Raw genomic sequence first — 57523 nt, forward strand, 5'->3', positions numbered from 1 at the left:
TGCGGCACGCCGACCCCGACGGAGGCCCCCGGCTCCTCCTCCTTGATCAGGTCCTGCGGGATGAGGACGACGACGGTCGTGCCGCCGTACGGGGAGGACTTGAAGGTCACCCGGATGTCGTGTCGTTCGGCCAGGCGGCTGACGACGTACAGGCCCAGGCGGGCGTTGCCGGAGAGCTTGAGCTCCGGGGGGTTGGCGATCCGCTCGTTGGCGTCGGCGATGTCCGCGGCGCTCATGCCCAGGCCCCGATCCTCGATCTCCAGCGCGTAGCCGTGGGCCACGAGGTATCCGCCGACCTGCACCGTCGTGTAGGGCGGGGAGAAGGAGGCCGCGTTCTCGACGAGCTCGGCGACCAGGTGGATGACGTCGCTCACGGCGCGGCCGTCCAGCGCGACCTCTCCCAGGGGCATCACGTCGACCCTGGTGTAGTCCTCGATCTCGGCGAGCGAGCCGCGGACCACGTCGATCATCGGGACCGCGTCGCGCCAGGCCCGGCCGGGCGCCGCGCCGGAGAGCACGAGGAGGTTCTCCGCGTAGCGGCGCATGCGGGTCGCCAGGTGGTCGAGCCTGAACAGGTCCCGCAGCTCCTGCGGATCGTTCTCGCGCCGTTCCATGACGTCGAGCACGCTCAACTGGCGGTGCACGAGCGACTGGGTGCGGCGGGCGAGGTTGCGCAGGATGTCGGCGATGTCGCGGCGCAGCTGGGCCTGCTCCACCGCGACCTTGATGGCGGTCTGCTGCACGGCGTTGAACGCCTGGCCGACCTGCCCGATCTGGTCGTCTCCGAACTTGAGGGGAGGCGCCTCCGCCGCGACGTCCACCACCTGGCCGTGGCCGATCCGCTCGACCACGGCGGGCAGCCGCTCGTTGGCGAGCTCCCAGGCGGCGGCCCGCAGCTTCTCCAGCTGCTGGACCAGGGCGCGGGCGGTGGTGATGGCCAGGACGACCGAGGCGATGACGGCCACGAGGCCCAGGCCTCCGGCGAGGGAGAGCCGCACGATCACGCCGACCGCGACCGGGCCCGACCGCTCGACCACTCCACTACCGGCCGTGAGCACGGCCTCCGTGAACTTGGTCTGCGCGATCTGGGAGTCGGCGCTCCACCGCGCGACGTCGACCACCCCGGCCGACACCACATTCGAGTCCTCGATCAGCTGGTTCTCCATGACACGCAGCCGGGTGAACTGCTCGCCGGCGACCATCCGCCGGTGGGCCTCCTGGTCGGCGGGGGGCAGCTCGGCCACCGCCTGGTCGGTGAGGAAGCGCCGCGTGCCGACCATCTGGGTGAACCTGACCTGCTCGTCGTCGGCGAACCGGCCCGCCGTCAGGGCGCCCATCACCAGGGCGTCCTCCTGGGACAGGATGTCCCGGGCCCGGTTCATCGCGATGAGCGTGCGGGTGTCCTTGGCGAGTTCCTCGTCGTCCAGCGTCGCCAGCGAGTCGTAGACGCGGAAGATCGAGTCGACAATGTTGGTGAACTCCGTGGCCGCCCAGATCCGGTTGACCCGGCCGGCGTCGATCGCCTTGCGCGCGGCGGGCAGACTGTCCATCAAACGGCGGGTCTCGCCGATGCGGCGCTCCAGGGCGGGACTTCCCAGCAGTTCCACGCTGCTGCCGCCGGTGAGTTTCCTGAAGTTCGCGTCGGCGGCGTCGGTGCGCTTCCGCTGGGAGGTCATCGCCTCGCGCCGCTGGCGTTCCCCGCCGACCGAGCCCAGGGTGATCGCGATCAGCCGCCGTTCGGCCTGCAACTCGACGATGAGCCGCTCGCTCGGTTCGGCCACCTCGGTGTTGAGGGTCGCCACGCCCAGCATGTTCAGACCGTCACGGACCGTTACCCATGCCGTGAACGCCCAGAGCGCGGCGAGCGACACCAGAAGCGCCGTGACCTTGGTCCGCAAGCTCGCGTTACGCAAGCGCATGGTATACACCCCGGGAAGCAGAAAGAAAATAGACGGCATTTTTCGCGGCGGTTGACACATGCTGGTCAAACAGGTCAAACGGTCGCCACATCGCTAGGATCAGCGGGACATCCCACATCACACCCGCCGAACCTTAGCAATGTCACTAAAAACCCTCAAGACGGACAGAGTAGATGCGCCCTTGTGTCCTGTTTTGAATTCACGGTCAATTCTCAATACGAGTCGTCCTCGGGAATGGCGAGCGCGTGTCGCGCCAGGTGAAGCGCGCCAAGAACGGCAGCCCTGACGATCGCCACCGGCAGGTACAAGTCCTTGTCGACCCAGAGCGCGGGCGCCTGATCGTCACGGTTGGCCAGCAGGTGGCGGTATCCGCGCTCCACGGCGTCCCGCCACCGCCCGTCCCGCGCCGCGCCGGCCAGCAGCAGGGTCTGCAGCGCGTAGGCGGTCTCCTCCGCGGTGCCCTCCCTGCGGCCCCACGACCCGTCCCCGCGCTGGGTGCCGAGCACCCAGTCCACGGCACCGCCCACCGCGCCCGCCGACTCCCCGCCGCCGAACTCGCGCAGCGCGATCGCGCAGCAGGCCGTGGCGTAGTACGGCGAGACGTGCCAGCGGTCCGTCCAGTTGCCGTCCACCTCCTGGCGGTCGCGCAGCCATGCCACCAGCTTCGCGACGACGGCCGCGTGGCGGGGCTCTCCCCCGCGACGGCGCAGGTACTCCCCGAAGGCGTCGAGCACGTGCGCGTTGGTCGTCGGGGACATCCCCTCCTCTCCGCGCCAGGTGCAGAAGTGGGTCTCCAACTCGAACGGCCACAGCCCCTCCGGCTCACGCGGCTCGCCGAGCAGCGCCAGCGCGTACAGGGCGACGGAGGTGGTGTCGGCGTCGGCGGGCAGGCCGGGACCCGTGGCGATCCCGTTGGGACCGAGGCCGTCCCGCAGGCTCGCGACCAGTTCCGGCGGCACGTCCACCGAGATTCCCGCACGCCGCAGCCAGCTCAGCGTCCAACCTCGTTCGAACACGGCGATGGGGAGGGTGCACGGCACCGGACCGCCCGAGGAGGCCACGACGGCCTCCAGATACCGCCATACGGCCGCCTCGTGCCCGGCCCTGCGCGCGGCGCGATCCTCGGCTCCAGGCTCAGGCTCTGACTCGGGCTCGGGCGGCGCGGCCAGCCAGGCGGCGCTCGCCCCGGGCGAGGCCCCGACCGCCGCCATCCCGCCGGGCATCGGCGTGGGGAGGATCCCGGAAGCGGCCGTCGCCTCCGGGCCCGCGACCTCAAGGGCGTGGACCAGTTTCTGCGGGATCGGCGCGCCCGACGCCAGCCATGCCCTGACGGCCGCCAGCTTGGCGCCGCCCATGCCCGGGGGCGGTTCCGGCCCCTCCCCGTCGAGGTGACCGTCGATCAGGGCGAGCAAGGACGCCACGATGAGCTCGATCGCGGGCGTGTCCGGCGGCCAGGTGGCCCGGAAGGACCAGTGCCTGAGGGCCTCCAGTCCGCGGTCGGCGGCCTTGGCGAGGAGGGCGCGGCTGGAGGAGGTGTCGCGCCCGAGTTCGGCCAGGAGCGCCTCGACCGCGCTCAGAGTGGGAACGAGGGCGTGGTCCCCGGACGGCGACCAGCCGCCGTCCGGCCGCTGGGTGGCGAGCAGGAACTCGACCCGCTCGGCGTGTCCGGTCAGCCACGGCGCCAGGCTCACCACCCGGCCGGTCTCATACGGGGAGGCGGACACCTGGCCCCAGGGGTCGGCCAGCAGCCCGGCGACCAGTTCGCGCGCCTCGGCGACCGCGTCGATCCCGGTGTCGATCCCGGTGTCGAGCCCCGCGCGGTTCGCCGTACGGATGCCGACGCCGGTCTCCATACCGAGTTCCGTGAACGCGAGCAGGCGGTCAACGCTCACAACGTCCCCCAGTAGTCACCGACCTGGTAGAAACCGGCGCAAAAGTCCATCTGCCGTTCCATGTAGCCCACCAGCTCCGGGTGGGCGGTCCGCAGCGGGGCGATCAGCTCCCGGCTCCGGGCCGCGAGCCCGGCGATCCGCCGCTCCACTTCGGTGCGCCCGACACCGAGCAGCAGGACGTTGAGGTCGCCCCAGGCGACGTCCCGCTCGTAGGTGCCCAGGTCGTTGAGGAGGCGGATGACCCGTTGCACGGCCCAGCCCGCCTCGCGCAGCGCTTCGACGTCCGCGACCGCGCCGGGACCCGTGACGTGGATCCAGTGGGCGGCGAACGCGTAGGAGAAGCCGAGGTTGTCGGCGTTGCCGAGATACTCCTCGTAGGTGGGCGTGACCTTGTCGGTCTTCCAGCGCCACTCCGTGACCATCCCGCCCAGCATGCGCTCCAGCTCGTCATGCCAGACCGGCCCGAGCTCGGGGAACGCGGGCGAGGCCGCGAGCTCGTCACGGATGTCGCCGAGCATGCGGGTCAGGTCGTCACCGAGGACCGGCGGGGCCCCGCCGGCCACGTCCAGGCACCGCCGGGCGATGTCCCGCACCTCGGGCAGCGAGGTGGCGACGTAGTCGACGAGCCAGTCCAGGCCGAACGCCCAGAGGGAGACTTTGTTCGCCATCCGCAACTGCTCGGCGCCGAACCAGGGGCCTCCGAACGCCATGGCCAGCGAGAGCGTGCTGTACAGGGCCGCGTCGAACGGCTTGGCGGAGAACAGAGCGGGATAGCTCTGCGCCCACTCGCGCATGTCCCGCTGGGACCGTCCGGCGCGGGCGCAGATCGCCCCGGCCTCCCTGGCGTCCGGCCGGACATCGAAATCGGGGCGAGCATCGGAATCGGACTCAACACCAGAATCGAGATGGGCATCGGGTTCAAGCCGAACACCAGAATCGGGCCGGGCCTCCGGATCGAGCCGGGAACCGGGATCGGGCTGGAGCGTCATCGCGGGGCCCCGCTCCGGGCGCGCCCGCTGAAGGACACGCCCAGCGCGACCTTCTGCCGGGGACGCAGCGAGGCGGCCCAGCCTGTGTTGAACGGCCCCGGGGTGCGCACCGACATCCGGAACCGGCTGAGGATGCTCGCGACCAGAAGCGGCGCCTCGACGTAGAACAGGGGTTCGCCCAGGCACCTGTGCGGACCTCCACCGAAGGGGAAGTAGGAGTATCTGTGCCTGCGCTCCTCATCCTCGACCTTCCCGGGCGCGAACCGTTCGGGGTCGAACTCGTCCGGGCGCTCCCAGAACTCCTCCAGCCGCTGCGTGGCGTACGGGGTGACCAGTACCGACGATCCGGCCCTGATCCGGACGCCGCCGATCTCCGTGTCCTCCATGACCTTGCGGGGGAGGAACCAGCCCGCCGGGTACAGGCGGAGGGTCTCCTGCAGGACCATGCGCGTGTAGACGAGACGGGGGATGTCCTCGGGGACGGCCGGCCCCTCGCCGACCACCTCGTCGATCTCCGCCTGGAGCCTGGCCTCCACGTCCGGGTGCTGCTCGAGCAGCAGCCACAGCCAGGTGAGGACCATCGCGGTGGTCTCCGACGAGGCGGCGTACACGCTGACCAGCGCGTCGCGGATCTGCTTCTCGGTCAGCCTGTCACCGTTCTCGTCGACGGACCGGCAGAGCACGGAGATGACGTCGACGTTGTCGTCGGGTTCGGCCATCGCCTTTCGCACCACGGGGAACACCACGTCGTCGATCGACTGGACGGCCTTCAGAAAGGTCCGGTCGCCGGGAATCCGCATGAAATACGGCATGAACGGCATGAGAATTCGGTAGACGAGCGAATAGGACGCCTGTTCGAAAGCGGGGATAATGCGTTCCCCGTCCTCCCGGTTCAACTTGTCCCCGAACAACACCCGATTGACGATGTAGCTGAGGATCCTGGACATCTCGGTAACCGCGTCGAAGTCCCGTCCCGACCGGACGTACTCGTCCCATTCCTCGACGCGACCGGCGACGCGCCTGGACACCTCGTCGGCGATCGTGGCGATGTATCGCGTGGTGAACAGGGGTTGCAGGACCTTCCTGCTGTTCTGCCAGTGTTCGCCGTCGCTCATGATGCTGTGCCCGAAGAGGCGCTCCAAGGGGCGCCAGAACATTCCCAGGCGCCGGTGCTTCGTCCATTCGAGACGCATTACCTGCTGGACGTGGTCGGGATGGGTGATCAGGTAGGGACGGAAGGGTCCCAGTTCCAACCGGACGACCTCCCCCCGCGCCTCCCGCGCGAAGCCGGCGAGCGCGTCCGCCGGTTCACGGAGGAGCTTCGGCAGAGCCCGACGCATCGGCACGGATCTCGCCCGGCGGCCGGGAAGGGCATGCACGTCCGTAGACATAGGCAAACATCTCCCACCTCGTGTGACGTGAATTAGCGCAGCACGAGACGACCGCCCGCGCGGGTGAGCGCGGCGGTGTTCGAAAACGGGACATCCCACATGTCCCGCTCCCACCCGGGGCGTGGATCAGGACTGGTCAACCAACAGATCAGGACCGATCGGCCGACAATCCCCCTGGGACGCTCCGGGCCTCCTCGCCTGTCTCATTCTGGATTTTTACACGCTAAAGCGCATCACGTCACAATATTAGTTAATCTTCGCACGAAGTATCACATGACCTGATAGAAGTGATCAAGCTCCCATAGAACAGGAATACCGCTATTTTCGGACATGATCCTCGTTAACATGCGCTTAACACGAGCGCTTAAATGGCGGATCAGGTACCGATCGCGCGATGACCTGGAGTGACCCAGAGTGATGGGGCTCGCGCCCGGGGCCGTCAGCCGCCCTTGGCGAAGGCCGCGAGGATGCGGTCTGCGGCCAGTGACGGGGTGAGGGCACCCTCCCGGACCTCGCGCTCCACATCGGCGACGATCGCCGCGACCTCGGGGTGCTCGCGGAGCCCGGTGAGCAGCCTGTCGGTGATCAGGGCCCAGGTCCAGCGGACCTGCTGGCGGCGGCGGAGCTCGGCGAGCTCCCCCGAGGCCTCCAGGGTGTCGCGGTGCTGGACGACCCGCCGCCAGAGCTCGTCCAGCCCGGCGCCGGTCAGCCCGCTGCAGGTGAGCACCGGCGGCGTCCGCTCCGCGCCCAGCAGGCGGAGCGCTCCCGCGAGCTCCCTGGCGGCCTTGCGCGCGTCCAGCTCGTGGGTGCTGCCCTCGGAGCCGTCGGCCTTGTTGATCGCGATCACGTCGGCCAGCTCCAGCACCCCCTTCTTGATGCCCTGGAGCTGGTCGCCCGTCCTGGCCAGGGTGAGCAGCAGGAAGGTGTCGACCATGTCGGCCACGGCGGTCTCGGACTGGCCGACGCCGACGGTCTCCACGAGGACGATGTCGTATCCGGCCGCCTCCACCACGACCATCGCCTCGCGGGTCGCCCTGGTGACCCCGCCCAGGGTGCCCGAGGTGGGCGAGGGGCGGATGAAGGCGTCGGGATCGACCGCCAGGCGCGACATCCTCGTCTTGTCGCCCAGGATGCTCCCGCCCGTGCGCGTCGAGGACGGGTCGACGGCGAGCACCGCCACCCGGTGGCCCTCCCCGGTCAGCCGGGTGCCGAGCGCGTCGATGAACGTGGACTTGCCGACGCCGGGCACGCCCGTGACGCCGACCCTGCGCGCCGCGCCGCCGAGGGGGGTCAGCTCGGCCAGCAGCCGCTGCGCCAGCTCCCTGTGGTCGGCCCTGGACGACTCCACCAGCGTGATCGCCCGCGCGATCCACGCCCTGGACCCCTCCTTCACCCCCTGGACGTAGTCGTCAAGCGTCCGCGTCATGGCCCAGCCGGGTGAGCAGGTCCGCCAGCAGCCCCCGGGCGGCGTCGGCGATCACGGTGCCGGGCGGGAAGATCGCGCTCGCGCCCGCCGCGCGCAGCGCGTCGAAGTCGCCCGGCGGGATGACCCCGCCGACCACGATCATGATGTCCTCGGCGCCCAGCTCGGCCAGCGCCTCGCGGAGGGCGGGCACGAGCGTGAGGTGCCCGGCGGCCAGCGAGTTCACGCCGACCACGTGCACGTCGGCCTCGACCGCCTGGCGGGCGACCTCGCCGGGCGTCTGGAACAGCGGGCCGACGTCCACGTCGAAGCCGAGGTCGGCGAAGGCCGTGGCGATCACCTTCTGGCCCCGGTCGTGGCCGTCCTGGCCCATCTTCGCCACCAGGATGCGGGGGCGGCGGCCCTCCAGGCGCTCGAACTCGGCGCAGGCCGCGCGGACTCCGTCCACGCCGGACCCCACCTCCTCGCGATAGACCCCGGTGATCGTACGGATCTGCGCCGCGTGCCGCCCGAACACCCGCTCCAGCGCGTCGGAGATCTCCCCGACCGTGGCCATGGCGCGGGCCGCCTCGATCGACAGCGCGAGGAGGTTCCCGTCGCCCGCGGCGCCCTTGGTGAGAGCCGTGAGCGCCTCCTCCACCCGGTCGGGGTCGCGCTCCTCGCGCAGGCGGCGCAGCTTCTCCAGCTGCTGGGCGCGCACGGAGGTGTTGTCGACCCTGAGCACGTCGATGGGCTCGTCGGCGTCCGGCCGGTACTTGTTGACGCCGATGACCGGCTGGCGCCCGGAGTCGATGCGCGCCTGGGTGCGGGCGGCGGCCTCCTCGATGCGCAGCTTCGGCAATCCCTGGTCGATCGCCCTGGCCATGCCCCCGGCGGCCTCGACCTCCTCGATGTGGCCCCACGCCCTGGTGGCCAGCTCGTGGGTGAGCCGCTCGACGTAGTAGGAGCCGCCCCAGGGGTCGATCACCCGGCAGGTGCCCGACTCCTGCTGGAGCAGCAGCTGGGTGTTGCGGGCGATCCGCGCGGAGAAGTCGGTGGGCAGGGCCAGGGCCTCGTCGAGGGCGTTGGTGTGCAGTGACTGGGTGTGGCCCTGGGTCGCGGCCATCGCCTCGACGCAGGTGCGGACGACGTTGTTGTAGACGTCCTGGGCGGTGAGCGACCAGCCGGAGGTCTGCGAGTGGGTCCGCAGCGAGAGCGACTTGGGGTTCTTCGCCTCGAAGCCGGACACCAGCCGCGCCCAGAGCAGCCGCGCCGCCCGCAGCTTGGCGACCTCCATGAAGAAGTTCATGCCGATGCACCAGAAGAACGACAGGCGTGGCGCGAAGGCGTCGATGTCCAGGCCCGTCTCGACGCCCGCCCGCAGGTACTCCACCCCGTCGGCGAGGGTGTAGGCGAGCTCCAGGTCGCACGTGGCCCCGGCCTCCTGGATGTGGTACCCGGAGATCGAGATCGAGTTGAACTTCGGCATCCTCTCGCTGGTGTACGCGAAGATGTCGGAGATGATCCGCATCGAGGGGCCCGGCGGGTAGATGTAGGTGTTGCGGACCATGAACTCCTTGAGGATGTCGTTCTGGATGGTCCCGGCGAGCTGCTCGGGGGCCACCCCCTGCTCCTCGGCGGCCACGACGTAGAGCGCGAGCACCGGGAGCACCGCGCCGTTCATGGTCATCGACACGCTCATCCTGTCGAGGGGGATCCCGTCGAACAGCTGCCGCATGTCGTAGATGGAGTCGATGGCCACGCCCGCCATGCCGACGTCCCCGGCCACGCGCGGGTGGTCGGAGTCGTAGCCCCGGTGGGTGGCCAGGTCGAAGGCGACCGACAGGCCCTTCTGCCCGGCGGCCAGGTTGCGCCGGTAGAAGGCGTTGGACTCGCTCGCGGTGGAGAATCCGGCGTACTGGCGGATGGTCCACGGCTGGTTGACGTACATGGTCGGGTACGGGCCGCGCAGGTAGGGGGCCGCGCCGGGGTAGGTCTCCAGGAAGTCGAGCCCGGCCAGGTCGGCGGCGGTGTAGAGGGGCTTGACGCCGATCCCCTCGGGCGTCTCCCACACCAGGTCCCCGGGATCGCTCCCGGTGGCCTCCCGCACGGACCGCGCCCAGCCCTCCAGGCCGGGGCCGGGAGCCGCCGGTCGCGCGCCGAGCCCGATGCCGGAGAAGTCGGGAATCATCGAGCCACCCCCAGGTCGTCGAAGGTCGTCCGGAGCACGCCGAGCGCGTCGCACCCCGCGTAGAGATTGGCGTCCACGCCCTCGAAATCTCCCTTCCCCGCCAGCCATACCTTTATCGCTCCCGCGCCCCTCAGCGCGGCGGCCGCCGCCTCGGCGTGCCCGGCGTACAGCCGGTCGCTGGAGCACAGGCAGGCGATCCTCGCGCCGCTGGCGGCGAACGCGGCGGCGATCTCGCCGGGATCCGTGACGGCGCCGCCGGTCACCGTGGCGATGCCGCCCGCCTGGAACAGGTTGGCCGCGAACGACGCCCTGGCGGTGTGCGAGGCCACCGGGCCGATGGTCGCCAGGAAGACCCTGGGCCGGGTCTCCTGGGCGTCGGCCAGGTCGCGCAACGCCTCGAACTCCTGCGCGTAGTGCACCCCGGCGCCGCCGGCGCTCCCGGCGGGTCTGGCCCGCCTGCTGAGAGGCCTCTCCGCCAGGTCGGGGAACTCGCTGACGCCGGTGATCGGGTCACGGCGACCGGCGATCGCGGCCGAACGCCGCTCCCAGGTGGCGGCGAGCCGTCCCGAGACGAGCCCGGAGGCGAGGGCGTCGGCCATGCCCCCGGCGCGCTCGATCTCCTGGAACCACTCCCAAGCCTTGACCGCCAGATCCTCGGTGAGCCGCTCGACGTAGAAGGAGCCCCCGGCCGGGTCGATCACCCGGGCCACACCGGCCTCCTCCACGAGCAGCGACTGGGTGTTGCGCGCGATGCGGCGGGCGAAGGCGTCCGGCAGGCCGAGGCGGGTGTCGAAGGGCTGCACGGTCACCGCGTCGGCCCCGCCGGTTCCGGCCGCGAAGCAGGCGAGCGTGGTGCGGAGCATGTTCACCCACGGGTCGCGGGCGGTCATCATGGCCGAGCTGGTCACCGCGTGCTGCCGCTGCGCCGCGCCGGGGACGCCGGAAACACCGGAGACGCCGGAGACGCCGCACACCTCCGCGACGCGCGCCCAGAGCCTGCGGGCGGCCCGGAGCTTGGCGATGGTGAGGAACTGGTCGGCGGTGGCGGCGTACCGGAACTCCAGCTGCCCGAACGCCTGCTCCATCGTCAGGCCCGCGCCGGTCAGGGTCCGCAGCGCGGCGACCCCGGCGGCGACGGAGCAGCCGAGCTCCTCCGCGTCGCCGCCCCCCGCGTCGTGGTACGGCGTGGCGTCCACGACGACCGCCCTGAGCCCCGGATGGTCCTCGGCGCAGCGGCGGGCCAGCTCGATCGCGGTCCGCGCGTCGGCGAGCGTGTCCGCACCCAGGTTCCCGGTGAGCGTCCCGGGCCCGCCGGACGCTCCGGAGGTTCCGGAGACTTCGGCCGTGTCGCGGGAAGGCGCCGAGGCCCCCCGCTCCCCGGCCAGCGCGAGGAGCGCCTCGGCCGCCTCGCGGGTCCGCTTGCCCGCGTCGAGAGTGACCGAGATCATATCCAGGTGGACCCGCTCCAGGGCGCGGGGCAGATCCTCGGGGTCGAGGGCGAGCCACAGCGAGGTGACGCCGTTCTCCAGGTCCGCGAGGATCGCCTCGGGATCGGGCACCTCGTGGCGCTGCCGCACCTCCCAGCCGCCCTCGGGGCGCGAGCCGCGGACGTAGGGGGCGGCTCCGGGAAGGCCGGGGTCGCCGGGCAGGTCGGACGCGTCGTAGATCGGCGCGATCGTCACGCCGTCGTGGGTGGTGGAGGCCAGCGCCTCCTCCGGGGAGCCGGTCTCGACCCCGGACTTGCGCAGCACCCCGAGCGCCAGCTCCCGCCACCGGTCACGGGTGACCGGTGGGAACTCGGCGGCCGATCGAGACTCCTCAGGCGGCACGGTCATGCACCGGATACTAAGCGCCTCCCCGCCGAGAACTCCCCCCGGGTTCCTGACGGATACCAACAGTGGGGTCAATAGGGGGGGTCGGTGGGGAGGTTCGTGGATCGTTCCCAAAGGGGCCCCGCGGGAGGGAGGGACCGGCGGGCGAGGCGGAGGGGTCCTTGCGGAGCAGCCTGAGATATCCGTACGAGAAGGCGACGAGCACGTCGACCACCTCCTCCAGGTCGGGGTAGCGCCCGTCGATGTGGCCGATCGCCATGGCGTCGCTCAGGGCGCCGATCCCGTCGGCGACCATCTCCAGGCGGCGCCGGTCGCTCTCGCGGCCGGTCGGGAAGCCGAACGAGGCCAGGTCCGCGACCAGGTGGGCCCGGTAGGCGGCCGCGCTCTCAACGGCGAACCCGTGGAACGGCGACGACGGGTCGTGCCGGGCGCGCATGCCCAGACGGAACAGCGCGGGGTGCCTGCAGATGGCCTCCAGCGGTATCCGGAAGGTCTCGCGGTGGCGCTCCCTGTCGCCGGGGGCCTCGCGCGCCCTGCGCCGCGCCTCGCGCATCGCGCCCCGCAGGCGCTCCCCCACCTGGTCGCCGAGCGCCCGCAGCAGCTCCTGCCGGTCCTTGAAGTGCACGTAGAAGCTGGATTGGGCGATCCCCGCGGCCCGGGAGACCTTGACCGTGGTCAGGCCCGCCTCGCCCTCCTCGTCGAGGATGGCGAACGCGGCGCGAAGGAGGCGTCGCCTGGTCAGGTCCTTGGCCTCGCTCCTGGTCAGGGGTGTGCTCGTCACTGCCGCCTCGCTTCCCGTTCCCCGATGATCCTACCGGCGAGCTCTCGCGGACATCCGGCGCGAACAATCGCCTCGAAGGACTTGTGCGATTTTTCACCGATAGTACTATCGGTGAAATTGCTCTCGGGGGGACTACCGGGAGGAGACGTACGTGAAGCGTCTGACGGTTTCCACGGCGTTGCTCACCGCGCTGGCGCTGGGGCTGGCCCCGGCGCTGGCCGCGTGCAGCGGCGAGCGGCCCGCCGCGCCCTCGGACGGGGCCTCGGCAGGGGCCTCGCCGGTGAGGGGCGGGCGCCTGGTCTACGGCCTCAGCGCCGACGCGGCGGGCTTCAACCCCGTGACCGACCAGTTCGCGGCCGTGAGCTACAGCATGGCCGGGACGATCATCGAGACCCTGGTGAGCGTGAGCGCCTCCGGCGAGTGGAGACCCGTGCTGGCCGAGTCGCTGACCCCCAGCACGAACGCCGACGAGTGGACGATCAAGGTTCGCCCGGGGATCGCCTTCTCCACCGGCGAGCCCCTGGACGGCAGAACGGTCAAGGCCAACCTGGACGCGCAGAAGGCGTCCCCGCTGACCAGCGCGGCGTTCACGCCGGTCGACTCCTTCGAACTGGTCGACCCCATGACGGTGAAGGTGAGGCTGAAGGGCCCCTGGGTGGCCTTCCCCTACCACCTCGCCACGCAGATCGGGATGGTAGTCCCCGCGTCCTCCCTGGCCGATCCCAAGGCGGCCAGCCGCAAACCGGTGGGCACCGGGCCGTTCGTGTTCAAGGAGTACACGCCGGGCAGCCGCATGGTCGTCACCAGAAACCCCGCCTACTGGCGCAAGGGACTGCCCTACCTCGACGAGGTCGAGTTCCGCGTCCTGCCCGACACCCAGACCAGGGCGCAGACCCTGGAGGCGGGCGGGATCGACGCGATGGGCACCACCCGCGACGACGACATCCTCAAGTTCGGCGCGCTCAAGGACGCGTACACGGTCAGGCGGGCCTCGGGGATGGCGGTGCCCGAGTACATGTTCATGCTGAACACCGCCGTGCCGCCCTTCGACGACCTGCGCCTGCGCCGGGCACTGGCCCACGCCACCGACCGGGCGGCGGTCATCTCCACGCTGCGCGGCGGCCTGACCAAGGAGGCCGACGGCCCCTGGTCGAAGGACTCCGGCTGGTACGCCCCCGGAGGCGACTACCCCGCCTACGACCTGGAGAAGGCGAAGGCCCTGATCGGCCAGGTCGAGGCGGAGAAGGGGCAGATCTCCTTCGAGGTGATCACACCGCCCGACCCCAACACCATGCAGGGCATCGAGCTGGCCCAGGACATGTGGCGCAAGGCCGGGGTGGAGGTGCGGATCAAGCAGGTCGACCAGGCCGACCTGGTGAACCGGGCCGTGACCGGCGACTTCCAGGCCACCGTGTGGACGCAGTTCTCCGCCTCCGACCCCGACGGCGAGTACGTCTGGATGCACCAGAACTACGCCCGGCCCGTCGGAAGCGTCTCCCTGAACTTCAGCCGCCTCAAGGACCTGGAACTCAGCCAGGCCCTCGACACCGGCAGGAGCAACCCCCAGGACGACGTCCGCAAGCAGGCCTACGCCACGGTCCAGCAGCGGCTGCGCGAGCTCGTCCCGTACGTCTTCGTCGACCACCTCGACACCGGGGCGGTGATCGCGAAGAGCAAGGTCGGCGGCATCGGCGAACATCTCCTGCCCGACGGCGACAAGGGCGTCCCGCTGACCGGCGCCCCCATCCCCTACCACCCGTTCTCGCAGGTCTGGGTCGGCCACCCGTGATCCTGGCCAGGCCGGCCCGGCTGGCGCTGGTACTGCTCGTCGTCACCTTCCTGTCGTACGCGCTGCTCGACCTGCTGCCGGGCGACCCGACCACCCAGATCCTGGGCCTGTCGGCGAGCGAGGAGGCGCGCGAGCGGCTCCGCGCGGAGCTGAGCCTCGACGAGCCGCTGATGGTCCGGTACCTGGACTGGCTCGGCGGCCTGGTCACCGGCGACATGGGGACCTCCCCCATCACGAGCGTCCCGGTCGCCGAGGCCCTCGCCGAGCGGCTGCCCGTCACCCTGGAGCTGCTGGTGGCCGCGCAGCTGATCGCGCTCGGCCTCGCGGTGCCCATCGGGGTCGCGGCGGCCCGCCGGGCGGGGCGGGCGCTCGACCAGGCGCTCACCGCGCTGAGCTTCGGCCTGCTGTCGACGCCGGTGTTCGTCCTGGGCGTGGTGCTGATCCTGGTGTTCGCCGTCGAGCTCCGGGTGCTTCCCGCGACCGGCTGGACCCCGATCTCGCTCGACCTGGGCTGGAACCTGACATCGGTGCTGCTGCCCGCCGTCACCCTGGGCTGCGGGCAGATGGCCGTCTACGCGCGGCTGCTGCGGACCGACCTCATCGCCACCCTCCAGGAGGACTACATCACCCTGGCCCGCGCGCGGGGCCTGTCGCCCCGGCGCATCCTGTGGCGGCACGCGCTGCGGCCGTCCGCGATCTCCCTGGTCACCGCCGTCGGGCTCAACCTCGGCGCGCTCATCGGCGGAACGGTGATCATCGAGACGCTCTTCGGACTGCCCGGCGTCGGGCGGCTCATCGTCGAGTCCATCTTCTCCCGCGACTACCTGACAGTGCAGGGAGGCGTCGTATTGATATCCATCGGCTACGTGCTGGTCAACTTCGCGGTCGACCTGGTCTACGCGGCCGTCGACCCCAGGATCCGGCGTGCCTAGGCGGCTGGGCCGGGGGTTCTGGATCTCGGCGGCCTGGATCGCCCTGGTGCTCGCCGCGGCCCTCGCCGCCGACGTGCTGCCGCTGCCGCGCTACGACGCGACCCTGGTGGGCCCGCCCCAGGCGGGGCCGAGCCCCGCGCACCCGTTCGGCACCGACGGGCTGGGCCGCGACGTGCTCAGCAGGGTCGTGTACGGCGCGCGGGTCTCGCTCGGCGTCGGCGTCGGCGCGGTGCTGCTCGGCCTGCTGGTCGGCGCGCCGCTCGGCATCGTCGCCGGGTACCGCGGGCGGGCGACGGACGCGGTGATCATGGCGGTCAACGACATCGCGCTCGCCTTCCCCGCGCTGGTGTTCGCGCTGGCCGTGGTCGCCTTCGCCGGGGCGAGCCTGACCAACGTGCTGATCGTGCTGGGAGTGCTGGGGGTGCCCGCCTGGACCAGGCTGATCCGCGGCGCCACCCTGTCGTTCTCCGGGCGGGAGTTCGTGCTCGCGGCCCGCGCCCTGGGCGCGCGGGACCGGCGGATCCTGCTGCGGGAGATCACCCCCAACGTGGCGGTGCCGGCCGCCTCCTACGCCTTCATCGGCATGGCGATCGCCGTGGTGGCCGAGGGCAGTCTCGCCTTCCTCGGGCTGTCGGTCCAGGCCCCCACCCCGACCTGGGGAGGGCTGATCAACGAGGGCCGCGCGGTGATGGACGGCGCCCCGCACGTCGTGCTCGCCCCCTCGTTCGTGATGTTCTTGACCGTGCTGTCGTTCAACGTCGTCGGCGACCGGCTCAGGGCGCTGACCGACGTACGGCAGAGCGGCCTGGAGCCCGCGCGGCGCGGCGCCGCGCTCACGGGAGGTCCCCCCGCCGCGAAGGTCCCGGAGGAAGGGGACGGGGCGCTGCTCCAGGTCCGCGACCTGCGCACGCACTTCGTGACCGGGCGGGGCGTCGTCAGGGCGGTCGACGGCGTCTCCTTCACCCTGGAGCGCGGCCGCACGCTCGCCGTGGTGGGTGAGTCGGGCTCCGGCAAGACCATGCTGATCCGCTCGGTGCTGGGCCTGCTGCCCGGCGCGGGCGTGCTGCGCGGCGGGGAGGTGCGCCTGGAGGGCCGCGACCTCGCCGCCCTGTCCCCGAAGGAGTTGCGCGGGGTCCTCGGCACCCGGCTGGCGGCCGTCTTCCAGGATCCGATGACGGCGCTCAACCCGGTCAGGACCGTGGGCGCCCAGGTGATGGAGCCGCTCAGGGTGCACCTGGGCCTGAGCCGCGGGCGGGCGCGGGAGAGGGCCGCCGAGCTGCTGGCCTCGGTCGGCATCCCCGAGCCCGCGCGGGCCCTGCGCCGCTACCCCCACCAGCTCTCCGGCGGCATGCGGCAGCGGGTGACGATCGCGATGGCGCTGTCCTGCGGCCCCGACGTGCTGTTCGCCGACGAGCCGACCACCGCGCTCGACGTCACCGTCCAGGACCAGGTGCTGCGGCTGATCCACCGGCAGCGCGAGGAACGCGACATGGCCATGGTGCTGGTCAGCCACGACCTGGCCGTGGTGGCGCGGTGGGCCGACGAGGTCGTCGTCATGTACGCGGGCAGGGTGGTCGAGCGCGGGCCCGCGGAGGCGCTGTTCGAGCGCACCCACATGCCGTACACCGAGGCCCTGCTGCGGTCGGTGCCCCGGCTCACCGACCCCGCCCACCATCCGCTCCACCTCATCCCCGGCCGCCCGCCCGACCTTGCGGCCCTGCCGCCGGGATGCGCGTTCCACCCCCGGTGCCCGTACGCGCGGGAGCGGTGCGCGGCCGAGGCGCCCCCGCTGGCCGAGGCGGAGACCCCGGGCCACCTGTACGCCTGCTGGTATCCGGAGCGGGTGGGCCGGGACGGCCTCCAGGACATCGAAAGGGTGGACACCCGTGGCAGGTAGCGGAAGCGCCCATCTCCGTCCCCCCGACCAGGTGCTGCTCCGCGTCGAGGACCTCGTCGTGGAGTTCCCCGCCGGACGCGGGCGGCGCGTGCACGCGGTCTCCGGGGTGAGCTTCGACGTGGCCAGGGGCGAGACGCTCGGCATCGTGGGCGAGTCGGGCTGCGGGAAGTCCACCGCCGCGCGGGCGCTGATGCAGCTGCCCGCGCCCCTCGGCGGATCGGTCCGGCTGGACGGCGTCGAGCTCACCGGTCTGCGGGGCGAGGCGCTGCGCAGGACCCGCAGGCGCCTCCAAATGATCTTCCAGGATCCGATCTCGTCGCTCAACCCCCGGCGGCGGATCCGCGACATCGTCTCGGAGGGGCCGCGCGTCTGGGGGACGGGGCGCGACAGGGTCGACGAGATGCTGGAGGCGGTGGGGCTCGACCCGGTCACCGCCTCGACCCGGCGCCCGCACGAGTTCTCCGGCGGGCAGTGCCAGCGCGTCTCCATCGCGCGGGCGCTGGTGCTCGACCCCGAGGTGGTGATCTGCGACGAGCCGGTCTCCGCGCTGGACGTGTCGGTGCAGGCCCAGATCCTGAACCTGCTGGAGGAGCTCAAGAGGCGCTACCGGCTGACGCTGGTGTTCATCGCCCACGACCTGGCCGTGGTGAAGAACGTCAGCGACCGCGTCCTGGTGATGTACCTCGGCAAGACCTGCGAGCTGGCCCCGGGCGACACCCTGGTCAGACGGCCCGCCCACCCCTACACGCGGGCGCTGCTCGCCTCCGTTCCCAGCGGCGGCCTGGACCTTCCCCCCGCCGACCAGCTGATCAGCGGGGAGCCCCCGTCCCCGGTGACGCCGCCCAGCGGGTGCCGATTCAGGACCCGCTGCCCCGCGGTGACGGCGAGGTGCGCCGCCGAGGAGCCGGTCATGCGGCGGATCGGCCCCGACCAGTGGGTGGCCTGCCACCACCCGCGGGGGACGGTGGTCAGCTGACGGGCTCCTGCCGGGAGACGCCCCGAACGGCGATCAGCTGACGGGCCCCTGCCGGGAAGCGTGCCGGACGGTGGTCAGCTGACGGGCTCCTGCCAGGAGGCGTCCCAGGTGGCGCGGTCGACGGCACCGGTGACGGGCAGGTCCTTCTCCTTCTGGAACTTCCTGCAGACGTCAGTGGAGCCGGGGCCGTACAGGCCGTCGACGTCGATCGCCCAGCCGCGGTCGCGCATCTGCCGCTGCCAGGTGCGGACGTCCTCGCCCTTCATGACCGGCGGCTGCTTGAGCGTGCGGCCGGGGAAGGAGGGGTGCGGCTCCGGCGGGTTGGAGCCTCCGCCGGGGCGGGGGGCACCGCGCTTGACCCACGCGTACAGGGGCTCGCCGGGGCAGCTGGTCGAGTAGCCGTCGCGGTGGCCCTTGATCTCCTTGCCCGCGCCGCCCTTGTCCCTGAGGTATTCGATGGCGTCGAGGATGCCGTGCAGGACGCCGTCGGTCGGCTTGGTGAACCCCGAGGAGCCGACCAGGCCGAGCACCGCGTAGTGGGCGCTGTTGAGCCCGGCGCCGTTGGCGGCCGGAACGTTGTGCGCGCCCCGGCCCTCGAAGACCTTCCGATGCGGGCACACCAGCATGGAGTAGCCGACGTCGATCCAGCCGTTGCCGTCCATGTGGTGGTTCTGGATGGACTTCACCAGCGCGACGCACTTGGCGTGGTCGTTCACGATGTCCGGGCTGACCTGGCCACCCGTGTAGTGGACCTTCACTCCCTTGGTGGAGTTGAGCTTGCCGTAGGAACCGCGCGGCTGGCGGGCACCCCACTCACGGCGAGTAACGAGATCGATGGCCACGAAACGTCTCCACTGTCTGAGTGATATTGCCCTACCGGAGCGTAATGGTTGACACGACACCATATGGGGCCGTTAAACCAACTGATCCCTGTCACCGTGTGGCGTGGAGGCACTCCGGATAGTCGTCGGGCGGCGAAGCCGTCCCTCTAACCACGGCCGGACGCCCTAAACCTCCGGGAACGCCCCCGTACCGTCGCCACCGTTCGCGCGTCCCGCCCTGCCACGCGTTTCCCCATGACACCCCCCATTACGGACGAGACGGATAGCCTTGCCCCCATGGTGGTCGCGACCCCCCTCACCCCTGACGACCCGGCCAGGCTCGGTGCGTTCCAGCTGTCCGGAAGACTCGGCGAGGGCGGCCAGGGCGTCGTCTACCTCGCGCACGCGCCCAGCGGCGAGCGGGTGGCGGTGAAGGTGCTGTTCCGCGGCGACACCGCGTCGCGGGCGCGGCTCGCCCGCGAGCTGTCCGCTCTGGAGAGCGTCGCGCCCTTCTGCACGGCGCGCGTGCTGACCGCCTCCGTGGACGGCCCTCTCCCGTACGTGGTCAGCGAGTTCGTCGACGGCCCCTCTCTGGAGGAGAGGATCCGCGAACGGGGCCCGCTGCGGGGCGGCGAGCTGGAGCGCCTGGTGGTCGGTACGGCGACCGCGCTGGCGGCCATCCACGCCGCCGGGGTGGTGCACCGCGATTTCAAACCCGCCAACGTGCTGCTCGGCCCCGACGGCCCCCGGGTGGTCGACTTCGGCATCGCCAGGGCGGAGAGCGCGGCCACGACCGCCTCCGGCCTGATCGGCACCCCCGCCTACCTGTCCCCCGAGCAGATCAACGGGGCTCCCGCCTCGCCCGCCTCCGACGTGTTCGGCTGGGCGGCCACCATGCTCTGCGCGGCGAGCGGCAGCCCTCCCTTCGGTGCCGACACCGTGCCGGCCGTGCTGAACCGGATCCTCCACCATCACCCGGACCTGTCGGCCCTGCCTCCCGCGTTCGCGGGGCTGATCGCCTCCTGCCTGGACAAGGACCCCTCCCGCCGCCCGACGGCTCGCGCGCTGATGGTCGGCCTCGTCGACCCGGGCGCGGCCAACCCCTCCACCGAGGACCTGGCCAGGATCGGCAGCCGGATCGCCGCCCCTCCGGGACGGTCGGCCCTCACGACCCAGCCACCCCGTCGCGGCTCCCGGGGGGTCGTCGCCGGCGCGGTCCTCGTCACGGTGTCCCTGCTGGTCGCCGCGGGGATCGCCGCCTGGCTCGTCCTGGGCGCCCCCGAGACCGTCGTCGGGGACACCGACCGGACGACGCCTTCGTCCTCCTCACCCTCTTCACCTTCGTCGCCTTCGCCCTCGTCCTCGTCCGGAAGCGACGTCCCGTCCACTCCCGAGCCCTCCGGCACCGAGGGGTCGGCGCCGCCGGGGAGCGACGGCGAGGTCCCCGCCTCCTTCGCCGGAGCGTGGGCCGGCGACGACGTCACCTCCACCAACCCGTTCTCCTCCGGCGGGAAACGGATCGAGGTCACGCTCAGGAAGGGCGACGACGGAGCCGAATGGGCGGAACCGGCCAGCGGCTGCAAGGGACGGATCGCCCTGACCAAGGTCACCGCCGACGAGCTGACCTTCACCCTCGGATCCGGCACCGGCTGCGTCCCCGGCACCGTGTGGCTCAAGCGCAGGGGCGACGCCCTGACCTACACCTGGAAGGACGTCCCCGGCCCCGAACTGGTCACCGAGACCGGCGACCTGACCAGGAACCGATGATGCCCTGGCCGGTCATGATGCCGATGACGACGATCACCGCGCCCAGGGGCTGGTTCCACGTCGGCGTCTCTCCCAGGACGAGCACCCCGAGGACGACGCCCACCAGCGGGGTCAGGTAGGTCACCGTCGAGGCGGTCGTCGCCCCCCACTGGGCGATGACCGAGGTGTTCCACACGTAGGCCAGACCCGTGCCCAGGATGCCCAGGGCGGCCATGCTCGCCACGACGGGAAGATCCAGGCGTACGGGGCCGGTGGCCAGCAGCGGGCTCAGCGCGAGCATGATCAGAGCCGCCACTCCGACCTGGGCGGCGGCGATGGTGGGGGCGTCGTGGCCGTACGCGAGGACGAAGCGCCGCGTGTAGGCGAAGGCGAGACCGTAACAGAACGTCGCCCCCAGGCAGGCGGCCTGCGCCCACCAGGGACCGGCCCCCGCCTCCAGGTTCCACGGGGCCAGCACGACGACGACGCCGGCGGCGCCCAGCAGCAGGCCGAGCACCCCGGTCGCGCCGAGGCGCTCCTGGCGGAGCGCGGCCAGGGTCACGAGCATCGTCATCAGGGGCGTCGTGGCGTTGTAGATGCTGGAGAGCCCCGAGGGGATGTACTGCCCGGCCCAGGCGAACAGCAGGAACGGCACCACGCACAGGATCAGGGCGACCACCCCCATGTGCGCCCAGAACACCGGCCGCCTCGGCCACCTCCGGCGGGTGACCAGCATGATCACGTTAAGGGCGAGCGCCCCCAGCGCGAGGCGTCCCAGCACCGTCTGGGCGGGCGAGAGGCCGGTGAGGGCCACCTTGATGAACAGGAAGCTGGCCCCCCACGTCAGGGCGAGGGCGAGATACTGCGCGAGCACGGACCGGCCCGCGGGGTGCGGCGCGGTGTCCGTCGTCGGCGCAGGTGGGGACGTTGAGACGGTTCCTTCACGGGTCACCGGAGCAGTCTCGCCACCGCCCCGATCATGTGTCCAATGAGTTGCTCCGGATATGTGATGAGATGTCCTCATGGGTGCGACGGTCGCGCAACTCCGGGTCTTCACCGCCGTGATCGCGAACGGCGGCTTCGGCGCGGCCGCCGAGGAGCTGGGCATGTCCCAGTCGGCGGTCTCCCACGCGCTCGCCGCCCTGGAGCGCGCCCTCGGCGCCCCGCTGGTGCTGCGGCACGGGAGCGCGCGCCCCACCGCGCTGGGCGCGGCGATCCTGCCGCACGCCCAGGCCGCGCTCGCCTCGGTCACCGCCATCGACGAGGTCGTCTCCTCTCACCTGGGGCAGTACGCGGGGACCGTCAGGGTCGCCGCCCCGCCCACGGTCTGCTGCGGGCTGCTGCCCCAGCTCATGCGGACGTGGCGCGCCGAACTCCCCGGCGTCGAGGTGCAGGTCTTCGAGGGCGACGACGACGAGCTGTCCCCCTGGCTGGAGACCGGCGTCGTCGACGCCGCGATCCTCGTCGACCCGGTGCCCCCGCCGCCCGCGCACGTGGTGGTGGGCCGGGACGCCTTCCACGCGGTGGTCCGCGCCGACCACCCCCTGGCCGGTCAGGAGCACATCACGATGGCCGAGCTGGTGGAGGATCCGCTGCTGGTCTCCAAGGGGGGCTGCGAGCCCCAGACCCGCACCCTGTGCTCCATGGCGGGCGTCCCCTACACGCCCGCCCAGCACGTACGTGAGCTCGGCACCCTCATCGGCATGATCGCCGCGGGCATCGGCGTCTCGACGGTTCCCGACCTCGGCCGCGGCCTCCTGCCCCCAGGGCTCGTGATGGTCCCGCTGAAACCGTCCCTGGAACGCGCCCTCGTCCTCACCGGCCCGCTGACCCGCCCGCCGAGCCCGCTGGTCGACGCCCTGCTCCGCGCCGCCCCCGAGGTCCCCGCGCCGCCCCTCCGTCCCTGATTCCCCCGTGGTTCCCCCGGGCCCTCGCCACTCCCGGTCCTTGCCACTCCCGGTCTTTTGAACGGGCCGCCCACGTTCCCGGGTCCCTGAACGGGCCGCCCCGCACTCCCGGACCTCGCCGCTCCCGAACCTCGCCGCTCCTGGCCCCCGCCACTTCCGGGCCCCGCCACTTCCGGGCCCCCGAACCGGGGCGCTCCGCCCTCCCGGGCCCGGCCGGCCCTTCCCGGCGCTAAAACCCTTCGACCGGCGGGCGCCCCGCGAGGATCATTGGCGCCATGTCCGTACTCAAGGAGGTCCACTTCCAGCCGGAGCCGCGCCCGGTGGAGCTGCCGATGAAGATCTGGCTCGACGACGGCGACGCGGCGGTGGACGTGATCGACGCGCTCGCGCTGTCGCCGTTCGCCACCGGGGCCCAGCCCTGGTCGTGCACCGCGAGCCTGGAGCGGGTCCGCACCGACGCCCCCCTCGCCCCCGCCTCGGGAACGCTCGTCCGGGCGGCCTCGGAGAAGGACGGCCGTGACTCGCGGCTGCTGTGCGGGGAGGGCTGGACGCTGCGCGTGGTCCGCTACCGCAACCGCGCCGCCACGGTCAGCGTGACCGCGGTCGACGAGGAGCTGGCCCGCTCGGTGATCGAGGAGGTCACCAAGGACGCCGAGGAGCCCGCCCCCGAGAGCGACCACGTCGAGATGGGCTTCTGGTGGCAGAGCCCCCGGGGCAGCCGCCGCTCGGAGAAGCCGATCACCGCCTCTCCCTGGGCGGAGATCTCCGGCAACTACGCCAGGTCGGTCAGCGAGCCGCTGTCGCGGCTGATGTCCGTCACCCCCTCCGAGGCGCACGGCCGGCTGATCCTGCTGCACGGCCCGCCGGGCACCGGCAAGACGACGCTGCTGCGCTCGCTCGCCCACGAGTGGCGGTCGTGGTGCCAGGTCGACTGCGTGCTCGATCCGGAGCAGCTGTTCCACTCCCCCGGCTACCTCATGGAGGTCGCGGTCGGCTTCGACGACAACGACGGCGACGGGGGCGGCGACCGGTGGCGGCTCCTGGTGCTGGAAGACTGCGACGAGCTGATCAGGTCCGGCGCCAAGGAGGCCACCGGGCAGGGCCTGTCACGTCTCCTCAACCTGACCGACGGGCTCCTCGGCCAGGGCCGTGACGTCCTGGTGGCCATCACCACCAACGAGGACCTGGCCCACCTCCACCCCGCCGTCACCCGTCCAGGCCGCTGCCTCGCCCAGATCGAGGTCGGCGCCCTCCCCTACGACGAGGCCGCCCGCTGGCTCGGCACCACCGATGGGCTCTCCCCCTCCGGCGCGACCCTCGCCGAGCTCTTCGCCCTCCGCGACGGCGTCCTCAGCCGCGCGTCGGCCGCCCCGGAGGGCACCGGCCTCTACCTCTGACCCCCGCGGGCGGGGCGGTGACCGCGGACGCATGGGCGGGAGGCCACCGGGTAACAGCAGCGCATGCTTGATCTCCTACCGGAGGAGACCCTCCGGCAGCTCGTCAACCTCCTGGTCCGCCTCGTCGAGGCGGCCGGGGCGGTCGTCATCTTCGTCGGCGCCGCGATCGCGTTCGTGCGGTTCGTGCTGGCGGCCGCGCGGCGGCACGAGGACGGGTTCATCGCCGTGCGACTGTTCCTGGGACGGTTCCTCGCGCTCGGCCTGGAGTTCCAGCTGGCCAGCGACGTGCTGCGTACGGCCATCGCGCCGAGTTTCACGCAGATCGGGCAGCTCGCGGCGATCGCGGCCATCCGCACCGCCCTGAACTTCTTCTTGAACAGGGAGATCGAGCGGGAGGGACGGACACTGAACGACGCGCGCGGGCGCGGCTCGCTCGACGCCCCCGGCGGGCGCGTCCCGCCCGGTACCGGAAATGGCTGACCTCGTCCAGATGCTCATTCCCCTGATCGTCGTCATGGGGCTGGTCTCCGCGCTCGCCGTCCTGCTCTCCGGCGGCGGTTCCGGCGCCACGCTGGCGGTGCTGCTGGACTTCCTCCTCGCGGCGGGACTCCTCCGCCTCTCCCAGGCCCAGACCTGGGCGGCGATCATCACGGCGGCGCTCACGACGCTGGTCCGCAAGCTCGCCGTCGCCGGACTCTCCCCGCGCGCGCCGGGACGGCGGCCGGGCGGACGCCGTCCCGGTACCGCCGCTCCGGGCGAGTGGGATCAGGGTCGTACGAGGTAGTCGTGCAGGCGGCGGCGCAGGCGGCCGAACGCCGACGAGGAGCGGCGCGGCGGCGGGTTGAGCCCGGGGATCTCCCCGCGCGCCCCGGCCCACCCTGCCACCTCTACGCCCAGGGCGACGAGATCGGCCGCGCCCGGACGCGGCCTCTCGCCCTCCCCCGGCAGCACGTGCGGCAGTGCCGCCAGGATCACCTCCCAGACCTCCCGGTGGGCCCCCTGCCTGGCCGCCTGTTCGAGCCCGGCCACCGTGTGCGGCAACTTCAGCATGCTCCGGTCGGTGAGGGCGAGCTGCCTGCCGAGCGCGTCGGCCGGCAGATCCCCTCTCGCCGCCATCCGCACCAGCAGCAGCACGCCGTGGGCCGGGTCTCGCTGGGACAGGAAGAAGGCGAGCAGCAGCGCCATGGGCTCGCCGGCCTGCCCCTCACCGGAGGCGAGCGCCTCGACGTGGTGCGGGTGGACCCCGGGCCGGTTCCAGGAGTGGAGCAGGTACGGAAGATAGCGCGCGGCGACCACGTCGCGGTGCGAGGGCAGGACGGCGGGCCACCAGTCCATGTACCGGCCGTGCTCCCCCCAGTTGCGGCTCGGCACCTGGCCGAACAGCTCGTCGACGAAGGGCAGGCCGGTCGGCTCGGCCCGCACCCAGGGGACCGGGGTCAGGTCGGCGCCCGGGTACGGTTCGCGCTCGTCGGCGTAGTACGTCCTCGCGTTCTCGGAGAACTCCCAGCGGACGCGCGTCTCCACCTCGACCGGCCCCTCCGCCAGCCGGCGCGCCGCCATGCGCCCGGCCTCGGAGGTCAGCCGTCCGGCCCTGGCCACCAGCCCGGGATCCACGGTCCCGGGCAGCCGCAGCAGCGCCTGCTGGAAGTCGGCGGGCAGCGGCTCGGCCCCGGTGGCCTCGACCGTCTCCAGGCGGGTGAGGAACGCGGCGGGATCGAGGTGACCCGTGGCGCCGGTCGGGGTCGCGAGCAGGACCGGCGGCAGCGTGTCCGTTTTGAGCGCGGCGAGCACCTCCGCGCACCGGCTGAGCAGGAACCGGTGCGGGGTGGAGACGTGGGTCTCGCGGGGGAGCCGGTCGGGCCGGATCTCCTCGGGAGGCCAATGCCCGTCGAACCCGTCGTGGCCAAGGCCTCCGAAGAAGAGCGCACTCTCCGGATCCTCCGTCTCCGCGGCCGTCGCGATCCCCGTGACCTCGCTCGGATTCCCGATCCCCCTCATGATCGCGAACAGCGGGAAACCGCCTTCGAACCCGGCGGCGTCCGGCCGGCCCCCTCGCGGCGCGTCGCCGGGGCCGCCGCCCTCCTCCATCGGCCCATCTTCCGCGATGTCCCCGCCGCCTCCCGCGAGGATCCGCATGACCTGGGCGTGCGCCCCGGCGGCCAGGTCGTCGAAGGACGTCTCCTCGCCGTCCTCGTCCCGCACATCGACCATGACGCTCCCGATGGACCATCCCCCCCGAACCCCCCGAACCTCCCGGGCCGCCGGTCCCGGGTCGGCGCCCGGGGAGACGAGTTCCGCGGCGATCGCGGTGATCCAGTCGCGGGGTGTGTACCAGTCCTCCTGCTGGTAGAGGGGGCGAACGTCACGGGCGCTCCCGGTGACCGCGGCGCGCAGCGCCTCGCGGTCCTCCGCCGCGAACCGGACGAAGCCCGCGAGCCAGCGCTCGGTCTCCTGCCAGCCGTGGGGGGAACGTACGCGGGCCAGCTCGGCGACCGTACCCGGCGGGTCGGGGAAGGCCCCCGCGGGCCTTGGCGGGACGAGCGGCGGCGGGGCGAAGACCTCCGGCTCCCGCTCGGGCTCCGCCTCTCCCCCGACCGCTTCGGCCAGGAGGCCTCCCAGGTCCGGCGGGAGCGTGCCCAGCGCCGCGCGCAGCGTCTCCGCGCCGAGCGGGGTGAGGTGCGACGCGTACTTGACCGCCAGGCGCGCGGCACGTTCCTGCACGGCGTACGCGTCGTGACCGAGCGCGGACGCGAGAGCGGGGGCCAGCTCGTCGGCCCGTTCCCGCGACTGCCGCAGGGTCTGGTCGAGCCAGGTCAGTCCGGCACGCACCAGGCCGCCCTCCGCGCGAAACAGCAGGCTCTCCAGCGCCTCCGTCACGTCGGCCGGGTCGAGGTGGTCGAGGCGGCGCAGGTGCCTGAGCGACAGCTCCGCGACCGGTCCCGGCGCGGCCGGCAGCAGGCGCAGGTAGTCGCGGGCGCGGGACTCCACCTCCACGTACGTGGGTTCGAGCAGTTCGTGAAGGCGGACGAAGAACCGCAGGTCGGTGGCGTCTCCTCCGCGCAGGAACCGGCTGACGCAGCCGTCCAGGAGCATCTCGCGGCTCACCCTGCCCTCGCCGCTCAGCACGGCCAGCGCGCCGAGCCAGGACTCGGCGCGAAGCGGGTCGCTCCGCTCCTCGCGCAGGGCGCGGCCCGCGCCCTGCGCCTCGAAGATCCTCGGCAGCAGGACGCCGAGGAGCGGGTCGCGGCGGAGCCCGCTCGCGCTCGGCGGCGCGGCGAGCCAGCCCACCACGAGCGGGTCGTGCTCGGGCGGGGTCACGCCGGTACGGCGGAGCAGGGTCAGCACCAGCGGCAGTCCGGGAGAGGTCCGGTTGCGGATCCTGAGGACGAGCCGGTTGACCAGATCGGCCTGCCACTCGGGCTCCCGCGCGGAGATCACCGTCATGAGGGCGTCGGTGTCGTCCGGCGTCTCCCACCCGAAGATCGTGAATTCGCGGCGGTTCAGCCAGGTGGCCACGGCCGCCGCGCCGCCGAGCGAGCCCGCGCCCGCCACGCGCAGGTGCTCGGCCCATTGGCCCAGCCCCTCCCACGGTTCGAAGGCCCCCACCTCGCGACGCAGCAGCCCGAGGTGTCCGGGCAACCGCCTGGCGACCTCCTGGCGTTCCGCGTCGTCGAGCCTCGCCATCCGGGCCGCGAGCTCGTCGAGGCCACCGGTGTCGATGAGCTCGCGGACCTCGTCCCAGACCGTCATCGGGAGTCCTCCCGGATGAGGGAGACCGGTGCCGCCGGGGAGGCGGCCGCGGCGTCGGCGGCCATCCGGGCGGCGAGCACGTGCTTGCAGGGGCCGCGCGAGCCCCGGTGGTCGTACCACCACGGGCAGGTGCACGACCCCTCCGCCGTCCGCACCAGACGGACGCCGCCGCCGGTGGTCACCTCGGCCGAATCGGGGCCGGTCAGCCGGACGGCGCCCGAGGCGACCAGGGCGCGGGCGGAGCCGAGCCTGGGGTTCAGCGCCGCGACGTGGTCGCGGTCGTAGGGCAGCTCGCGGTGGAAGTGCGCGGCCTCGAAGAGGTCGTAGCCGACCCGGCCCGCCGTGCCGAGCTGGGTGAGCGCGGCCCGGACCCGCTCCGGCGTGAGCCCGGAGCGCTCGGCGAGCAGGCCGAGCTCCAGGGTGGGCTCGAAGTCGAGCAGGATGCCGACCAGGTCGGCGTCACCGGCCACCGCGTCCGAGGAGAGGTCGTCCAGGACGGCACCCTCCCCGGAGAAACCGCGCCAGGCCTGCGGGGACAGGACCAGCGTGTAGCGCATGCCCGGCAGTTCCAGCTCCCAGGCGCTCGCCCCCGAGCCGTCCGCCGGCCCGTACACGCGCAGGGCCTTGGCGAAGCGCAGCGACGGCGTCATCGTCGCCAGCCTGCCGACCCCGGCCAGATGAACCCCGCCCGGTGCGGCCCGCTCCGAGAGCCGCAGCTCCCTGCCCGCGGGGACCGCCCACACCTCCGCCGCCGCCCGCTTCGGCAGGCCGCGCAGGAACCTGACGGCCTGTGGCCCGACGAGCTCGGCGCGCAGGTCGAACCTGGAGGCGATCACCTGGACCTCCGCGAAACCGCGCAGCCACCGGTCGGGCAGCGGCACCTTCTTCTCCACGACCGCGCCGTCCAGGGTGGTCACGGTGAGCTCGTCGGGGCCGACCCCGACGTGCAGCGGGTCACGGCCGCCGACCCTGGCCAGTGCCTCGCGCAGCGGGTTGTTGACGTCCACGTTGGTGGTGCCCCGGTCGAAGACCTCACCGTCGAGGGCGGGGCCCAGCACGTCCAGCCGGGCGTAGACGCCGCCGCAGGCGGAGAACGACTCGAACCTGAGGCGGTCGCCGCCGCAGGTCACGACCGGATCGCGGGTGAATCCCGGTTGCGGCCGGTGGTAGCGGGCCAGCGCCACGTCGGCGACCGCGAGCAGTCCGGTCGCGGCGGGCGCGGCCTGGGTGAGCAACCCGCTGAAGAACCGGGGGTGGTCGAGAAAGCCCGTCGTGGTCCGGCCTCCGGACGTCGACAGCCCCAGGTGCCCGTCGGAGAGCGTGGAGGGGCCGGCGTAGGAGTACTCCTGCACTGCACTTGTCATGAGCCGGACGGTAGAGATCACTACCGACAAATCCGATCACGCCCGCACGGACGGTGTGCGACCACCCGCTTCGGGGGCTCGGGCCGGGGCCGGGTGGCCGGAGCGGCCGGGTCCGGGAGGCGGAAGTACGAGGTGGCCGGGCGGCGGGAACGGCCGGGTCCGGGGGGCGGAAGTTCGGGGTGGCCGGGCGGCCGGAGCGGCCGGATCCGGGGACGGGGGTGCGGGGCCGCCGGGCGGCGGAAACGGCCGGGTCCGGGGGGCGGGGGTGCGGGGTGGCCGGGGCCGAAGGGCGGGATCAGGGCAATGCCCCTATCCGATCTCCCGCCGACTCGCGAACAATTCGGGGAACGCCGGTTGATTGATCCGGACGGGCGATGGAACGGGCCAATGGCCGCCGAGGGGCAAACGGCGCCCGCCGTTCCCCCACCGTCACAATGTGAGGCACCCGGAATCATACGGTCCCCAAGGCGAGTCTTGCCTTACCTTAGAGTGTCGAGATCGCACCTCAATGTGATCGGCCGCGCGCCGGGGCGGGCACCTTCGAAGGCACCCGATGCCCGACACCGGCAAACCCGTGGACGGGCGGCACGCATTCCGGGCGCGGCGAAGTCATTTGTCCTCCGAATCCCGGAACGCGTTCGGTTACGGGTATCCGGCGTGCGTGAATTGTCCGCCGAACGTCCGGGGCGATGCGTGCGGAGCCTCTCCTCACGACCTCTCGGAACCCGCCCCGCCCGCCCGTTCCCCTCGCACGTTCTCGGTCCGAGAGGTATCGTGAACAGCAAAAACAGATGAAGAGCCCGTCCCGGAGATCGGGAGGGGCGGCGGTGGGAGCGCGGCGCGTCCGGCACGACGGCGTCCGGGAAACGAACGGCAGTGGAACGACGGACCGGAGTAGCCCCAAGTGGCGGAAGTCGATTTTTTTCGGGGCGTGAGGCCGGAAACCACCCGGAGGTCATGAAACTCCAAAGCGCTCCGGCGCGCTCTTCCGGAAAACCCGTCGGGGGTAACCGACAGATCTCGGCATACAAGACGCCAAGGGGCCCCGGCGCCGCCGTCGTTTTTAATCACCCGCGAACGGGAAGCATTTCCCAATGACGTGGAGACGCCGGAGTTCAGCCTTGAGTAATTAACCTGAGAGGGTGGATCTCCGGCGGGCAGGGGTTTCCCGGGCGCGACGGCGAAAGGAGGGACTAGAGTTTTGCGCGCGGGGAAGAGACGCGGGAACCATCGTCGGCCGGGTTCACAGCCGCACGCTCCGGCGCCAAGATTAAGGAGTCACACAATGGCACGTCAGCAAGTCGTCACGTTCACCGATGACATCACCGGCAAGAAGGCGGACGAGACCGTCTCGTTCGGCCTTGACGGCACCGCCTACGAGATCGATCTGAGCTCGAAGAACGCCACGAAACTTCGCGAGGCCCTCAAACCGTTCCAGTCCGCCGCCCGCAAGGCGAGCACCTCCCTGAGTCGCAAGGGCAGAACGAAGGGTTCCGGCGGCAACCGTGAACGGAGCGCCGAGATCCGGGCGTGGGCGAAGTCCCACGGGATCGAGGTGAGCGAGCGCGGTCGCATCGGGGGGAAGGTCGCCGAGGCGTTCGCCGCAGGTGACCCCAGCGTGGCCAAGGGATCGACGAAAAAGAGCCCGGAGTCCGCGCTCAGCGAGTAAGGACAAGCTCCCGGGCCCTGGAGGGGTAGCGGCGTCGCAGCCGGCCGGGAGTGCTGGAGACGACCGCCCGAGGTGCATTTCCAACCCGGAGGGGTATGCACCTTTGATCCAGATTTTGGGTTCTTGTCTCCGGGGGGCATTCGTTGATGGGCGAGGTCGCGCAGATCTGCTCGGATCTGATCAGGTTCGACACCACCAACCCTGGCCCCGGTGAGCGTCCGGCGGCCGAGCACGTCGCCACGCTGCTGTCCGACGCCGGGATCGAGCCGGTGGTGTTCGAGTCGGCCAGGCACAGGACCAGCGTGGTCGCCAGGATCCCCGGCGACTCGCCCGAGGCCCTGCTGATCCACGGCCATCTCGACGTGGTCCCCGCCCAGCCCTCCGACTGGCGGATCCACCCGTTCTCCGGCGAGGTCTCCGGCGGATGCGTCTGGGGCCGGGGCGCGGTCGACATGAAGGGCACCCTCGCCATGACGCTCGCCCTGGTCCGCGACTGGGCCCGGCGCGGGGTGCGGCCGGACCGGGACGTCGTGCTGGCCTTCCTCGCCGATGAGGAGGCCACCGGCGAGTACGGCGCGCGATACGCGGTGCGGCACCACCGCGAGCTGTTCGACGGCTGCACCGACGCGATCAGCGAGTCCGGCGGCTACAGCGTCGAGGCCGGGGGCGCGCGGATCTACCCGGTCGCGGTGGGCGAGCGCGGCACCGCCTGGATGCGGCTCACCGCGACCGGCGTCGCGGGCCACGGCTCCCGCCCTCCGGTGGACAACGCGGTGGCCGAGCTCTGCCACGCCATGTCCAGGATCGCCTCCCACCGCTGGCCGGTGCGGCTGACGCCCGGGGTGGCGGCGCTGATCGAGAACCTGTCGGCCATCCTCGGCGAGCGCGTCGACCTCGACCGGCTGGAGGAGGAGGCGAGGCGGCTCGGCCGGGTCGGCGACCTGTTCGGGGCGCAGATCCGCAACTCGGCGAACCCGACGATGCTCCAGGCGGGCTACAAGGTCAACGTGGTCCCCGGTACCGCCGAGGGTCACGTGGACGGGCGGTTCCTGCCGGGATACCGGGAGGAGTTCCTGGAGACGATCGACCGCCTGCTCGGCCCCCGGGTGACCCGGGAGTTCGTCAACATCGAGGACGCCCCCTCCGCCCCGATGGACTCGCCGTTCTTCGACCGGCTCCGCGCCGCCCTGGTGGCCGAGGACCCCGCGGCGCGGCCGGTGCCGTACGTGATGTCGGGCGGCACCGACGCGAAGTCCTTCGCGGGGCTCGGCATCAGGGGCTACGGCTTCGCCCCGCTGATGCTCACCCCGGACCTCGACTACTTCGGCATGTTCCACGGCGTGGACGAGCGCGTCCCCGTCGAGGGCCTGGAGTTCGGCGTCCGCGTCCTGGACCGCCTCCTCACCTCCTGAGTCCCGGGCCGTCTCCTCACCTCCCGAATCTCCCGAACCACGTCCCGGGCCGCCCCCCGCCTTCCCCGAAACCTCCCCCAAAGCCCTCCCCGAGCCTCCCTCGGCCTTCCCCGAGCCTCCCGCCTTCCGAACCGCGCCGGGGCCGGCCCCCGCACGGCCCGAGCCGCTCACGGCGACCTCAGTGACCTCGGTGACCTCGGTCACTCCCGCTCCACGCCCCCAACCTCATGAAAACAGGGCACTCTCCATCACAATCAGGCCCTGCCGGGGACTTCCGGATACATGCCGGACACGGCTCGCTTGAAACTGGGGCATCATGACTCACGTGCCGATTCTCATGTACCCCTCGGTGACCGGCAGGTCTCGTGACGAGACGCGAACGCCGGTGACATGGTCTCCCGGCCCTGCCGGCGAGGCCACCGATCCACCCCGCCCGAGCGATCGGCGGCGCTCCCGCGCCGCCTTCGGACACGGCGCGGATCGGGAGTACCGGGGTGAGTGAGCACGACATCGGACGGCGTGGCGCCGGACGGCACGCCAGGCCAGAAAGCGGCGCCCCCGCGCCGGGCGTTCCCGCACCCCCGGCGAACAACGCGGCCACCGGTCTCCGTACAGCCGGCGGCAAGGCCGGTGCAAGCGACCCGGCCGATGATGGCGGCGTGACACGCGACGGGAGCGACCAGGCCGCGGGCCGGACCGTGACCGAGGATCGTGGGACCGGCCTGATGGACCGCCTGCGCAAGGACCTGAGGAACCCCCTGTTCCTGCAGGGCTACGCGCTGATGATCAACACGGGGATCACCGCCGTGCTGGGTCTCGGCTACTGGTTCCTCGCCACCCACCTGTACACCGCCGCCGCGTTCGGCGAGGGGCAGGCCCAGATCAGCGCGATGCGGCTGTTCTCCTCCCTGACCGGGCTCGCCTTCGCGGGCGCCCTGGCCAGGTTCATCCCGGTGGCCGGGCGCCGCACCGCCGAGTTCGTCCTGCGCGGCTACGCGGTCGCCGGGGCCACCGGCCTGGTCGCGGCACTGGGGTTCCTGCTGACGCTGCCACTGTGGGGGTCGGTCTACGCCGACCTCGGCGGGTTCGGCCCGGGCCTGTTCTTCCTCGCCTCGGTGCTCGTGTGGACGATCTTCACCCTTCAGGACGTGACGCTGGCCGGGCTGCGCAACGCCGTCTGGGTGCCGGTCAACAGCCTGGCGTTCGGCCTGGTCAAGATGGGCCTGCTCGTGGCGCTGGCATACGCGCTGCCGCAGGGCGGCGTCTTCGGCGGGATCTTCGTCTCGTGGATCCTGCCGACGGCCATAGCGCTGATCCCGATCAGCTGGCTCATCTTCGGCGTCATCATCCCCAAGCACGTCAAGAACACCGAGGTGAGCGCCGCGAACCCGCCGCGCCTGCGCGAGGTGGGGCGCTTCCTCGCCGGAGACTTCCCCGGCGCGTTCTCCATCCTGCTGATCCTCTATCTGGTCCCGGTCATCGTGGCGGGCTGGCTCGACGACGCGCCGACGTTCGGCTACTTCTCGATCGCCCACACGCTGGGCTCCATGGTCGGGCTGCTGGCCGCCAACATGGCGGTCTCGCTGACCGTCGAGGGATCCTTCAACGCCACCCAGCTGGCACAGAGCGTGCGCAACGCGCTGCGGCGCACCTTCCTGATCGTCGGACCGGTCATCGCGGTGGTCGTGATCGGCGCGCCGCTGATCCTGAGCGTGTTCGGCCCGGGGTTCGCCGAGGCGGGTTCGCCGCTGCTGCGCCTGATGGCGATCGCCGTACTCCCCCAAACAGTGATCGAGATCTGCCTCAGCATGCTGCGCGCCCAGAGCGAGGCACGCAAGCTCGCCTTCATCCAGATCGGGATGGCCATCCTGGTCCTCACCTCGATAGCGGTGCTCTTCCCCCACTTCGGGATCGCCGCGGTGGGCTATGCCATGCTCGGCAGCCAGCTCCTGGTGGCGTTGCTGATCTTCCCGAACATCCGCAGGGTGATCAATCATGGCAAAACATCCCAGGTGACCGCCGGTTAGGACGACACTCGCCTCCCGGTTTGCGGTCATGATGTCGTACGTGATAGACGGTCTCCAGTGACTCCTGAGCACATTGTGGCGAAGCGGACACATCGCCTCTGCCTCCCGCTGCCCTCCAACCGCCTGGGCCTTTATCTGGCCCTGCGGCACTGGTGCAGTCCCGGCCAGCGGCTGCTGATGTCACCGCTGTCGGCGGACGAGATCCTCTTTCTCGTGCTCGCGGCCGGGCTGCGGCCGGTCATCGCCCCGCTCTCCCTCGACGACGGCAACATCGACGCCGACGCCGTCGACCTCGACGCGGTCGACGCGGTGCTGACCACCAACCTGTACGGCCTGCCGGACCGGGTGGCCGCGTTCGGCGGCAAGATCCTGATCGAGGACGTCGCGCACGCGATCGAGACGAGCGTGCACGGCAGGCCGATCGGCACCTTCGGGGTGGCCGGCGTGTTCAGCCTGTCCAAGCACGCGGGAGCCGGTTCCGGCGGGGTGATCGCGGTCGAGCACCTCTCGGACCTGCGCGCCCTGGAGCGCGACCGCGACCGGTTGCTGCAGCCGGGCGTCTTCAGGAAAGAGATCCACAGCGTGCTGACCTCCGCGGGCCGGCACGCCGCGCTGCGCCTGAACATGGTCCGCCCGGCGCTGAGGGCCATGCGCGCGCTCGGCATGGAGGAGGAGCGCGAGGGATACCGCATCGCCCCGCGCCCGGCGGAGCTGCTCAGGGCGATGGAGTACGCACCGCAGCAGCTGCCGGCGTTCGACTCCTGGGTCCAGGCCGACCTGCACGACTACCGGGCCAGGCGGGGCCACCTCTCGCGCTGGTACCAGTCGAGGCGCCTGCACGCGCTGCCCCGGCAGCGGTCGCGGCGGATCGCCGGCGTCTCGGCGCTGGCCGCGCTGCCCACCGTGGCGCCCGCCGTCCGCCGCCACCTGGACCAGCCGCTGTTCCGGGTCCCGCTGCTGGTCTACGGCCGTGACGGGGCCATCGCGGAGCTGGAGCGGCACGGGGTCGCCACCGGATACCTCTACGACCCGCCCTACGACGGCTACCTGCCCGAGTTCACCGACCCCTCGCCGGAGCCGGAGGTGGCGCGCTGGTGGGCCCGGCACGTGCTGCCGATCGACCCGCTGTACGCCCACCGCGCCCTGCCCGTCATCGAGCGGCTCATCCCCGCGGTCCCCCCGATGTCGCCCAGGATGCCCCCGGGCCCGGCGTCCTTCGACGTCGCGTAGCGAACCTGTCTCGTAGCTAAGCGAATAGGGCGATACCCCGATAGATTCAGCGTATTGGTTGTCGGTTGGCGGTTCGGGGGATCTCCGCCCGGTTCCGGGATGGTTTCCGCGTGTCGTGACGCACGCCCCTTGTACCCGCACCGGCTGGATCTCGCCCTCCGCTTCGACGACCTCCAGTGCCTGGGCTCAGGATTCGAGAAAGGACCACCGTCTCGTGAACGGTAGGTTTGCGTACACCGCCGGTCGTCCCGGCACGGCGGGGGGCGGAGCATGAGGGTCAGCGTCATCCGGCCCGCGGAGCTGGGCCCGGCCGAGATCGCGGCGTGGCGGGAGATGCAACGTTCCAGCCCGCACCTGGACAACCCCTTCCTGAGCCCGGACTTCACGATCGCGATGGGCGAGGTCAGCGCGGAGGCGCGGGTAGCGGTGATCACCGAGTCCGACGGGCCCGTGGGGTTCTTCCCCTTCGAGCGGCACGGCGGCGGGGTGGGTGCCGCCCTGGGCGGATGGGTCTCGCTCTCCCAGGGGATCGTCCACCGGCCCGGCGCCGAGTTCGACTCCGACGCCCTGCTCAAGGCGTGCGGGCTGAGCGTGTGGGAGTTCGGCTGCATGGTCGACCACCAGTCGTGGTTCCAGCCGTTCGAGACGCTCAGGCAGGAGGCCGTGGTCCTCGACTTCGCCGACGGCTACCACGCCTTCCTCGACGAGCTGCGCGAACGCTCCCCGAAGTTCCTCAAGTCCACCCTGTACAAGGAGCGGAAGCTGGGCCGCGACGTGGGCGAGGTGACCTCCGAGTTCGCGGTGCGCGATCCCGGGCAGTTCCGGCTGCTGCGCGAGTGGAAGTCCGCCCAGTACCAGCGGATGGGCCGCCCCGACCGCTTCGGCAAGGCGTGGGTCGTGGAGCTGGTCGAGCGCCTGCACGCCGCCGGCACCGACGACTTCGCCGGGCCGCTGTCGATGCTGTACGCCGGCGGCAGGCCCGTCGCGGGCCACTTCGGGCTGCGCACCGGCACGACGATGATCGGCTGGTTTCCCGCGTACGACCCCGAGTACGCCAAGTACTCCCCCGGCCTGATCCAGCACCTGCGCATGGTCGAGGCCGCCGCGAAGATCGGGATCACCTCGCTGGACCTGGGCATCAGCAACGGCTCGGAGTACAAGGACGCGCTGTGCAGCAGGACCGTTCCAGTCACCGAGGGCATCGTGCGCCGCCGGTCGGCGGGCGCGGCGGCGCACTGGCTGCGCACCGAGCCGGTCCGCCGGGTGCGGCGCTTCATCCTCGACAGCCCGGCCCTGTACGGCGCCGCCGACAAGGCCATGAAGCGGTACGGTCAGCTGCGCACCCGAAGGAAGACCCAGTGAGCCGACCGAAGGAGGGCCCGATGAGCGGGCACCCCGCCACGTCCGGCCGCGCGGACGGCCGCCGCGCGCTCGAGGCGGCCATGCGCGACCGGATCGGCCAGGAGTGCCTCCACGTGCCGTCCGCCCGGTTCGGCCTGCTCCTGGCGCTGCGCCACTGGTTCAGGCGCGGCGACAGGGTGCTGATCTCGCCGACGAACTGCGAGACGGTGCTGTTCGTCGTGCTGGCCGCCGGGCTGGAGCCGGTGATGGCGCCGGTCTCCTGGCGCGACGGCAACATCGACGTCCCCGCCGTCGACTGGACCGGCCTCGCCGGTGTCGTCACCACGCACCTGTACGGCCAGCCCGACCGGGTGACAGAGCTGCGGGCCGAGTGCGACCGGCGCGGCGTGATCCTCCTCGACGACGCGGCGCACGCCATGCAGACGACCGTGGACGGCCGCCCCGCGGGCACGTTCGGCACGGCCGGGGTGTTCAGCCTCGCCAAGCACGGGCGGGCGATGTCCGGCGGGTTCCTCACCGCGCAGGACCCGGCCGCGCTGCCCGAGCTGGCGCGGGCCAGGGACGAGCTGCTGCTCCCCGGCGGGGCGCGCGCCCAGCTGCTCGGCACGCTGCGGCCCGTGCTGCGCGAGACGATCTACCGCACCGGACTGGTCAGGCCGATGTGGCACGCCCTCAAGGCGCTGGGGCTCGTGCGCTGGACCGGCCACCGCTGCCCGCCCCGCGAGGAGGAGTTGCGCGCGGTCGTCGCCGCCGATCCGGTCGACCCGCGCGCCATGGACCACTGGCTGCGGATCGACCTCGACGACTGGCGGATGCGGCAGGGGCCGCTGCTGCGCGGCTACCAGCGCTCCCGGTTCCGGGTGATCGACCGCGAGCGGGAGCGCCGGGTGGCCGGGGTCGAGCTGCTGCGCACCCTGCCCTGGGTGGCCGAGGGCGTCCGCGACGCGACGCCGCAGCCGCTGCTACGGGTGCCTCTGCTGGTCGAGAACCGCGACGAGGTCGTCGCCCGGCTGGAGAGCCGGGGTGTGGTGCCCGGTTTCATCTACGATCCGCCGCTGGACGACTATCTGGACCTGGTCGCCTCGGGGCCGACCCCGGAGATCGCCCGCTGGTGGACCGGCCACGTCCTGCCGGTCGACCCGCTCCGCGCCGCCCGCATGGCCGACCTGCTGGCCGAGCTGGACGTCCGCCCGGCCACGCGGCCTTTCACGACGTCGCGGCAGCCCGGCTGAGCGCATCCCGTGCCCGGACATGTCGGGACAGGTGGCAGGTTGACATCCACTCCGTTCCAAAGGACGGAGATTCCGGTCTGCCGCACGTGCGGCTCCTGGCGGGTCACTGCTTCTTCGCGCTGTGCCGGGATCGCTCCCGGTCTTCCGCGCTCCACAGTCGTTCAGCCTCTCCCCCTGCCCGGCGGCGAGGATGTTGATCGCCGCGTTGATGTCCCGGTCGTGGCCGGCCCCGCACGGGCAGGTCCACGACCGGACGTTCAACGGCATCGAATCGGCGACGGAAACCAGCGGCTGACCTTGCCGAAGTGGCGGCCATACCTGACGGCTTTGTACTCCAGCATCCCCACAAACCGCGACCAGCCCGCATGCGCACGCTCTTGGCCGGCTTCGTACGCGCCAGACCGGACACGGCGAGGTCTTCCACATACACCGCTTGGTTGTCGCGGATCAACGTGGTGGAGAGCTTGTGTGCCCGGTCGCGGCGCGTATCGATCACCTTGGCGTACACCCTGGCGACCCTGACTTGGCCTTGGCCCGGTTCGCCGACCCCTTCTCCTTGCGGCTCAGCGCCTTCCGCGCCTCGCGGAGCTTCTTGGCCGCCCGCCGCAAAAAGCGCGGGTTGGCCACCTTGCGACCATCGGAGGTGACCACAAAACGGGTGAGACCCAGGTCGATACCGACTCAGGAGGTACCGGGCGGCGACCCGCCGCCCGGACCGACACGGGCCGAATGACGGCGGGACAGGGCGTGCCCCGGCTGTTCCGCTCCGGCACCAACCGCGACGGTGACCGGGAGTATGCCCGCCACATGGGTCATGCCGGCCTGTCGCGCGAGCGGATCGACGGGCGCGGCGGAACTGTCGGTCGTGTCCTCTACCTTTCGAGCAACGACGAGGAGGTTCCAGTGTTCCGTCAGGGAGACATCCTGATCATGCCGGTCGCCGGCGAGTCCGTGCCCGCGCACCTGGTGGCCGCGCCCCGCGACAAGCACGGCCGGCTGGTGCTGGCGCTCGGCGAGGCGACGGGGCACGCGCATGCCGTGCCGGGGGCGGGCACCCTGCTCGTGGGGCGTGACTCCGGTGCGCCCGAGTTCCTTCACCTGCCCCAGGGCGGTCGGCTGGTGCACGAGGAGCACGCCACCATCTCCCTGCCCGAGGGATGGTTCCGGATCGTGCGGCAGCGCGAATACGTGCCCGGCTCCTACGCCCGGTACGTCGCCGACTGACCGGCCGGTTTCGCCCCGCCCCCCTCCCCAGACAGTCAAGGAAACCCATGCGCCCCCCTGCCCTCTCGCCCGAGCTGGCCGCCTCCCTCGCCGACGCCGTGACCAGGTGGGCCCCTGTCGCCCATGCCACCGGTCCGGCGGATCGGCCCGCCGCCGAGGAAGGGGTCCGTGCCGCCTACCGCGGCGCCGGGCTCCCGGAGCCTGAGCGGATCGTCTGGTTCGCCTCGCCGGCCCAGGCCACGGTGGCCGCCGTCGTCCTCACCGGCTCCGCGGAGGACCGCGACGCCGCCCGGGGGGCCGGGGTTCTCCCGCCGGTGCTCCTCGGGCTCGATCCCGGGTCGCCCGTCCGCGATCTCGTCAGGACCAGGCCGTGGGAGCACGTCCGCGCCCAGGCCCTCTCCCTCCTCCCGCCCGCCGGGTGGGCGGCGGCCTGGGAGTTCGTCGGTGCCGGCCTCTGGCCGAGGGTCAACCGGCTGGTGAGCGAGATCCGCCGCGGCATCGGCCGGTCGGCGGCCGCGCCCGGGGTGACCGGCCCGCCCGCCGGCGGGAGTGACAAGTCCGGTGAGAGTGACGGGTCCGGCGAGAGTGACGAGCTCGAAGCGCTGCTGCGCCGCGCGACCCTTGACGCGGTCCTCGGCCAGCACGACGCTCCCTGGCTCGCGTTCTTCGACGCCCTCGGGGAGAGCACCGAGGTCGATCTCACCCCGCTCGACGGCGTGATGCGCGTGTCGAGGGAGGCCGGCTGGTGGTGGCCGTTCGAGCACGTCGTCCTGATCTGCGAACGCCCGGCCGAGCTGCACCGCGACGATCTGGGCCGCCTGCACCGCGCGGTGGGCCCGGCGCTGGCCTTCCCCGACGGTTTCGCCCTGCACGCCTGGCACGGCATGCCCGTCCCCGCGGGGTTCGGCGCCGTGATGGCCGACCTGTCGGCGCCGCGCATCAGGCAGGAGCCCAACGCCGAGCTGCGCAGGGTGATGATCGAACACTATGGGTTCGATCGCTATCTGAAGGAATCCGGTGCCGAGGTCATCCAGCGGGACGACACCGGAGTGCTCTGGCGGGCCGAGTTCCCCGACGACGAGTCCCTCGTCATGGTCGAGGTGGTCAACTCGACGCCGGAGCCCGACGGCACCAGCCGTACCTACTTCCTCCGGGTGCCGCCCTACGTCACCACCGCCCGCGAGGGGGTCGCGTGGACCTTCGGCCTGTCCGCCGAGCAGTACGAACCGCTGAAACAGACCTGATCAACGCGGCCAGCCCGCGGGGATGCGTTCGAGCAGGCCGCCCGCGAAGACGCGGTAGAGATCGAGCGGTTCGAGATGCACGTATCCGATGTGGCAGTCGCACACGGGAAGCGGGCACGGGCGTGGGGCGAGCGTGCGCAGAGCCGACCCGTCGTAGAGGTTGCCGATCGGCTGCGCGACGAAGTGACACCGCCGCACCGTGCCCTCACCGTCGACCGACACCGCGCTCCGACCGGTACGGCAGGGCAGTCCGAGGCTGCGGTGCGGCCTCCTGCTGTAGTCGAACAACGGGTCGATCCCGGTCCAGACGGCCGCCTCCTCCTCGGTGTAGGCACGCCCCTCGGCGGCGTTGATCCACAGATACACGTCGTCGGGGAGCTCCGCCCGCAGCCGCCTGGCCGGCTCGGCGTGGTCGGGGACGCCGACCACGCCGACGCTGAAGCGCACCCCGAGGGCGAGCAGCTCCCGGCATCGGGCCAGGAACCGGTCGTGCGTCACCTGGCCCGGGTGGTAGGTGGCCCAGAGGGCGAGCGTGTCCAGGTCGGCTCCGGCGAGCCACCTCAGCCGGGTGCTCAGGTTGGTCTGGATGGCCACCCTGCGTATGTGGGCCAGGTGGCTCAGCTCCACCATCGCGGTGCGGTACCACGATCTGACGAGCCCCTCACCCCACGGCGTGAACAGCACCGAGATGGGAAAGTCGCGCGCCGCGACCCAGGCGGTGAAGCGGGCCAGCGCCTCCCGATCGGCGCGCAACAGCTCCGGGCTGTCGCGCCGCTTCGCGAAGGGGCAGTACGGGCAGTCGTAGTCGCAACTGGCCAGTGGGCCCCGGTAGAGGAGGGTCAGCTCCTCGGGCTTCGGGATGTCGCCCGCCGGGGACGCCTCCACGTGCCGCGGCGTGATGTCCCAGATCGACAGCGGCGCCCGCCCCGAGCCGGCCACCGGCCCTCCCGGGGGGTCAGCGGAGATCATAGGAGTCCATGAGGTCGCGGGCCCGGCCGGAGAACAGGGCCGGCCCGACGGCGTCGGAATGGGCCAGTCCTTCGGGCGTCAGCCGTACGCGGGTGGAGTCGTCCACCACCCAGCCGCGCTCCGCGAACACGTCGAGGGCGAAGTCGTCGAGGACGTCGCCGCCGAAACGCGTCTTGTAGGCGGCTCGGTCGAGCCCCTCGGCCTGCAGCAGCGACTGGATGAGATGGCGTCGGCGCTGTTCGAGATCGTCGAGCGCGAAGCCGACGTTGGCGACGCCGAACGCGGTGCGCGGCAGCCGGATGAAATCGTCGATGATCGCGCGCACGTGCCGCACGCCCACGGCGTACTCGAAGGAGTAGTGCAGCCGCGAGGTGTAGGAGCGGGCGCCGCAGCCGAGACCGACCATGCCGTCGCTCTGGCAGCGGTACTCGCTGCCCGACTCCGTGCCGGGCAGCCGGAACATCCGCATGGACACCTGTTCGTACCCGGCGGCCAGGAGATGGTCGCGGCCCTGGCGGTAGAGGCCGAGCCGCTGGTCGTCCCAGTCGCGGCCGAGGACGCCCAGCCCGGTGAGGGGCCGGACGTACAGCGGGTAGAGATAGATCTCCTCCGGGCGCCAGGCGAGGGTGGCGTCGAGGGAATGGCGCCAGGTGTCCGGCGTCTGGCCGTCGATGCCGTAGATCAGATCGATGTTGAGCGTGCGGAACGCGGCCTCGCGGATGGCGGTCAGCGCGGTCTCGACCTCGGCGCGGCGCTGCGGCCGCAGGGCGGCTCTGACCTCGGCGTCGACGAAGCTCTGTACCCCAATCGAGATCCGGGTGGTGCCGCGTTCGGCGAGCACGGCCAGACGATCAGGCGTGGCGGTGGCCGGAGAGGTCTCGATCCCGAGCGGGGTGGTGGAGAAGTCGGCCCCCATGACCTGCTCGGCCAGGTCGAGCAGCCTGGCCAGCTCGGCCGCCTCCAGATAGGTGGGTGTGCCGCCGCCGATCGCCGCGGTGACGAAACGCGCGTCGTCCGGCAGCGCCTGCCGTACGGCTTCCGCCTGGCGCCGGAGCGCGTCGAGGTAGGAGGTCACCAGCTCCGCGGGGGCGCCGGTCCTGGTGAACAGGTTGCAGAAGCCGCACCGCATCTCGCAGAAGGGCACGTGCAGGTAGAGGAAGAGCGCGTCGGTGCGCTCCTTCGCCCAGACCTCGCGGAGCGGGGGCCGCGGGTCGAGCGGGCGGTAGGCCGTCTTGTGCGGGTAGGCGTAGACGTACCCTTCGTAGGGCCTCATGACCATTCTCCTGGCTGGAGTACGAATTCGCCGTAGGGAACCGTCCACACCACCTCGTGACCGATGCGGTGACCGACATATCCGTCTTCACCGTACGCGGTGCCGTGATCGGAGCAGATGATGACCAGGCATGGCCGTCGCGCGCTCATCAGCGCGAAGAGGCGGCCGAGGTGCCGGTCGACGTACTCGAGCGCGGCGGCGTGCGTCGCACGGGTGTCGCCGGCCGCCCCGGGCAGGTAGAAGTGGTTCGGCTGATGCAATGCTGACACGTTGACGAGCAGGAACACCGGCTCCGCACGGTCGCCGACCGACCGCTCGGCGCACGTGATCTGTTCCTCGAACGAGGTCGGCGAGGTGACCCCGAACTCCGGCCGCCAGTGCGACTCGGCGAACAGCGAGGGCAGCGCCGTACCCAGCGGTGTCAGCTTGTTGAAGAACCCGACACCGCCGACGCACACCGTGTGATAGCCCGCTTTGGCCAGCCCGCCCGGCAGGTCGGCGGCGTCGAAGACCCAGGTGCCCGCGGTGGTGGTCTCGCTGCCGGGGAAGGCGGCGGCGAACAGCCGTGGATGCGGGCCAGGACCCGCCGGCGTGGGCAGGAAACCGGCCAGGATCGCCGCGTGCGCGGCGTAGGTGAAGCTGCCCGGCGAGTGCCGCCGCTCCCACGCGCCGCCCGGCAGCACGCCCGCGAGCGTGGGGAGCCGCCCCCGCGCCAGCAGTTCGGCCGCGACGTCGTAGCGCAGGGTGTCAAGGGTGAGCAACAGCACGTCGTGCGTGCCGATGATCGCGCCCATGTCTCTCATGCCGCGCTCCGGAGCGCGAGGATGTGGGCCACCTGCGTGGCGTGGCAGTCGAGGCCGGCGGCCCCGCTCTCGGGCAGACCGGTGAGCCTGGGCAGCAGGTCGCCGAACGCGTTCACCTCCGCCACGGCGAAGCGACGCCAGCCGATGCCCACCATGAGGTCGACCCCGACCATGACGGAGCCGGGGAAGCAGGCGGCCGTCTGCTCGCATATCCGCATGGCCTGCTCCCAACCGGCCGCCCCGAGCCGGGCCCGGACCTGATCGAGATCACCACGGGTGCCGCCCAGGTGCAGGTTCGTCATCGGGCCACGGCCGGCACGGACAACGGCGTGCGTAGGCCGTCCGCCGACCACGACGACGCGGAGGTCGAACACGCGCCCGTCCACCGACGCCTTGGGGAACCAGCGCTCCACGTGCAGCCCGTCGGGCGCGAGCGCGTCGATGATCATGGCTACGTCGGCTTTGTCGGTGTAGGCGCGTACGCGTAGCGAGTTGTGCAGCTCTGGGCCGATCCGCCCGGCGGCCTCCGGCCGGGGGCGGACGAGCTCGACGGAACTGATCGCGTGGATCCGCGCGGCCTGGACCTGGAGCGCCACGATTCCCGAGGCCGACGAGCTGTGAGCCGGTTTGACGAACACCCGGCCCCAGCCCGATCGGGCCATCAGGTCGCGCAGGTGAGAGTAGCCGGTGATCGGCGCGGGCAGCGCGGGCGGCACGGGCACGCCGGCGGCCAGCAGCCGGGCGTGCGAGCGCCGCTTGTCGAACATCACCGCGATCTCGTCGACGTCACCGAGCAGCCGGGCGCCCGGTGTCCGCGCCACCGCCCGCCGTACGCGCTCGAGGCCGCGCACGAACGCGGTGTGCCAGGACGCTCCGCCGCCGACCCGGGTGGGCGCGCCGGGGCCACGCAGCAACCCGTCGGCCTCGGGGTCCTCGCCGGGGGAGTCGACGCGGACGCGTGCCCGCTCCGGGATGCGGAATCCGGCCCCGGCGAGCACGTCACGCCAGGGGACGACGAGGGGCTCGGGCAGGCCGTGCGCGCGCAGCGCGTCCCCGAACAGGGTCACCCGCCGGTCGCCGGGCGTGCCGACGACCGCGAAGGGCGCCGCCCGCGTGCGGCGATCGGTGGACGCGGGCCTTTCCAGCGCGGTGCCGGGCACGGTCACTCGGACACCTCGATGAAGCGCCAGTCGCCGTCGATCTCCTGCTGCTCGGACACGTCGACCTCGACACCACTCAGGGCGGCCACGACCTTCGCGGCCATCTCGCCGCTCAGGAAGTGATGTCGCAGGTTGAGCCGCTTGAGGTGGGTGAGCGGCTGACCGGACAGCAACGCCTCGGCGCCCTCGTCGGACAGGACGCCCATGGACAGGTCGAGCGACTCCAGTCTCGCCACGATCGGCGCGGTGGCGACGGCGGCGGCCACCTCGTCCTGCCGCTCGCTGTCCTGCAGGCCGAGATGCCTCAGCGCGGGCAGGCCGCTGCCCGCGAGGATCGCCGCCCAGTCGTCCGGGCCGGAGTCGCCCGAGTAGTGCTCCTCCCCCAGCCACATCTCCAGGTGCCGCAGCGCGGGCAACGTGGACGCGCCGACCGCCCTGACCACCCCGGCCGGCAATCCGCCCGACTCGAAACGGAGGGTCTCCAGTGCGGCGTGCACGACGGGCCGGAGTTCGAGGCCGTCGCCGCCACGCACATCGAGTCGTCTCAACCGGGGATACGCGGTCAGGAGCGGGGTCACGTCAGACTGCCCGATCCAGGAGATCTCAGACTCCTCGCTGACATAGTCACCGAAGAAGATCGCCTCCAGCGCGGGAAGGCGGGGCGCGGCCTCGACGAGCAACCGGATCGGTGCATCGGCTCGGTCGTCGTCGTGCGCCCATCCCCACGTGCCCACGACCAGCGCTCGCACGGCAGCGCAGTCGACCTTGTCGAGCAGCTCCCGGATGGCGTCGTCGACGGTCCCCTCACCGTCGTAGGGATCACCGCTGACGCGCCACGCGGCCTGCGACGCGGGCGTGTCGTCGGCGCCGGGGAAGCGGACGGGAAGGCCGTGGAACTCGGTGAGATGCTGATGGATCACGGGGGGACTCCTCGGTACGGGCGGAGGGTCAAGTTCTAGCAGCCGACGCCGACAGATATGGACTTGGCGGCACCGCTCCGATCGGGTGACGCGAGCACGGCCGGGCACCATTCACGACATACGGCCATCGCGTTCTCCTCCCGTCAACTCCCCGTTGCGCCGATTCCACAATGATCAAAAGGACATTTATCTACATACCTCACATGCAAGGAGATGCCATGCGTTCACGGACTCGACTCTGCCTGGCGACGCTGGTGCTCTGCCTGGCCGGACCGGCGCTCGCACCCACCGCGCTGGCCGACGGGATCCCCACGGTCGAGCCCCGGGTCGAGACCCCCGCCCTGTTCGACGACGCCGCCGGCGGCAACGCCAACGGCGACGACCCCGCGATCTGGGTGCATCCCACCCGCTCGGGGAAAAGCGTGGTGATGACCACCGCCAAGGAGGGCGGCCTGTACGCCTACGACCTGGGCGGCAGGCAACTCCAGCACGTCCCCGCCCCCGCCGCCCCCGGCGAGGACGACGAGCCCGGCCGGTTCAACAACGTCGACCTGGTGTACGGCCTGCGCCTGTCCGACGGCGTCAGGACCGACCTGGCCGTCGTCTCCGACCGGGGCAGGGACCAGATCCGCTTCTACGCCGTCGACAAGAACAGGGCGGGCCGCGGCCGGGCGCCGCTCACCGACCTGACCGACCCCGCCGTACCGTTCGTGTTCAACACCGGCCAGGAGCAGGTCAACGACGCGCGGACCGCGTACGGCCTGGCCACCTGGCAGGACGGGACCGGCACCTACGTCCTGGTCAGCCAGCGGCACAGGACGCGCGTCGCGCTGCTGAAGCTGACCGCCACCGCGCACGGGAAGGTCGGCTACCGGCTCGTCCGCACCCTGGACCTGCCCGGCTCGTTCCGGCTGCCGAACCGTACGACCTGGACGCCGTGCCTGGAGCCCGGCGAGCTGCCCCAGGTCGAGGGCATGGTCGTCGACGGGGAGCGGGACGTGCTCTACGCCGCCCAGGAGGACGTGGGTATCTGGCGGATGCGGGCCGACCTCACCGGCACCCCGACGCTGGTCGACAAGGTCCGCGAGTACGGCAGGCCGGGCGTCTACGACCCCGAGACCGAGGAGTGCGCGCCGGGCGCCGACCCCGGTTACGGCGGCAGGCACCTGTCGGCCGACGCCGAGGGGCTGACGATCTACCACGGTGACGGCGGCGACGGTTACCTGCTCGCCTCCGGCCAGGGCGACAACACCTTCACCGTCTACGACCGGGACGACAACGACTATGTCGGCCGTTTCCGGATCGGGGCGGGCAACGGGCTGGACGGCGTCGAGCACAGCGACGGCTCGATGGTGGTCAACGTCCCGCTGGGCCGGTTCGACAGGGGCCTGCTCGTGACGCACGACGGTGAGAACACCCCGGGGGCGCTCGACGAGAACGGCGAGGCCAGGGAGAACACGAACTTCAAGTTCGTCGGGTGGGGCGACGTCGCCGACGAACTCGACCTCGACGTGGACACCGACGGCTGGAACCCGCGGGACTGACGACCCCCTCCCCACGAGCCGGCACGAGCCCGGCGGGCCGTCTGGAAAGGGCGGCCCGCCGGGCGGTCACCTACGTCATCGCCGTCAGGACACGAGCGGGGCCCCTCGAAGCCGAGGGGCACGTCCCAGACGCGGGGGAAAATCGTAGAACTCGTTCCGGAGCCGCTCGCGGTGGCTCGCACCTTCACCGGATGCGCGGAGGGATGTCCACCCTGTGCGCCCGTACGTGGTGGGTCTACCGGGCACCCGCCAGGCTGCCCGCGCGCATCCCCGCCATTTCCAGCACCAGCTCGAACCACACCTTGTTGGACCCCGCCTCCCTGACCACGCCCCAGCGCTGGGCCAGCGCCTCCAGCAGGGGAAGGCCTCGGCCCCCTGTCGCGTCGGCCGAGGCGCGGCACACGCAGGGGGCCTCGGAGGAGCCTTCGTCCTGGACCGAGACCCGCACGCCCGTCGCCGAGTAGGCCACGGTGACGGTGAAGGCCCCGCCGTCCCCCGATCGGGAGTGGATCACCGCGTTGGTGGCGATCTCACTGGTCAGCAGGACGCAGTCGTCGTGGAGGGGGTGGTCTCGCCCCAGGGTCATCGAGACCAGGCGGCGGGCTCTGACCACCTGGTCCGGGGAACCCGCCAGGCGGAGAACCCATTCACTGCCGTCGTACTCCGACGAGTCCATACGCCCCCTCCGATACCGTTTCACTTCTGGGAAGACGCGGAGCTCGGCGGGGAAGATGTCTCGGAAAAGTAGGAATGCGATCACTTACCGGATAGACAGGTGGGGCTTGCCAGAGGGGCCTTCACCTGCGTGTCCGCACCTGGCGTACCGTGCGGTTCCATCCGTCACACGCGGTGCCAGCGAGCCTCGAAGAAACAGTAGACCGCGAACAGCAGCAGACCGATCGCGACGACACCGAGCAGCCACGGACCGGCCGGGGTCTCGGCCAGCGAGCGCAGCGTCGAGTCGATGCCCTTGGCCTTGTCGGGGTCGTAGGTGATCGCGGCCTGGATGACGAAGACACCGGCGACCGCGGCGATCACGCCTCGGGCGATGTAACCGGCCATGCCGAGCTTCTCGGCCAGCTGTCGCGCCCTCGCGGGCATCTCACCGGTGCGCAGGTCCTTGAGGAACTCCTTCTTCCAGCCCTGGCGGATCCAGTAGACGCCCAGGCCGATCAGGCCCAGGCCCACCAGGCCCACGATGAGCTGCCCGGCGGGCAGGTCCATCAGCATGCCCGTGATGTCCTTCGACTGGCTGTCCATCGAGGCACCGGAGTCGCCGCGCAGCACCACGCCGAGCAGCGTGGCCACGATCAGCACGTAGACCGCCACCCGTCCGGCCGACTCCACCCGGTCCTTGGTCCGGCCCCGGCCGATGACGACCTCCGACAGCTGCCAGACGACCAGCGCGGCGAACCCGACGACCATGAGCCAGAGCAGGAACGTGCCGAACGGCTGCTCGGCCACCGTCTCGATCGCGCCGGTCTTGTCGGCCTCCTTGCCGCCGCTTCCCCCGCCGAAGGCGATCTGGAGGGCGAGGAAACCGATCAGGCCGTAGAGGACACCTCGGCAGGCCATGCCGACCCGCGCCAGCTTGTCCAACGTCTGACTGTTGGCCGCTTTGTGAGCGGCCCCTTCCACGTGAGCCTGAGGGCTGTTCATGACTACTCGCCCTTACCTGCCGACGCCCTGGTAAACCTCAACGTTCGGGCATCGCGTCCAGCCGCCGCAGGATCACTCCCTCTCGCAGCGCCCAGGGGCACACCTCCAGCTGTGCCACCCCGAACAGGTCCATCGCGGCGTCGGCGACGATCGCCCCGGCCGGCAGCTGCGGCGCCCGCCCCTCGGAGACCCCGGGCAGCTCGGCCCGCTCCCTCGTGCTCATCTTGATCAGCCGGTCGGTCCATCCGACCAGGTCCGCGTGCCTGAGCACCCGGCGCACGGACGACCCCTCGTGCGAGGGCGCCGCCCCGGCGATCCTGGCGAGCTGCCTGAACGTCTTGGACGTCGCCACCGCGTGGTTGACCTGGCCGTAGCGGGACACGTTGCCCACCGTACGGGCGATCTCGGCCCGTACGTGCCTGCGCAGCGCCCGCACCTCGTCGGCGGGCGGCGGATCGGCGGTGAAACAGTCGCGGGTGAGCCGGCCCGCCCCCAGGGGGAGCGACACCGCCGCGTCGGGCTGCTCGTCGATGCCCGAGGCGATCTCCAGCGACCCTCCCCCTATGTCCAGCACCAGCAGCCGCCCGGACGACCACCCGAACCAGCGTCGCACGGCCAGGAACGTCAGCCTCGCCTCGTCCTGGCCGGACAGCACCTCGATGTCGACCTGCGTGTCGGCCTTGATCCCGGCGAGGACCTCCTCGCCGTTCACCGACTCCCTGACCGCGGACGTCGCGAAGGCCATGAGGTCCTCGACGCCCTTGTCCTCGGCGATCCGCAGCGCCTCCTCGACGAACCCCCGCAGCCGCGCGGCGCCCCGCGCGGACAGGCGGTTGCCGTCTTCCATGTGCTCGGAAAGCCTCAGGTCCACCTTGTGGGAGTACGCTGGCAGCGGCCGGGCCCCCCGGTGCGCGTCCATCACCAGCAGATGGACCGTGTTGGAACCGATATCGAGAACGCCCAGTCGCATGGGATGAAGTTACTACCCCCGCGAGCCCCGTCAGCCCGGGGTACGGATGTGGACACTCACCGCGTATCCACCACCGTCGTAGGGTGCGCCGTCCCAGGTCGCCAGGCGGCGTCGCAGGGAGAGCCCGGACGCCCGGCACCAGTCGTCGTAGTCCGCCAGGGTGACCGTCGCCGAGGCGATCGGGAGGTGCGCGGCGTCCAGCCCGAACCCGCTCACCAGCAGCCCGGCCGGCCGCAGCAACCCCGCGAGCCCCGCGACGGCCCGCGCCTCGGTCCCGGGGGCGAGCAGGGGGATGACGTTGCCCGCGGCGACGACCATGTCGAAGCGTCCGCCCAGCCCGCTTTTATCCACATTTCGAGCTGAATCATGTTGATCGTCCTGTGCGGCCTGATCTGCCCGCCGCACCGGTGTCACGGGATCGCCGAGATCCCTGAGATCGCTGAGGTCGGCCAGGATCCAGGGCAGTCGCGGCGCCGCCCGCCGGGCCACATCGAGCATGGACGCGTCGAGGTCGACGCCCACGCAGTCGTATCCCAGCTCGGCCAGCCGGATCGCCACCCGCCCGGTGCCGCACCCGGCGTCCAGCACCCGCGCGCCCGGCGGCAGCAACTCCGCGCATAACCGCGCCTCGCCGTGCATGTCCGCCCCCGACTCGGCCAGCCGGGCGAACCTCCGCGCGTACCGCTCCCCGGCGTCGTCCCCCGCGATGTCCGTCCAGCGGCTCCTCGGTTCTCTCATCGCCCCAGGGTCTCATCTCCCGCGGGAGCCCCCCGCGCCGGTTCGGCGACACCACCGCGTGTCGCCTGTCCAGAGGGTTGTCCGGATCCGGCCACGATAAAAAATAGATCTTGTCAGTATGGGCGATTACTGCGAATACTTGCAATTTGTTCTTATTCACGAGGAAGGCAGATAATGAAGCGCGTCATTGTTCACAAGCCCGGCACCATCACGCTCAGGGGCACCGCCAGCCCTAAGCACGTCGGCTGAGACAGAATCGCAGAACCGGCGTCCAGTGGCGGGCGCCGGCTCCCTGACATAGTCATATATCATCAAATATCAGCTAATCGAGTTAAAGGAGTCCGGTGAGTCGGGGACCGCACCCGCAAGAAAGCCCGTCCCCCGCGCCGCCGCTGCCCGTGGTGGACGCGGACCGGCGGCTGCGCGGGCCGTACACCGCCGGGGGCGCGATCGTCTCCGCCCTGCTGCCCTCCGCCCGGCCCGAGCTCGTCGCCCGCTACGACATCGAGCTGCGCGCCGCGGCACCCGACCTGCGCGATCTGATCCCCGCCCGGCGCCGGTCGGTGGCCGCGAGCCTGCCCGGCGCGGAACGGATCCTGGTGCACGCGCCGCGCCGCACGCTGCGCCTTGCTAACGGCCTGGCCGAGTTCGTCCGTGAGCACCTGTCCGAAACCGGTCCCCGCACGCTCGTCGTCGAGAACACCGACCTGGCCGACCCCACCGATCTGGAGCTCCTGACGGTGCTGCGGCGCCGCGTTCCCGGAAAGCTGCTGACCGTGGTGACCCGCGAGCGGACCACCCCCGAGGAGCCGCTCGGCGCGGAGCGGCACGACGCCCTCGCCGACGAGCTGGAGAGGGAGGGGACGGTCGGCGCCCGGCTCGGAGCGATCCCGTACCACCGTGAGCGCGGCGGCGACCCGTCGAAGGCGGTGGAGGCGTTCCTGTTCGCGGTGCAGTGGTGCCTGGACGAGGGCTACCACGACGCCGTGGTGGATCTCGGCGGCCGCGCCCTGCGCCTGGCCGGTCCCGACGACGACCCCGCGGTCTGGTGGCGGCTCCTGCACAGCACCGCGACCGCGCTGGCCGCGCTGGGCCGTGAGGACGAGTCGGAGGCCCTGTTCGACCTGGCCAGGCGCGAGAGCGTCTCCCCCGTCGTGCACGCCTCGGCCGCCTACGCCACCGGAATGCTGAAGGTACGCCACCGCGACCCGGCCCGGCGCGACCCCGACGCCGCGCTGGCGCTGGTGAACCAGGCGATCGCCATCTCCTCGCTGCTGCCCGACCCGCGCGAGCGGGCGTTCAAGCTGGGGTTCGACCTCAACGGCCGCGCGCTGGTGGAGGTGCGGCGGGACCGTCCTGCCAAGGCGCTGGAGCTGGTCCAGGAGGCCGTCGCCCTGGCCGATCGCGACCTGCGGCCCGGCGAGCACCCGATACACCGGCTGGTGCTGCTGGCCAACAGGGCGCAGCTCGCCGTGATGCTGGGCCGCCCCGAGGAGGCGCTGGAGGACCTGGACGCGGTGATCGCGGCCGACCCCGGCTATCCCGACTACTACATCGACCGGGGGAACCTGCTGCACCGGCTGGGCCGGATGGACGCGGCGGTCGCCGACTACGAGACGGCCATGCGGGTCGGCCCGCCCTTCCCCGAGCCGTACTACAACCGGGCCGAGATCCGCTTCTCCGCGGGTGACCACCGGAGCGCGCTCACCGACCTGGACCACGCGCTGGAGCTGGACCCGGAGTTCGTGGACGGCCTGGCCAACCGGGCGGGCCTGCGGGCCGCGCTCGGCGAGTACGCCGCGGCCAGGGCGGACGCGGAGACCGGGCTGGCCATCGACCCCGCCAACCCGTACCTGCTGTGCGCGCTGGGCCAGGTGGAGACCGCGGAGGGCCGCTACGACAGGGCACGCACCGCGTTCGACCGGGCCCTGGAGCTCGCCCCCTCGCTGGCGGCGGCCTGGGCGAACCGGGGGCTCCTGGCGTTCGAGACCGGCGACCCCGAGGGCGCCGTCGCGGACTTCACGCGGGCCCTCGACTCCGGGGACGACCCCGCCCTGCTGTTCAACCGGGCGATGGCGCTGCGCGCCGCGGGGCGCGAGGGAGAGGCGGTCGCCGACCTCACCCGCGCGCTGGAACTGGCCCCGGACGACGAGGACATCAGGCGCGAGCTGAAGTCCTGACCCGGTACGTCCCCTGACCGAGACGGCGGCGAAGGCGCGGGAAAACATTCCGGATTCGGAGGCGGGAAATCACGGCCGGTAAGGCGTCGTCTCCTTCCGGGAAATCTCGTCACCCGAATATCCGTCGCGCGCACGGTGATGCGCGCGCCGTCTCGTATTCGTCCTCCCCTATCCCCGGTATCGGGGGCCGGTAGGAGCGATTTCCCGATGCGCGCTCACCGTGCGCCACGCCGCCGGACGCTCCGCGCGCGAATGCCGCGCCCGCACGAAACGGGCGAAACCCGGAGGCGACGGGCGGGGTCAGCGGAGCGAGCCGCCGAGATAGCGTTCGGCCAGCTCACAGGTGCCCTCGGTGTAGCCGGAGCCGAGTTCCGCGGCGATGTCGGCGCCGGTGTGGGTGCCGATCCAGGCGACCAGCAGCAGGCGGCGGAACATGACGAACGTCCAGATCTCGGCCTCGTCCTCGGCAGGGAGGTCCAGGACGGTCCGATAGCCCCGCACCCACGCGCCGACCAGCTCGGGGACCTCGGGGCGGTGCTCGACGAAGCTGACCGCCGCGGCCAGGTCGTAGAGGTGCCAGCCGAAGCCGCAGTCGTCGAAGTCGATGACGCCGGGCGGGCTCTCGCCCTCCACGAGCAGGTTGGCGGCGCGCAGGTCGGCGTGGATCAGGCCGTAGCGCCCGGGACCGCGGCCGAAGCGGTGGAGCCGCTCGCGCAGCTCCTTGTCCAGCCGCCCCAGCACGGCCCGCGCCTCGGCGTCCACGCCCAGGCCGTCCTGCCAGCGGCCCCACCGCGACTCGGCGCCGAGAGCGGCCTCGTGGTCCCAGTGGAAACGGGTGAACCCCTCGGGCGGGGACCAGCCGCGCGCGTGCCGGTGCATCCGCGCCGTGAGGGCGCCGAGCCGCTCGAAGCCGGGCACCGGCTGCTCCTGGGACGGCTCGGCGCCGGGCAGGAACTCGAACATCACGCAGTCGCGCGGCTCGGGGCCGGGAACGGTCAGCACCCGGGAGCCGTCAGGAGCCGGGATCACCCTGGGAGTGCGGATCCCGGCCTGCTCGCGGAGCGCCTCCAGCCAGGCCAGCTCGGACAGGATCGCCGGGGTGGAGTGGTAGCCGAGCCGGTGCACCCGCAGGATGGACCGCGCCCCCGTGGCCGGGTCGTCCACCCGGTAGGTGGCGTTCTCGGACACGTTGACCAGGGTGACCTCGGCGTCGGGCAGGCCGTGGATCCGCGTCGCCGCGCGGGCCACGTCGTGTACGCGGGCCAGCACACCGCCCCCGGCGGACAGGTCGTGGACCCGCATCGGTTCCTCCAGATCAGTCGCGCGAGGCGCCAGATCCTATCCGAGATTCCTCCGCGAGGTCCGGCACCGCCCGCCCGGCCTCGGGGCCGAGGCGTCCCCGGAGCCCCGCCTGATCCCACCCGGCGCCGGGCCGCTCCTGCTCCCGTACGGCCTCACCGGGCCGGTCGAGGTCTCCCGCGGCGTGGTCCTCGGAGGTCTCCGGCCCCGGGAAGGTGATGCGGATCTTGGACTGCCGGTGGGGAAGCCGCTCCCAGTCGTCCATGAGGGTCGCCCGGAGCCCGCACTCGGCGGCCAGATCGATCAGGGTCTCCGCGCGGTAGTAGAAGTCCTCGCGCAGGACGTGGTGCTCCCTGCCCTCGGTGCGGTCGAAGGTGAAGTCGAACCAGCCTCCCGGCCTCATGATCCGGCCGACGTTCCGGAAGCACTCCTCGATCACGTGGAGCGGGGAGTGGGAGAAGACGCTGTGGGCGTGGACGACGTCGAACGCCTGGTCGGGCAGGGCTGCGAAGCGCAGGTCCTTGACCGGCAGGAGGTAGGGGAGCCTGTCGCGCAGGTCGTAGGAGACCAGGGTGTCCTGGGCGGCGATCAGGATGTCCGGGGAGATGTCGATGCCGTAGTAGTTTCCGGGGTCGAGGTAGCCGATGAACAGGCGCCCGGCCCGCAGGTTGCCGCAGCCGATCTCCAGCATGCGGTGCTCGGGCCTCAGGCCGTGCCGCACGAGGTAGTCGAACTGCATCTTCCCCAGGGCGACCCAGCGCCGGTACGACCTGGTGCCCACGGCCGCGCGGGGACTGCGCGCGGTGTCGGACCTCATGACCGCCCGGTAGTAGGCGACATGGTCGCGGTTGCCCAGGCGCAGCCACGTGTCCCTGGCCAGCCGTCTCAGGTGCCCGGGGATCCGCCCCGGATGGCCGAGGGCGTACCTGAGCTGGTGAAGGACGCTCGCGCGGTTGTGGTTGTGCATGCCTCTCCCCACGTCGGGACGACACCTCGACGATCTCGCCAGTGAGGATCGTAGCTCCAAGTAAGAGAAACATCACTCTTGGTGAGCATCGTCGGAATGTCGCCTCGCGGTGTCACTTCCCTTTCGGGACGACGATCCCGGCTCACACCGGTCCTCCGAAGGGCCCGCGCGGGCGTCGCATCGTTATGACACCTCACATCATCGGAACGGCGGCGCACGCGCACCCGGCCGTCCATGCCGAAGATCGTCGAAACGGTGAGGAGCCCGGTGAATCTGGAACTCGCGCTGCGCATGTGTGAGGCCGCGGTGAAGCAGGCCGCGCGGGAGGGCGCGCTCGTCTCGGTCGCCGTGGTCGACGCGGGCGGGCACCTGGTCGCGTTCCAGCGGATGGACGGCGCGCGGATCACCGGACCCGTCCTGGCCCCCGGCAAGGCCTACACCGCGGTGGCCCACGGCATGCCGACCGCCGACCTCGCGCCGCTGGTCCTGCCGGGAGGCGAGCTGTACGGCCTGCCCGGTGACCGGTACGTGTGTTTCGGCGGCGGCGTCCCGCTCGGGGGGTCCGGCGACGAGCGCGGGGCGGGCGGGGTGGTGGGCGCGGTCGGCGTCAGCGGCGGCACCGTTTCCCAGGACGTCGCCTGCGCCGAGGCCGCCGCGTCCCTCCGGGAAGGACATAGCCGGATATATCAGTAAAAAGTGGGGTGGGTGGGATTCGTCGTTCCTAGGAAACAGCGGCGCGGCGTGTTACCTCCGGTGGACGCGGGGCAGTGAGGGCTTGCCCCCGACGATGATCGTCTGGGGATGACCCCTTGGAGGATTCTCGTGGACGTTCTCGTGCTGCTCGCCCTGGTCTGTTTCCTGGCCGCCACGATCTGGTCCGCCATCAGCCGGTCCTGGCCGATCGCGCTGCTCGCCGCGGGGGCGTTCCTGCTCACGCTGTCGGAGACGTCCCTCATCGGCGGCTAGGCGATCCCCCGTCTCCCCGCGCGTCCACGCCCCGGTCACCGGGGCGTCGTGGCCGCCCGCGAGCGGGCCTTCGAACCACCGGCGCGCCGGGCCGCGCCGAGGCCTCCGGCCGCGGGGCGTCGTGCCCGGGACGCGGCCGGGGAGAGAGCCGCCGACGCGCCCGCCTCAGGCTCCGGCTCCGGCTCCGGCAAGGCTCCGGTCGATCTCGGCGCGGGTGGGCATCGAGGTGCTGGCACCCGCGCGCTGGACGGACAGCCCCGCGGCCGCGGCGGCGAAGCGGACGGCCCGGTCCGCGGACTGCCCCTCGACGCGGGCCGCGGCGAGGGCGCCCACGAAGGTGTCGCCCGCGGCCGTGGTGTCCACCACGGGCACCCTGGGGGCCTCGACGCGTACGGCGGGCCCGTCGCCCGAGGCGGTGAGCGCGCCGCGCGACCCCAGGGTGATGATCACCCAGCCGACCGTGCCCCTCAGTTCCAGCAGGGCGCGCTCGTGATCGGCCTGGCCGGTGATCGCGGCGGCCTCGTGCTCGTTGGCCACCAGGATGTCCACCGCCTCCAGCAGCTCGGCGGGGAGCGGCTGCACGGGCGCGGGGGTGAGGACCACGGTGGTCCCGGCCGCGCGGGCGGCCCTGGCGGCCGCGGTGACGGCCTCGATGGGGAGCTCCAGCTGCAACAGCAGCATGTCGGAGCGGGAGATGACCTCGATCTCGGCCTCCGAGGGGGCGGTCACGGTCCCGTTGGCACCGGGGACCACGATGATCGAGTTGCCGCCGTCGCCGTCCACCACGATCTGGGCGATGCCGGAGGGGCCGGGGACCGTGCGCAGGTGCGTCACGTCGACCCCCGCCCCGGTGAGCGTACGCCGCATCTCGGTCCCGAAGGCGTCGTCGCCCACCGCCCCGAGAAAGGCAACCGCGGCTCCCGCCCGTGCGGCGGCGACGGCCTGGTTGGCGCCCTTGCCGCCGGGGACCGTGCCGAAGGCGCGGCCGGTCACGGTCTCGCCGAGCGTGGGGGCGACGTCGACGTAGGCCACGAGATCCATGTTGGCACTACCGAAGACCGAGATCACTGTTCCTCCTCGCGGTCGGGAGCGCGGGTGTGAGAGGCGGGCGTGAGAGGCGGGTGTGAGAGGCGGGTGTGAGAGCGCAAGTCCGGGAACGCGGGTCCGGGCGCGCCGGTTCGGGGCGAATCAGGAACGCAGGTAGGCCAGGACCGCGAGGACGCGGCGGTGCTGGTCGCCGTCCTCGGCGTACAGGCCGAGCTTGGCGAAGATGCTGCGGATGTGCTTCTCCACGGCCCCGTCGCTGACCACCAGCTGGCGGCCGATGGCCGGGTTGGACCTGCCCTCGGCCATCAGGCCGAGCACCTCGCGCTCTCGCGGGGTGAGCTGGGCGAGGGGATCGTCGCGGCGGCGTCGCACCATCAGCTGAGCCACCACCTGAGGATCGAAGACCGTACCTCCGGCCGCGACCGTGCGCAGCCCTCCCATGAAGTCGTCCACGTCCACGACGCGGTCCTTGAGCAGGTAGCCCACCGCACCCCTGGCGTCGGCGAGAAGGTCGTCGGCATAGGACACCTCCACGTACTGGGACAGGATCAGCACCGGCGTGCCCGGAACCCTCCGGCGCGCCTCCACCGCCGCCCGCAGCCCCTCGTCGGTGAAGCCGGGCGGCATCCGCACATCCACCACCGAGACGTCG

47 protein-coding genes and 1 pseudogene (2 of these 48 only partly in view) are annotated in these 57523 nt (G+C 71.9%); 21 read left to right on the top strand and 27 right to left on the bottom strand.

Annotated features, from left to right (window positions below):
- The 8 genes from ACSDR0_RS08705 to ACSDR0_RS08740 all read right to left on the bottom strand — a co-directional run.
- A protein-coding gene (locus ACSDR0_RS08705) for a nitrate- and nitrite sensing domain-containing protein (RefSeq protein WP_435288239.1) crosses the window boundary here: on the bottom strand, positions 1-1919 show its 5' portion. It extends 838 nt beyond the left edge of the window; the window shows 1919 of its 2757 coding nt (coding positions 1-1919); its start codon is at positions 1917-1919; its stop codon lies off the left edge, out of view.
- Between the two features lie 212 nt (positions 1920-2131).
- Positions 2132-3811 carry a prenyltransferase/squalene oxidase repeat-containing protein gene (locus tag ACSDR0_RS08710; RefSeq protein ID WP_435288240.1) on the bottom strand — a complete coding sequence of 560 codons (1680 nt, stop codon included), beginning with the start codon at positions 3809-3811 and terminating at the stop codon, positions 2132-2134.
- Positions 3808-4605, bottom strand: coding sequence for a terpene synthase family protein (locus tag ACSDR0_RS08715; RefSeq protein WP_435288241.1), 798 nt, complete (start codon positions 4603-4605; stop codon positions 3808-3810). The genes ACSDR0_RS08710 and ACSDR0_RS08715 overlap by 4 nt, the downstream gene beginning before the upstream one ends.
- Positions 4606-4796: 191 nt before the next feature.
- Positions 4797-6140: a cytochrome P450 gene (locus ACSDR0_RS08720; RefSeq protein ID WP_435288242.1), complete on the bottom strand. Its 1344-nt coding sequence runs from the start codon at positions 6138-6140 to the stop codon at positions 4797-4799.
- A 490-nt stretch (positions 6141-6630) separates the two neighbouring features.
- Positions 6631-7617 (bottom strand): methylmalonyl Co-A mutase-associated GTPase MeaB, encoded by a 987-nt coding sequence (meaB, locus tag ACSDR0_RS08725; protein ID WP_435288243.1) that lies wholly within the window; start codon positions 7615-7617, stop codon positions 6631-6633.
- On the bottom strand, positions 7601-9784 hold the full coding sequence (gene scpA, locus ACSDR0_RS08730) for a methylmalonyl-CoA mutase (protein ID WP_435288244.1): 2184 nt from the start codon (positions 9782-9784) through the stop codon (positions 7601-7603). Before scpA ends, meaB begins: the two co-directional genes overlap by 17 nt.
- Positions 9781-11619 (bottom strand): methylmalonyl-CoA mutase family protein, encoded by a 1839-nt coding sequence (locus tag ACSDR0_RS08735; RefSeq protein ID WP_435288245.1) that lies wholly within the window; start codon positions 11617-11619, stop codon positions 9781-9783. Before ACSDR0_RS08735 ends, scpA begins: the two co-directional genes overlap by 4 nt.
- Positions 11620-11629: 10 nt before the next feature.
- The gene (locus ACSDR0_RS08740; protein ID WP_435288246.1) at positions 11630-12397 is read right to left on the bottom strand and encodes a TetR family transcriptional regulator; all 768 of its coding nucleotides are present in this window, start codon (positions 12395-12397) and stop codon (positions 11630-11632) included.
- Between the two features lie 151 nt (positions 12398-12548).
- Between ACSDR0_RS08740 and ACSDR0_RS08745 the strand changes: the two genes are divergently transcribed.
- From ACSDR0_RS08745 to ACSDR0_RS08760, 4 genes are read left to right on the top strand one after another with little or no spacing between them, the layout of a single operon-like run.
- On the top strand, positions 12549-14186 hold the full coding sequence (locus ACSDR0_RS08745; RefSeq protein WP_435288247.1) for an ABC transporter substrate-binding protein: 1638 nt from the start codon (positions 12549-12551) through the stop codon (positions 14184-14186).
- A complete protein-coding gene (locus tag ACSDR0_RS08750; RefSeq protein WP_435288248.1) occupies positions 14183-15118 on the top strand; it encodes an ABC transporter permease in 936 nt (311 codons plus the stop codon). Before ACSDR0_RS08745 ends, ACSDR0_RS08750 begins: the two co-directional genes overlap by 4 nt.
- The gene (locus ACSDR0_RS08755; RefSeq protein WP_435288249.1) at positions 15111-17015 is read left to right on the top strand and encodes a dipeptide/oligopeptide/nickel ABC transporter permease/ATP-binding protein; all 1905 of its coding nucleotides are present in this window, start codon (positions 15111-15113) and stop codon (positions 17013-17015) included. Before ACSDR0_RS08750 ends, ACSDR0_RS08755 begins: the two co-directional genes overlap by 8 nt.
- A complete protein-coding gene (locus tag ACSDR0_RS08760; protein WP_435288250.1) occupies positions 17005-17991 on the top strand; it encodes an ABC transporter ATP-binding protein in 987 nt (328 codons plus the stop codon). The genes ACSDR0_RS08755 and ACSDR0_RS08760 overlap by 11 nt, the downstream gene beginning before the upstream one ends.
- Before the next feature lie 74 nt (positions 17992-18065).
- Here ACSDR0_RS08760 and ACSDR0_RS08765 read toward each other — a convergent pair whose 3' ends face one another.
- A complete protein-coding gene (locus ACSDR0_RS08765; RefSeq protein WP_435288251.1) occupies positions 18066-18833 on the bottom strand; it encodes a peptidoglycan recognition protein family protein in 768 nt (255 codons plus the stop codon).
- A gap of 276 nt (positions 18834-19109) precedes the next feature.
- Here ACSDR0_RS08765 and ACSDR0_RS08770 point away from each other — a divergent pair, with 276 nt between their 5' ends.
- Positions 19110-20579: a serine/threonine-protein kinase gene (locus ACSDR0_RS08770; RefSeq protein WP_435288252.1), complete on the top strand. Its 1470-nt coding sequence runs from the start codon at positions 19110-19112 to the stop codon at positions 20577-20579.
- Here ACSDR0_RS08770 and ACSDR0_RS08775 read toward each other — a convergent pair.
- Complete coding sequence (locus tag ACSDR0_RS08775) at positions 20545-21510, bottom strand: DMT family transporter (RefSeq protein ID WP_435288253.1); 966 nt, start codon at positions 21508-21510, stop codon at positions 20545-20547. The two genes, ACSDR0_RS08770 and ACSDR0_RS08775, sit on opposite strands and share 35 nt — an antisense overlap.
- Positions 21511-21580: 70 nt before the next feature.
- Here ACSDR0_RS08775 and ACSDR0_RS08780 point away from each other — a divergent pair, with 70 nt between their 5' ends.
- From ACSDR0_RS08780 to ACSDR0_RS08795, 4 genes are all read left to right on the top strand, one after another.
- A complete protein-coding gene (locus tag ACSDR0_RS08780) occupies positions 21581-22465 on the top strand; it encodes a LysR family transcriptional regulator (RefSeq protein WP_435288254.1) in 885 nt (294 codons plus the stop codon).
- Between the two features lie 275 nt (positions 22466-22740).
- A complete protein-coding gene (locus ACSDR0_RS08785; RefSeq protein WP_435288255.1) occupies positions 22741-23862 on the top strand; it encodes a DUF5925 domain-containing protein in 1122 nt (373 codons plus the stop codon).
- A 63-nt stretch (positions 23863-23925) separates the two neighbouring features.
- The gene (locus ACSDR0_RS08790; RefSeq protein ID WP_435288256.1) at positions 23926-24342 is read left to right on the top strand and encodes a DUF1622 domain-containing protein; all 417 of its coding nucleotides are present in this window, start codon (positions 23926-23928) and stop codon (positions 24340-24342) included.
- Complete coding sequence (locus tag ACSDR0_RS08795) at positions 24335-24646, top strand: hypothetical protein (RefSeq protein ID WP_435288257.1); 312 nt, start codon at positions 24335-24337, stop codon at positions 24644-24646. Before ACSDR0_RS08790 ends, ACSDR0_RS08795 begins: the two co-directional genes overlap by 8 nt.
- On the opposite strand, the gene ACSDR0_RS08800 is transcribed toward ACSDR0_RS08795, so the two are convergent.
- Together ACSDR0_RS08800 and ACSDR0_RS08805 are read right to left on the bottom strand one after the other, a co-directional pair.
- Positions 24628-27612 (bottom strand): hypothetical protein, encoded by a 2985-nt coding sequence (locus tag ACSDR0_RS08800; protein WP_435288258.1) that lies wholly within the window; start codon positions 27610-27612, stop codon positions 24628-24630. The two genes, ACSDR0_RS08795 and ACSDR0_RS08800, sit on opposite strands and share 19 nt — an antisense overlap.
- On the bottom strand, positions 27609-28976 hold the full coding sequence (locus ACSDR0_RS08805) for an SWIM zinc finger family protein (protein WP_435288259.1): 1368 nt from the start codon (positions 28974-28976) through the stop codon (positions 27609-27611). The genes ACSDR0_RS08800 and ACSDR0_RS08805 overlap by 4 nt, the downstream gene beginning before the upstream one ends.
- A 1285-nt stretch (positions 28977-30261) precedes the next feature.
- On the opposite strand from ACSDR0_RS08805, the gene ACSDR0_RS08810 reads away from it, so the two are divergent.
- The 6 genes from ACSDR0_RS08810 to ACSDR0_RS08835 all read left to right on the top strand — a co-directional run bounded on the left by ACSDR0_RS08810 (position 30262) and on the right by ACSDR0_RS08835 (position 37908).
- Complete coding sequence (locus tag ACSDR0_RS08810) at positions 30262-30645, top strand: histone-like nucleoid-structuring protein Lsr2 (protein WP_435288260.1); 384 nt, start codon at positions 30262-30264, stop codon at positions 30643-30645.
- Between the two features lie 146 nt (positions 30646-30791).
- Complete coding sequence (locus ACSDR0_RS08815) at positions 30792-32057, top strand: M20/M25/M40 family metallo-hydrolase (RefSeq protein ID WP_435288261.1); 1266 nt, start codon at positions 30792-30794, stop codon at positions 32055-32057.
- A gap of 659 nt (positions 32058-32716) precedes the next feature.
- Complete coding sequence (locus tag ACSDR0_RS08820) at positions 32717-34084, top strand: lipopolysaccharide biosynthesis protein (protein ID WP_435288262.1); 1368 nt, start codon at positions 32717-32719, stop codon at positions 34082-34084.
- Between the two features lie 75 nt (positions 34085-34159).
- The gene (locus tag ACSDR0_RS08825) at positions 34160-35314 is read left to right on the top strand and encodes a DegT/DnrJ/EryC1/StrS family aminotransferase (RefSeq protein WP_435288263.1); all 1155 of its coding nucleotides are present in this window, start codon (positions 34160-34162) and stop codon (positions 35312-35314) included.
- 270 nt (positions 35315-35584) lie between these two features.
- Positions 35585-36676, top strand: a complete 1092-nt coding sequence (locus ACSDR0_RS08830; RefSeq protein ID WP_435288264.1) for a GNAT family N-acetyltransferase — start codon at positions 35585-35587, stop codon at positions 36674-36676.
- Positions 36677-36696: 20 nt separating this feature from the next.
- Entirely contained in the window at positions 36697-37908 is a 1212-nt protein-coding gene (locus ACSDR0_RS08835; protein WP_435288265.1) for a DegT/DnrJ/EryC1/StrS family aminotransferase, read from the top strand.
- A gap of 219 nt (positions 37909-38127) precedes the next feature.
- Here the strand turns inward: ACSDR0_RS08835 and ACSDR0_RS08840 are convergent.
- Together ACSDR0_RS08840 and ACSDR0_RS08845 are read right to left on the bottom strand one after the other, a co-directional pair.
- A pseudogene (locus ACSDR0_RS08840) lies at positions 38128-38334 on the bottom strand (hypothetical protein); the annotation flags it as partial.
- Positions 38335-38400: 66 nt separating this feature from the next.
- A complete protein-coding gene (locus tag ACSDR0_RS08845) occupies positions 38401-38559 on the bottom strand; it encodes a hypothetical protein (RefSeq protein ID WP_435288266.1) in 159 nt (52 codons plus the stop codon).
- Between the two features lie 78 nt (positions 38560-38637).
- Between ACSDR0_RS08845 and ACSDR0_RS08850 the strand changes: the two genes are divergently transcribed.
- The gene (locus ACSDR0_RS08850; protein WP_435288267.1) at positions 38638-39132 is read left to right on the top strand and encodes a hypothetical protein; all 495 of its coding nucleotides are present in this window, start codon (positions 38638-38640) and stop codon (positions 39130-39132) included.
- Between the two features lie 47 nt (positions 39133-39179).
- A complete protein-coding gene (locus ACSDR0_RS08855) occupies positions 39180-40376 on the top strand; it encodes a DUF6745 domain-containing protein (protein ID WP_435288268.1) in 1197 nt (398 codons plus the stop codon).
- Here the strand turns inward: ACSDR0_RS08855 and ACSDR0_RS08860 are convergent, their stop codons facing one another.
- From ACSDR0_RS08860 to ACSDR0_RS08880, 5 genes are read right to left on the bottom strand one after another with little or no spacing between them, the layout of a single operon-like run.
- Positions 40377-41345, bottom strand: a complete 969-nt coding sequence (locus ACSDR0_RS08860) for an STM4011 family radical SAM protein (RefSeq protein ID WP_435288269.1) — start codon at positions 41343-41345, stop codon at positions 40377-40379. It lies immediately after the preceding gene.
- Positions 41332-42618, bottom strand: coding sequence for an STM4012 family radical SAM protein (locus tag ACSDR0_RS08865; RefSeq protein ID WP_435288270.1), 1287 nt, complete (start codon positions 42616-42618; stop codon positions 41332-41334). Before ACSDR0_RS08865 ends, ACSDR0_RS08860 begins: the two co-directional genes overlap by 14 nt.
- Positions 42615-43421 (bottom strand): STM4013/SEN3800 family hydrolase, encoded by an 807-nt coding sequence (locus ACSDR0_RS08870; RefSeq protein ID WP_435288271.1) that lies wholly within the window; start codon positions 43419-43421, stop codon positions 42615-42617. The genes ACSDR0_RS08865 and ACSDR0_RS08870 overlap by 4 nt, the downstream gene beginning before the upstream one ends.
- Positions 43418-44587, bottom strand: a complete 1170-nt coding sequence (locus ACSDR0_RS08875) for an STM4014 family protein (protein ID WP_435288272.1) — start codon at positions 44585-44587, stop codon at positions 43418-43420. Before ACSDR0_RS08875 ends, ACSDR0_RS08870 begins: the two co-directional genes overlap by 4 nt.
- Positions 44584-45501: an STM4015 family protein gene (locus tag ACSDR0_RS08880; RefSeq protein WP_435288273.1), complete on the bottom strand. Its 918-nt coding sequence runs from the start codon at positions 45499-45501 to the stop codon at positions 44584-44586. The genes ACSDR0_RS08875 and ACSDR0_RS08880 overlap by 4 nt, the downstream gene beginning before the upstream one ends.
- A gap of 218 nt (positions 45502-45719) precedes the next feature.
- Between ACSDR0_RS08880 and ACSDR0_RS08885 the strand changes: the two genes are divergently transcribed.
- A complete protein-coding gene (locus tag ACSDR0_RS08885) occupies positions 45720-47045 on the top strand; it encodes a phytase (protein ID WP_435288274.1) in 1326 nt (441 codons plus the stop codon).
- A 235-nt stretch (positions 47046-47280) separates the two neighbouring features.
- Here ACSDR0_RS08885 and ACSDR0_RS08890 read toward each other — a convergent pair whose 3' ends face one another.
- From ACSDR0_RS08890 to ACSDR0_RS08905, 4 genes are all read right to left on the bottom strand, one after another.
- Positions 47281-47721 (bottom strand): ATP-binding protein, encoded by a 441-nt coding sequence (locus ACSDR0_RS08890; protein WP_435288275.1) that lies wholly within the window; start codon positions 47719-47721, stop codon positions 47281-47283.
- 164 nt (positions 47722-47885) lie between these two features.
- Positions 47886-48644 (bottom strand): DUF1206 domain-containing protein, encoded by a 759-nt coding sequence (locus tag ACSDR0_RS08895; protein WP_435288276.1) that lies wholly within the window; start codon positions 48642-48644, stop codon positions 47886-47888.
- 97 nt (positions 48645-48741) lie between these two features.
- Entirely contained in the window at positions 48742-49674 is a 933-nt protein-coding gene (locus tag ACSDR0_RS08900; RefSeq protein ID WP_435288277.1) for a Ppx/GppA phosphatase family protein, read from the bottom strand.
- 30 nt (positions 49675-49704) lie between these two features.
- Positions 49705-50412: a class I SAM-dependent methyltransferase gene (locus ACSDR0_RS08905; protein ID WP_435288278.1), complete on the bottom strand. Its 708-nt coding sequence runs from the start codon at positions 50410-50412 to the stop codon at positions 49705-49707.
- Positions 50413-50756: 344 nt separating this feature from the next.
- Here ACSDR0_RS08905 and ACSDR0_RS08910 point away from each other — a divergent pair, with 344 nt between their 5' ends.
- Positions 50757-52592, top strand: a complete 1836-nt coding sequence (locus tag ACSDR0_RS08910) for a tetratricopeptide repeat protein (protein WP_435288279.1) — start codon at positions 50757-50759, stop codon at positions 52590-52592.
- A 300-nt stretch (positions 52593-52892) separates the two neighbouring features.
- Here ACSDR0_RS08910 and ACSDR0_RS08915 read toward each other — a convergent pair whose 3' ends face one another.
- Together ACSDR0_RS08915 and ACSDR0_RS08920 are read right to left on the bottom strand one after the other, a co-directional pair.
- Positions 52893-53894 (bottom strand): phosphotransferase enzyme family protein, encoded by a 1002-nt coding sequence (locus ACSDR0_RS08915; protein ID WP_435288280.1) that lies wholly within the window; start codon positions 53892-53894, stop codon positions 52893-52895.
- 13 nt (positions 53895-53907) lie between these two features.
- Positions 53908-54858, bottom strand: a complete 951-nt coding sequence (locus tag ACSDR0_RS08920) for a class I SAM-dependent DNA methyltransferase (protein WP_435288281.1) — start codon at positions 54856-54858, stop codon at positions 53908-53910.
- Positions 54859-55125: 267 nt separating this feature from the next.
- On the opposite strand from ACSDR0_RS08920, the gene ACSDR0_RS08925 reads away from it, so the two are divergent.
- Together ACSDR0_RS08925 and ACSDR0_RS08930 are read left to right on the top strand one after the other, a co-directional pair.
- On the top strand, positions 55126-55551 hold the full coding sequence (locus ACSDR0_RS08925) for a GlcG/HbpS family heme-binding protein (protein WP_435288282.1): 426 nt from the start codon (positions 55126-55128) through the stop codon (positions 55549-55551).
- Between the two features lie 108 nt (positions 55552-55659).
- Positions 55660-55824: a hypothetical protein gene (locus ACSDR0_RS08930; RefSeq protein ID WP_435288283.1), complete on the top strand. Its 165-nt coding sequence runs from the start codon at positions 55660-55662 to the stop codon at positions 55822-55824.
- Positions 55825-55989: 165 nt separating this feature from the next.
- Here ACSDR0_RS08930 and rbsK read toward each other — a convergent pair whose 3' ends face one another.
- Together rbsK and ACSDR0_RS08940 are read right to left on the bottom strand one after the other, a co-directional pair.
- Positions 55990-56892, bottom strand: a complete 903-nt coding sequence (gene rbsK / locus ACSDR0_RS08935) for a ribokinase (RefSeq protein ID WP_435288284.1) — start codon at positions 56890-56892, stop codon at positions 55990-55992.
- A 120-nt stretch (positions 56893-57012) separates the two neighbouring features.
- Positions 57013-57523: the 3' portion of a response regulator gene (locus ACSDR0_RS08940; protein WP_435288285.1), read on the bottom strand. The gene runs 137 nt beyond the window's last position; only the last 511 of its 648 coding nucleotides appear in the window; its start codon lies beyond the right edge, outside the window; its stop codon occupies positions 57013-57015.

The sequence above is a fragment of the Streptosporangium sp. G11 genome, assembly GCF_051192615.1.
In the GTDB taxonomy this organism is placed as follows: Bacteria; Actinomycetota; Actinomycetes; order Streptosporangiales; family Streptosporangiaceae; genus Streptosporangium.

Excerpts from the sequence above, each read along its gene's own strand:
- ACSDR0_RS08715 (WP_435288241.1), bottom strand. The coding sequence starts at position 4,605 with ATGCGCGAGTGGGCGCAGAGCTATCCCGCTCTGTTCTCCGCCAAGCCG.
- ACSDR0_RS08720 (WP_435288242.1), bottom strand. The coding sequence starts at position 6,140 with ATGCGTCGGGCTCTGCCGAAGCTCCTCCGTGAACCGGCGGACGCGCTC.
- meaB (WP_435288243.1), bottom strand. The coding sequence starts at position 7,617 with ATGACGCGGACGCTTGACGACTACGTCCAGGGGGTGAAGGAGGGGTCC.
- scpA (WP_435288244.1), bottom strand. The coding sequence starts at position 9,784 with ATGATTCCCGACTTCTCCGGCATCGGGCTCGGCGCGCGACCGGCGGCT.
- ACSDR0_RS08735 (WP_435288245.1), bottom strand. The coding sequence starts at position 11,619 with ATGACCGTGCCGCCTGAGGAGTCTCGATCGGCCGCCGAGTTCCCACCG.
- ACSDR0_RS08770 (WP_435288252.1), top strand. The coding sequence starts at position 19,110 with ATGGTGGTCGCGACCCCCCTCACCCCTGACGACCCGGCCAGGCTCGGT.
- ACSDR0_RS08780 (WP_435288254.1), top strand. The coding sequence starts at position 21,581 with ATGGGTGCGACGGTCGCGCAACTCCGGGTCTTCACCGCCGTGATCGCG.
- ACSDR0_RS08785 (WP_435288255.1), top strand. The coding sequence starts at position 22,741 with ATGTCCGTACTCAAGGAGGTCCACTTCCAGCCGGAGCCGCGCCCGGTG.
- ACSDR0_RS08790 (WP_435288256.1), top strand. The coding sequence starts at position 23,926 with ATGCTTGATCTCCTACCGGAGGAGACCCTCCGGCAGCTCGTCAACCTC.
- ACSDR0_RS08795 (WP_435288257.1), top strand. The coding sequence starts at position 24,335 with ATGGCTGACCTCGTCCAGATGCTCATTCCCCTGATCGTCGTCATGGGG.
- ACSDR0_RS08800 (WP_435288258.1), bottom strand. The coding sequence starts at position 27,612 with ATGACGGTCTGGGACGAGGTCCGCGAGCTCATCGACACCGGTGGCCTC.
- ACSDR0_RS08805 (WP_435288259.1), bottom strand. The coding sequence starts at position 28,976 with ATGACAAGTGCAGTGCAGGAGTACTCCTACGCCGGCCCCTCCACGCTC.
- ACSDR0_RS08810 (WP_435288260.1), top strand. The coding sequence starts at position 30,262 with ATGGCACGTCAGCAAGTCGTCACGTTCACCGATGACATCACCGGCAAG.
- ACSDR0_RS08815 (WP_435288261.1), top strand. The coding sequence starts at position 30,792 with ATGGGCGAGGTCGCGCAGATCTGCTCGGATCTGATCAGGTTCGACACC.
- ACSDR0_RS08830 (WP_435288264.1), top strand. The coding sequence starts at position 35,585 with ATGAGGGTCAGCGTCATCCGGCCCGCGGAGCTGGGCCCGGCCGAGATC.
- ACSDR0_RS08835 (WP_435288265.1), top strand. The coding sequence starts at position 36,697 with ATGAGCGGGCACCCCGCCACGTCCGGCCGCGCGGACGGCCGCCGCGCG.
- ACSDR0_RS08850 (WP_435288267.1), top strand. The coding sequence starts at position 38,638 with ATGACGGCGGGACAGGGCGTGCCCCGGCTGTTCCGCTCCGGCACCAAC.
- ACSDR0_RS08855 (WP_435288268.1), top strand. The coding sequence starts at position 39,180 with ATGCGCCCCCCTGCCCTCTCGCCCGAGCTGGCCGCCTCCCTCGCCGAC.
- ACSDR0_RS08860 (WP_435288269.1), bottom strand. The coding sequence starts at position 41,345 with ATGATCTCCGCTGACCCCCCGGGAGGGCCGGTGGCCGGCTCGGGGCGG.
- ACSDR0_RS08865 (WP_435288270.1), bottom strand. The coding sequence starts at position 42,618 with ATGAGGCCCTACGAAGGGTACGTCTACGCCTACCCGCACAAGACGGCC.
- ACSDR0_RS08870 (WP_435288271.1), bottom strand. The coding sequence starts at position 43,421 with ATGAGAGACATGGGCGCGATCATCGGCACGCACGACGTGCTGTTGCTC.
- ACSDR0_RS08885 (WP_435288274.1), top strand. The coding sequence starts at position 45,720 with ATGCGTTCACGGACTCGACTCTGCCTGGCGACGCTGGTGCTCTGCCTG.
- ACSDR0_RS08890 (WP_435288275.1), bottom strand. The coding sequence starts at position 47,721 with ATGGACTCGTCGGAGTACGACGGCAGTGAATGGGTTCTCCGCCTGGCG.
- ACSDR0_RS08900 (WP_435288277.1), bottom strand. The coding sequence starts at position 49,674 with ATGCGACTGGGCGTTCTCGATATCGGTTCCAACACGGTCCATCTGCTG.
- ACSDR0_RS08905 (WP_435288278.1), bottom strand. The coding sequence starts at position 50,412 with ATGAGAGAACCGAGGAGCCGCTGGACGGACATCGCGGGGGACGACGCC.
- ACSDR0_RS08915 (WP_435288280.1), bottom strand. The coding sequence starts at position 53,894 with ATGCGGGTCCACGACCTGTCCGCCGGGGGCGGTGTGCTGGCCCGCGTA.
- ACSDR0_RS08920 (WP_435288281.1), bottom strand. The coding sequence starts at position 54,858 with ATGCACAACCACAACCGCGCGAGCGTCCTTCACCAGCTCAGGTACGCC.
- ACSDR0_RS08930 (WP_435288283.1), top strand. The coding sequence starts at position 55,660 with ATGACCCCTTGGAGGATTCTCGTGGACGTTCTCGTGCTGCTCGCCCTG.